Source organism: Mesorhizobium liriopis, from assembly GCF_024053505.1.
In the GTDB taxonomy this organism is placed as follows: domain Bacteria; phylum Pseudomonadota; class Alphaproteobacteria; order Rhizobiales; family Rhizobiaceae; genus Mesorhizobium_B; species Mesorhizobium_B liriopis.
In genome coordinates this window covers 1-57,671 of sequence record NZ_JAMXQS010000009.1, presented here as the reverse complement: position 1 = coordinate 57,671, position 57,671 = coordinate 1, and the positions used below count along the sequence as shown (strand labels likewise).

The following is a 57,671-nucleotide window of genomic DNA, read 5'->3' as shown; positions in this document are numbered from 1 at the left end:
GCGGCGAAGCGGGTCCCCCGCCCATGGCAATAGCGTCGAGCACCTTTTCGCCTTGTGGAGATAAGTTGAAGCGGCCTGCACCCTTCACGTCGCCGCTGACCGTGAAGCCGCTCGATCCGGATTCCGTAACATAGACCGAGGCCTGCGGCGACACGGATGAGCCTCTAAGGCTGCCTGCAATGCGATCCTGAAGCGCGGAGGGCGAGGAACCCGCAGCCCGGACACGACCTGCGAAAGGAAGGTTGACCGAGCCATTATTGTCGATGCGGAAGGTGCCGAGTTGCAAGGCCTTGCTCTCGGCCGAACTTAGGAGCCCGTCCGTGCCGGTATCGAAAATCTTAACGTCTATCGTGTCGCCGGCGCGTAGGACATTGCCGTTGTATTTGGAGTTGCCGAGCGCAGCCAAGCCGTCACCGACGGTGGTGGTCGAGTAAGCGAGTGGGAAATCGCCGAGTTCTACCACTGGGAACTTGCCTTGCGCGCTGGCACGCGCAGTGCGCTCAACGGCGCCCGCGGAAGGCCCCGAACCCGCCGTGGTACAGGCGGAAAGCAGGCCGAGCGCGCCCGCGACGATCAATGCCCGGCTGCCTGTGCGGCGCCAGCCTTTCATGCCCCTCATCCGTCCCTCTCGTCCCTGCCGGCCCCAGAGCCCGACCTGTCAGTCTTACCTAGGGGCGTTCCAGCCTTTGTGTATGGTTGCAGAGAACCCCTGTGCCAAGCATTCGCTGCACGGCTCATGCCAGAAAGTAAAACAAATGATAAGTGTGGCACCGAGGCCGCATTCTCTGTCATATTTCAAGGGGTTCACCAAAATGAAGGGCGTCGAGCGCAGCCCTTGCCTCGGCGATACTTGGAAAGCGCGCGGCACGATCCGGTGTTGCCAGATGATCGGCCCATGCAGCGAGCGGGCCCGAAGCGTCCGGGGGCAAGCAGGCGCGAATCACGCGGCCGAGCGCGAAGAGGTCGGCGCGGGCGTCGAGCGGCACGGCGCCGGCGGCCTGTTCAGGCGAAGCGAAATGGTGGCTCTGTGCCTGCGTAAGCTCGCGGTCGCGATGGCATTCACCGATGGCTAGCGAGAGACCGAAATCGGCGAGCAGCGCGTCTTCGAGCTTTCCTCCAGGCAGCACGATGTTGGCGGGCGAGAGATCAAGATGGAGCAGGTTTGCGGCGTGGACCGCTGCGAGCGCCTCGCACAGGCGCGCCGCGAGACGCGCGGCTTGCGGTTCCATCAGAGTTTCCTCGAAGAGACGGTCGGCGAGCGAAGGGCCCTTCACATAATCCATGAGAATGCCTGGCCGACCGTCGGGCAGGCGGAGAAGGGCGCGGATGGGAAGGATCGCGGGATGAGCGAGCTGAAGTTGGTGCCGGGCTTCGCGTTGGAGAAGATCGCGCAGGATGGGCTCGTGGCGGCGGTCTTCGCGCAGGGATTTTAGGGCATGCGCGGTACCGAGATCGCGGTGGCGAAGCTTGAGGACCACAAATGCGTTGCCCTGATGCAGCGTCTGATCGACCAGGAACGTGTCGGCGATGACGGCGTGGCCGTGGCCATCGAGCATCTCCTGCGTGCGGTCGAGCGCATCGCGCAGGGCATCTCGCGCGACGCGGCGGTCGGTGGGGTTCGGGATGGTGTCGAGCGCAGCGACGAGCGCCCGGTAGGCTTGGGCCAGATGGGGAAACGGCCCCTCGCCCATCAGCCGATGCCGCCGAACGATACGGCGCAGGCCGAGATGTTGTCGGGGGCGCCGGCGATCAGCGCGTCCTGTATCAGCGCCTCGGCCAGAGCCTCGGTTTCGAGTTCGGACATCCGTGTCGCGATCAGGCGTTCGGGCACGACGCGGGGCAGTGCGCCGGACAGCAGCAGGAAGCGGTCGCCGTCCTGAAGCTGGCCGGAAACCGTGTCGCAGGCGAATTGCGCAGCCCCACCCACGCTGCGCGACAGGCGGCGGCGCAGGCCCACTTCCATATGGTCGCGGGTGAGCGGGCGCATCAGCCCGTCGCGAAACAGATAAACGCGCGCGTCACCGGCCCAGACCACCGCGAACTCCTCTTGAGTGGAAACCAGGGCGACGACTGCCACGCTCGGCGGCTCGTCCGCGCCGATGCGCAACAGCGTATTCACGGAGCCGAGCGCGCCTTTGGCGCTGGCAACGAGATCGGCCAGCCGCTCGGCGGGCTCGACGCGCGACAGGCGCTCGATCGTCAGCTCGGCCGCTTGTGCCGCAGCGGGGCTTTCGCCTTGGCCATCGGCCAGCGCATGGAGATGGGCAAGAGCGGGGTCGCTCAATCGGTCTGCATTGAGGCGCAGGCGCGTGCCGGGATGGGAGGTTCCGGCAGCGTCGGCGCGAAGAGGTTCTACCGCCCGAACGGGCCGCGGTGCAGAGCGCGCGGGCGGCGGCGGCGAGGGATGCGCGACGACCGGCCTGGGCACTGCTGCGTTGCGCGCGGACACAAGCGGGGCGGCCTCCTCTTCCGTCGCGCTGCCCAGAAAGCGGCCGAAGCTGTCGGGCGCGGGCAGGCCAAGGGCTGCAAAGCGGCGATCCTCGCGGCGGCCTTCCGTCCACCAGAAGGAACGGTCGGTTTCGGGCGGCAGGCTCTGATAGGCGCGGCTGTCGCCGGTGGCGGGCGGCAGTTGGGCGAGTTGCCGGTCAAAGCTCGCGAAGTCGAAACCGGGTGCTGTGGCGCGGCGCAAGAGTGTTTCGGTGGCCGTGAACCAATTGCTTTCGCCGCACAGCGCGCGGGTGGGGCCGCGATAGTTCAGAAGCCGGGACACCAGAAAAAGTGGAAAAGCGCGGCCTACGCGATCCGTGCTCGGCACCATCACGCCCATCACGGGTGTGCGGCCCACCACCTCCGCGCCGAGCACGAAGCGCCATGCGGGCATCTTGGCGAAGCCCGCGCGCCACGCCTCGCCGCGCTCGCGCCGCTCATGGTCGAGCGCCTTTTGCAGCCAGCGATCGAGCAGGTCGCGCAAGGAGCGGTCGAAGCGGTTCGCCACGAAATCGCCCTGGCTCGCGAGCTTGCCGAAAAAGCCGGTCTCGGCTTCGAGCCCGCGCGAGAGCGGTGCCGCCGCGCGCACCGTCAGAGACCCTCCGGGCAGCGAAACGCCTTCATGGCATCCGTGGCGAAGGGGTTGATGACCGAGCCCGTCTGCACCTCGAACTCGGCCCAGCGGGTCTGCACGTTGAACCGCGCGGTGAAGCGGTCGGCGCTGACCGCCGACTTCTCTGCCGCATCGAACAGCCGCATGGCCGACCATGGGCCAGTGCGCGACAAGGCCCCTTCCCAGCCGCCAGGCAGCACGATCACCAGAGAGCGCGTCGAGCCCTCACGCGACGGCCAGGGAATAGTCTTCGACGCCGGCGGGCGCCCTTGCGAATAGGCCACGCGCTCGCCGCCGATCTCGAGGATCACGGCGGAGGCCTCTGGGTCGAGCGCTTTCGGCGTGATGTTGAGGCTGATCGAGGGGCGCTCACCATCGGTGAAGAAAGCGTCCGAAATGGCCTGCGCGCGGGCGAATTGCTGCAGCGCCTCGCTCTGCGCGCCTTCCACGCCGAAGGTGCCCTTCCAGCGCCACGGATTGCTGCTCGTATCCACGAAGGGCCGCAAGCGGTTGTCGAAGAAGGAGCGGAAAACGCCCTTGGGGCCGAACACGCGAACGAAATCGTCGATGGCGACTTCGCGGTCGGTGTCGGCGGCGAAGGGATAGCGGTCGGCCACCGTTTCGCGGCAGATCCGTGCGCCGTTGGCTCGCCATTCGGTGTCGAGGCTGGCGCGCGCGGTGTTGACCGCGAGCGCTTCCACCTCGGCCGCGAGTGCCGCCACCCAGCCATCGACGGGCGGGGGCAGACGGCGGGCTTCCACCACCAGCGCCTGATTGGCCTCGTTAAGCTTGCCGTCCACATCGAAGATCGCGGCCACTTCAGCCGAAGAGGCCGAAGCGCGGGAAAGCTGCGCGTAGAGCGCTTCGATGAGCGGCTGGAGCGCCTGGATCTGCGAGGGCGGTTCCTGGCCCTCCGTGGCGGGTGCCGAGCCGGGCGCGGGCGTGTTCAGCGCCTCGCGGAGTTTCTGGTAAGGATCGGGCAGCGAGGCCGGATCGACGGGCAGGAGTGCCACCAAGGGGTTCGCCTCGGTGGTGTTATCGCCCGCGATACCACCCATCAGATGAGTGGAATCGGCGACCGATTTCGACAACTCGACCAGAATGTATGGCGCGCTCGACAGTGTGCGGGACACTTCCGTCATGTCCGACAGGTTTTCCGAATGGCGGATCGTGATGTCGGACAAAAGCGTGCGCCAGCGCTCCTCGAATTCGGCGAGATAGAGGCGCAGCGCGTCGCGGCCGATATCGGACGTACTCTGGCTGCCCTCGGCTTTCCGCCCACGCACCCATTCCTCGTCGAGCGCGGTTTGCGCCGATTGGGCGAGCTTGGGCAGGATCACCGTCTGAAAGCCCGCGCGTGTGAAGATGCCGGGTATGCCGTCGCGCAGGGACTTCTCCGAGCGCCGTGCGAACGCCGCCTCGCCGCTGGTGCCGAGCGCGGACGCGGCCGTCCACTGCGTGAGCGCAGCGGCCTCGGGGGTCGAACGCAACAAGTCGTAGGCGCGGGCGGCGAGCGACTGGCCGGCGATACGCTCGCGCGCCTCTCGCACCAGCCGTTCGTCGAGCGTCAGGTTGGCGAGCGGACGGGCAACGAGGGCATCCACATGGGCACCAAGGCTTGCCCGCGAGGTGGCGCGGCCGTCACCCGGATAGCGCTCGGCGAAGATATTATTTGCCTGCGCCTTCACGAAAGCCGGGTCGAGCGGTCCTTCGCCGCCGAGCATGGCATAGAGCTTCAGCGCGTCGAAGGTTTGCGCCACCGTGATGTCGGGCTTGGCGAGACGGTTCTGCAGCTCCACCATCAGGCGCGGCAGGAGCAGGGCGTTCAGCGCGCGGCCATAGGCGAGCTGGTGGCTGCCCTCGACCTTTTCGCCCTGGTTCAGACCGAAATCGACGCCGAGCGGGGCCGGCTCCCCGAACTTGGCGGTGGCGTTCTTCAGCGTGTCGAGCGAAGGCAGGATGCGCAGGAAATCGGCGTCGGCCACGTCGCGGGTCGGAATGCCGCGCGACTGCTCGCCGAACACGCGCGTCTGCTCCTCGGCGTAGGCGATGGCCGAGCGGTTGTGGAGATAAGCGCTGATCCAGCCGCCGAGCACCACGAGCACGAGTGCTGTGGCCACGCCGAAGGCGATGCGGCGGATCAGAAGGGAGCGGCCTGAAAGCCGCCGGTCGCGCGCGACAAGCGCCGCTTCCTCGAAGATAACCTCGTTGAAGAGGCGCTGGAGGAAATAGGAGCGACGCATGGAGCGCCCGCTTTTCGCAGGCTGCAGAAGGGCCGCCGCCCCGTCCTGCGTGCCCGACGCGATGTAAACGCCGCGCACGAGTGGCGCCGACACCATCTTCGAGGCCGAGCAGAGTTCGGACAGGACCTCGTGCACCGGCTCGCGCAGGAGCGACAGCCGCGCGGGCAGCTGGAAGATGCGGCCGCGCGCTTCGATGTCGGGCTCCTGCTGGAGCCGTTCGAGCAGCATCGCCGCCACGCGCTCGCGCAGCAGGTCGAATTCCGACAGGAACTGGTCGGGCAGGAGGCGCGGGTCCTGGCTGAGATCGAGGTCGAAGGTCATGCCCCAGACCTGATCGCGGTCGGTTCGCGAGAGCCCGTCGAAGAAGGCTTCGAAGCCGTCGAGCAGGTCGGCCTTGGTGAGCACGAGATAGACCGGCACGCGGGCGCGCAACAGCTCGTCCATCTCGCTCAGGCGCTGGCGGATCGAGCGAATTTCTTCCAGCCGCTCGGCGGGGTCACGGTCGAGCAGGTCGGGAATGGACAGCGTGACAAGCACGCCGTTGATGGGCTGCGAGGGCCGGCGCTTGCGCAGCATGGCGAGAAAGCCGTTCCAGCCCGCTTTGTCGATGCCGCCGAAGCCGGTTTGCGTGGTGTAGCGCCCGGCGGTGTCGATGAGGATCGCGTCTTCGGCGAACCACCAGTCGCAATGGCGCGTGCCGCCCACACCGCTCAACGGCTCGCCGCCGGAACCGTCGCCAATCGGGAATTTCAGGCCGGAATTCGTAAGGCTCGTGGTCTTGCCCGAGCCCGGCGCGCCCATCAACAGATACCAGGGCAGTTCATAGACATAACCGAAGCGCTTGCCCGAAACCTTGCGCAGCGTGACGAGCGCATCCTTGAGGCGCGTGCGCAGCGTCTCGACCTCGGCGCGCGCTTCGGCGTCGGGGTTGCCCTGGCCGTCGGAGGCGATGTCGTCGATGAGCGCGGCGTCGGCGCGCTTGGCTCTGAACCACGACCAGACGGTCCAGCCGATCCAGAGGACGACCACGACGCCGATGGCGACGAGGCGGTTGAAGGCGGGCTCGAGGGGGCGGAACGTGCCCCAGCCCAGCATCGAGCCGTAGAACCAGATGACGATCGCGATCGCCAGAACCCAGATCAGCGAAAGAAAGCGCTGCCCGAGAATGCCGGCATAGGAATCGACATAGGCGCGGATCGTATAGAAGATGCTCAATGGGTTCATGGCTGAGCACCTCCCTGAGCGGGATTATCGGCAGGGGCCGAATTGTTGGCCGGAGCCGGACTGTCAGGCGGTGGCGTTCCATCGGGCGGGGCCGGATTGGGCGCGACGCCCGCGCGGTTGGCCGCGCCCTCCACCAGGATTTCCGTGCGGCGGTTGGCTTCGCGGCCGGCATCCGTCGCGTTGTCGCCGACTGGCTCGGTGTCCGCGCGGCCCTCGAACTTGATCGCCTGCGGCCCCGCGAACTCCTGCAGAATTTCCGCCACGGCCTTGGCGCGGGCATTCGAGAGATGCCAGTTGGACGGGTACTGGATCGTGTTGATCGGGACGTTGTCGGTGTGGCCGATCACGCGCGCGGTGAAATTCTCCGAGGCGATGGCCGTGCCGATGCGTGACAGGAGATCGCGGAAATCGTCTTTCACATCGGCACTTCCCGTGTCGAACAGACCGGTGTTGCGGATGCGCACGAGCACGGCATTGCCGTCGCGCGACAGTGAAACGAGGCTCTGGTCCACTTCCGGCTGAAGGAAGCGGGCGAACTCGCCGATGGCGTCGCGCTGGGGCGGGGTATCGGCCGGCGGTTCCTGCTTCGGCGGCGCGTCGTCGTTGCCGACCTCTACCTTGGCCACCTCGGTAGGCTTTTCGGGGGCCGGCAGAAACGCGATGCTCGGCGTCGGCTGGGGGACCGCACCCACGAAGCCAGCGAGCGTGCCATCCGAGGCACGGTTGAGTGCCAGCGTGAAGAACAGGTAGCCGAGCGCGAAGATCAGGACGAGCGCGCCGAGCAGCGCCCAGAGTGCGGTCCAGTTGCGCAACGGCGTGTGGCGCGCGGAGATGCCCCGCCAGTGGGGCGACAGCTCGCGCTCGAACTCGCCGAACTGGCCTTTCAGCGTGCGGTAAAGCCCGTCGCGCACCTGCATCAGCTCCAGCGTGCCGCGCGGGGAGACGCGGGTGCGGCCCTCGAAGGCGAGCGACAGGCTGAGATAGATGAGAAGCAGGATATCCTTGTTGGCGCCGGGATTGCGGTGGAAGTGGTCGAGCAGGTCGAACACCCGGTCGCCGCCCGTCACGTCCATGTGGAAGGTGGAGACAAGACCTGAGCGCGCCCAGCCGCCCTGCACGCCCCATGGCTGGGAGAGAACCACGTCGTCGATGGTCGCGCAGACCACGTAATGGGCGGCGCGTGCGCGCTCGGGCGCGATGCGCGCGCCGGCAAGGTCGCGCTCGTAATCGCGCACGGCGGCAATGGCGAGCGCGCGCAGGCCATCGATATCGGGCTGCGTGTGCGCCTCCCGCAGCGCATGGGCCAGCGCCAGCATGGGGGCGGCTGCCGTGACGATGGCCGGCAGACCACCGCCGACGAGAAATTCGCTCAAAAGCTTTTCGAAACGCTCGGCGCTGACCGCGCGGTTGTTCTCGCCGGGGCGCGGCTGGGACAGGTCGTCGAACACATCGGCCAGACCGGACGCCAAGGCCGCACGGCGCTGCGCCTCGGCTGTCGGCGCAATCGCGGTCGGCTCGCGCAGGGGATCGGTGTCGGGCGTCATTCCTTCAGCGCCCACAATTCGAGTTCAAGCCCCGGAAATTCGCCGGCTAAGTGAAGGGCGATGGCGCCCGAGCTTTCGAGCTGCTTCCACATGGGTGCGGCCGTATCGAGCTCGAAATAAACGGTGCCCGAGCGGTAAGGCAGCTGGCGCGGCAGGACGGGAAGCGGGCGCACTGGAATGCCCGGCAGCGCCACATTGACGAGTTCGGCGATGCGCTCGACTGGGCCGACCTTGATCTGGTTGGGCAGGTTGCGGCGTAGCGCTTCGGACGGCATGTCCGCGCGGACCGCCAGCACGAAGCCGGTGCCGACCAGCAGCGTGCGGTCGTTGATGGTGCCCACGCGCACGCCATAACGGCGCTCCTGCAACGGAATGGCGACCGCCGCCTGTTCGAGCACGGCGGACAGCGAGGCGCGCAGATCGTCGAACACGGCGGCAAAGGTCGCCTGCAGATCGTCGTGGCGATAGGGCGGAAACTCGGTGGCGCGCTTGGTGGGCGCGGTGAAGGTCGCAAGCTCACCGGCCAGCTGGAGGCAAGAGCGGTAGAAATCCTCGGGATGGATCTGGCGGGCTTGCGAAGCGAGATGGGCGAGCAGCGGCTCGGCGCGGTTGAGCGTCTGGAGCAGCAGGAAATCGCCCACTTCGGCGGTGCCCCGCACGGTCGGGTCGCCGATGCGCTGGGAAACGGCTTCCGCCCGATGGCGCACGATGCCCAGAAGCTCGGTGAGCAGCGCCAGAAGCCGCCCGCCGGAATCACAGTTGAGGCTCGGGGGAATGAAGCCTTCGTCCAGCACCACGGCCTGATCGGGGCGGACCTCGACCACGCGGGCGAGTGCGATCAGTTCCTGCCCCCCCAGCTCGTCGCCTGTCACCAGATGGCGCAGGCGCAAACGGCCGACTTCGATGGGGGCCGAGAAATCGCTGCCGGCATTGGCGTCGGGCACCTCATAGGCGGAGACAGCGACGCGGATGCTCGGTCCCCCCGTTTCCTCATCGGCGATATCCGCGCGGCCGGGGCGGCGGGAAGGGAGTGCGAGATAGACGATCGCGTCCTTGATGCCGGCGGGCAGGTCGGCGGCGGGCGGCAGGTCGGCGTCGCCGGGCGCCTCGAAGGCCGTGCCGTCGGGCATGATGCCGCGAATGGCGGTGAGCGCGAAGCGGCCGATCGACAGCGCTTCGCGGTCGATCTCGATGTTCGACACGCCCCAGCCATAGAGGCGCAGATCGCGCACGGAGGCGCGCACGGTGCGCTCCGTCCACCGGTCCGCCTGCTGAAAGTGCTGAACCCGGAGGAACATGCCTTCGGTCCAGGCCACGCGATTCTCGTGCCTCATGCTACCTTTCCGGCTTCGCGGAGGATGGGTCCGCGCGCAGCTCTTCGAATTCGTCGTCGACCGGCGTGGCCGTGCCCATCAGCCGCGCGGTGAAGCGCGCGCGGGGGCTGCCGTTCACGGAAACGCCGCGATAGGTCTTGGAAAACAGGCTCCAGATGCCGCGCATGCGCGTCAGCGCGGGCGTCAGCCGGTCGCGCACGCTCGGGGGGCCGGCGGTCTCCACCGCCGCGCGGCGTTCGAGCGCGTCGGGGTCGAGCTTGTCGGTTTCGCGCAGAAGCTCGCGCAGGGCATCCACCAACCGCTCGCGGTCGCGGCGCACTTCCGTGAGGCGTGTGGCGAGATCGGTGGCGGGCGCGATAGGCGGCGCTTCGCCGAGATCGTCGTAAAGCTCGCGCATTTCGCGTTCGGCAGAGCGCAGGGCTTCGCGCATGGTGTGCACTTCCGCGCCCATGCGGCGCAGAAAGAGCAGCGGGTCCTCGACCAGGCCGCCGCTTTCGCCAAGGCCCTGCAGAAAGGCGTCGAGCGCTTCGTCCGCCGTGGGGCCACCCGCCTGAACGGGCGCCTGATTCGTGTCGGGGCTGCGGGGCACGGAAGGCAGGCGCACGCGGGTGGAGGTCGCCATCACATGCTCGGAGCGCGAGCCGGCCTCGGCTTCGGTGTCCCAGTCATCGGGCAGCACGCCGCCGCCTGCGAGCACGGACGTGTCGGGCGGACCGCCCCAGCCGACGGAGGCGCGGGAAGCGGGCTGCGCCCTGCCCTCGCGCGGAGTGCGCTCGACCTCTTCGTTCATCCAGTCGTCGCCGAGCCGGCCGGGCAGGATGCCGGTCGCGGTGCGCCCACTTGGGGCCACATCGGCGAGAATCGAGGTGATGCTCGGCACCTCGTCGCCAAGCGACAGGTTCTGGTCGGGATCGACCCAGTCGGGCTCGATTTCGCCAGTGATCTCGACGCGAAAGCGGTTGCCGCTGATCGCGACCACCGAGCCGTCGCGCAGGCGCACAGTTTCGCCCTGCGCGAGCGAGCGGTTGTCGACGACCGTGCCGTTGGTGCTCTCGTCGCGCAGCGCGAAACCCTGGGCGTCGCGGGTGATCCGGCAATGCAGCGAGGAGGTGCGGCGTTCAGGGTCTGCGATTACCCAGGAACAGGTGTTCGCGCGCCCGAGCGTCATCTCGCCCTGTTCGAGCAGGCGCCAGCCTTTTTCGCCCGCCACCTGTTCGCCGCCCTGCTTGACCAGTCTCAACCGCATCGCAAGCCCCTCACGCAGCCGGGGCCTGGACAACCGCATCGCGGCTGTCAGCATTGGCAGGGGCGATGCGCGCCCAAGCATTCCAGCCAAGGCGCAGGCGGTGAACGGGATCGCCCAGGCGGCAGAACGGTACGTCCTCCTTGCGCAGCACCACCTGCACGTCGAAGCGCAGGCTCGGGCCGGCATAAAGACGGGCAAGCGCCATCAAGGCGTTGAGGCGCGGCGAGCCGGGTTCGAGCGAAAGGTAGTCGGCGTAAGCCACGGGCCCGACCACCACGCGGAAGCCGCCGGCATGGTCGCGCACTGCGGCCCCCGCCATCGCATCGACGCCGAGCCGCGCGCCTTTGGTTGCACCCAACGCCGTCTGCTCATGCGCGGGCACCTCGATCCAGCGCGGGTGGAACTGCTCGATTTCGACCGGCAGGCGCAGATAGTCGGCGAGCATGGAGCGCAACGCGCTCGCATTGCGCGTGCGGGAAGCGAAGAAGCCGGCATAGCGCAGCACGGTGTCGTCGCGCACGGCGTTGCGGGCGCGCAAAGTTTCCGAGCTGAGTCCAGCCAAGGACAGCAGCGCGCTGACAATGCGATTGGCACGGCCGAGCTTGCGCCAGCGCAAAAGGCGCGGCAGGCGATACTTCTCCCGCGCTTCGAGCATCAGCTCGAAAAGGGGAGCGGCGAAGATGTCGAGAAAGGCGCGCAGCGAGCGCGAGCGGCGGCGGTCCTCTTCGAGCACGGCCATCGTATAAGCAGGGGGCAGCGCGCCGAAGGCGCCGACGAGGCCGGCTACCGTCACATGAAAGCGCACTACGCCGTCGCGCTCCTCGGCGCGCGTGATGGCGGAAGGTGCGAGCGTGGTGGAAGCATCCGACACAATCTCGACGCGGCGTCCGGCCTGTTCGACCAAATGGATCGCGGTAGTTAGCTCGAAGCTCTGTGGGGCGGCTAAGAGGCGTTCGAGCGGGGTCGGGAGAGTTGCTTGGCTTTCTCCCACACGCGAGGCGACGGCGATGGTCATACGAGCCGCCTTTCCGCGATGCGCGCGGGAAAGCGTGCCACTGGCTCATCCTGGCCGCGCATGAGTGCGGTCATCCGCGTGAAGGAGTTGATCGAGGTGTAGAGCCCGAAAAAGCGGTCGAGCACGGATGCGAAGAGATAGGCGGCACCCCGGTCGATCTGGGCGGGGTCGAAAACGAGCGTCACATCCGTGCCCGGCACCATGCCGCCGCCCGAGACCCGCGCCATGGCGGGGCGCGAGGACAGGCCGGCGATGGCGTCGATCATCAGGTTCTGCTCGCGCCGGTCGCGCAGCACGTAAAGCCGCAGCATCTCCTTGAGCGCGGCACCATTGCCGTCGGTGAGCGAGAGGTGGTTGAGGTTGAGGTGGCTGACGAGCCGCCAGCGGCGCTCCTCGTCCTCGTCGAAGCGCATGGCGGGCGTGGGTGCCGAGAGCGCTTCCACGCGCGACACGCTGGCCGAGGGATCCACCAGTTCGAGGCGCGGATGGCCGCCGCCGAAAGGCAGGCGCTCGGGCAGGTCGCGGTTGAGGCAGACAGTATCGATGCTCGCCACCAGATCGGTCCGCTGGGAGGCCGCGCCGAAGCGCTCGACAAAGGCGATGGACACGTCGCTCGACTTGTCGAGCGGGTCGAAGGCACGGCGAAGTTGCCAGGCGAGCGCCTCGCTGTTCGCACCCTCAAAGAAATGCGGGGCCTTCTCCTTAGCCCCTTCGCGGTCGGTCAGCGTCACACCCACCACGCTGTGGACTTCGCGGGTGCGGTGGCGGCGCGCGTCGGGCACCAGCGCGTGCTCGGTGCGGGTGCCATCCACCACCACGGGCTCGGCGCGCTGGGCGAAAAGGTTCACGACCGGCGTGGCGTTGAGCACGAAGTTTTCCGCCGCCACGCTGCGCTCCAGCGCGCCATCGGCACGGTCGAGATAGATGAAGATGTCGAGCGTGTCGTGTTTCCAGGCGCTCAAGCCTTCGATGTCGAAGAACAGGAATTTCTGGGGCAGCGCGAAGAACTCGCCGAGCAGGCGATAGCCCATGAAGGAGGACGCCGGATAAGGCAGCATCCCCTCTTCCGCCTCGAAGCCCGCCGGCACGATGCGGTCGGGAGAGAGGAAAACCGGCTCGGTATCGTCGGCGTGGCGGGCCAGCGCGATGCCGACCGTGTGGTTGGCGATGAGTTCGTGGAGTGCGGTCGCCTCGCGCCATGCGCCGGCGAGGTGGAGGCGGAGGGAAGACAGCTTCGACGCCCCGATGGAGCCGCCGGGGCCGGTGGGGCGCAGAGATAGGCGCAGCACGGCCGCTGCCTTCAGTTGCGGCGCCAACGGCGCTTCGATGGGCTGGCCACCGAGCTTCGCGGCCGTCAACGCCACAGGTGCCAACCGCACATCCTGCGTGGTGCGAAAACGGCAACGCTCGTTTTCGATGGTCTCGGTGGAGATTTCCGTATGGCGCGACACCGTCTGCACGGCATCGAGACCGGCGACGGGCGAAAGGCGCACGGTCATCATGGAGGGGATGGGCGCGAGATAATGCGGGTAGAGCGTTTCCATCAGACTGCCCGTCAGTTCGGGAAACTCGTCGTCAAGCTTCTGGCGCACGCGCGCGGCGACGAATGCGAAGCTCTGGACGAGACGTTCCACATGCGGGTCGTCTGCCGCCTCGTCGGACAAGCGCAAGCGGCTCGCGACCTTGGGGTGCGCCTGCGCGAAACGCGCCGCGCGGCGGCGCAGCGCGGTCAATTCCTCGGAATAGCGGGCGAGGAAGCCGCTAGCCATGCGGAGCTTCCACTACGATGCGTTGCGTGGACGGGTCCACCGCCGTCTCGAAGGCCACCGCCGGAAAGCCGGCCTGCGCCACGTAGCTCGCCTCAATGCGCAGCCGCAGCGAGCGTTCGGACGGGTTGCGGGCGGGAAGAACCGACACGCGCACGGCCTCGAAACGCGGCTCGAACAAACGGATGCGTGTCTCCAGCCGTTCCGCAAAATTCTCGCGCTGCTTGGTGGTGACGAGCGAGGTGATGAAGAAGCCATCGACACCGAAGGACACCAGGGCATTATCCAGCTCGGCCAGCTTTTCGGGCGGCGAGACAGGCGGGCGGCGGGTGTTCAGAAGCGTTTCGAGATCGCGGCGGAGGTTTTCGCGGATCTCTTCCATCTGCGCGCCGACCGTCTTCGGCCGGTCCTCGAGGAGGTCCGGGTCGAGATCGACCACACGGTCGAGCAGCGAACGGCGCAGCGTTTCGGAAGTGGGGCGAAAACGCTCCAGCGGATCAGCCAAGGGCGGCCTCCTCCGCTGCGGCGTCGATGCTTTCCGCCCCTGACAGCGGTTCGATCTCCTCGCCGACCAGGAAGCAGCGCTGGCCCTGCCCCGCCATCAGCCCGCCCGGCAGTTCGATCCAGTTGGTCTGGCGGCCGAGGCGCAAGGGATCGGAAAGTTCGCTGGCGATGCCATAGATGGCCGGAATCAGCACTTCCGCCGCCGAGCCGCTTTTGAGTGTCAGGGTTGCGCGCCGCACGGCGAGGTCGCGCGGACGGCGGATGGGTTCGAGCGCGAGGTTTTCGACGCGCGCAAACTCGATCCAGAGGTAGGCGCCACCGGTGGTGATCACCTCGAAGGCGTGGAAGAGCCGGTCATCGGCATCGCGGAAGTCGGGTGCGGGCGCGCCGTTCCATATGAGTGATAAAGGCTCGCGGGCAGCTTCGAGCGCCTCATAGGCGGCACGTGCCGCGATGCCGTCCTTTTCGCGCAGAGCGAGGCCGAGACGCAGCGCCGCCTCGTCGGCCGGGCTCGGACCGCCGGGGAACGCGGGCACGGCACCTCCGCGGAACCATTTGTCGCGCGCGTCGAGCCCGCGAACCTGACCGCGCAGGATCGAGAGGCCGACCGCATCCACGGGCGAGATCTTGGCGGCTGCATCCGCCTGCTTGTCGGCACGCTCATAGTCGCCCAACAGGATCAGGAGGTCGATCAGCAGGAGGCGCGCCTGCGCGTCCTGCGGCTTGGCTTTCACCGCATCGAGCGCGAGCTTCAGCGCTTCCGTCAGCCGATCGGCGGAAAGAGCCTGTCCAATTGCTTCGCTTGCGCTCACGGGCGGCGTCCTTTCATGCAATTTCTCAAGCGCTGGCCCTCGCGGGCGCGGCACCACCGAGCGTTCCGGTTTCGGCAAGCAGGTGGAAGCTCGTCGCTACATCGTCGAGCTGGAAATGGGGCTGGAGGCGAACCGCACAGGCAAAGGCCCCCGCACGGCCCGCGAGTTCCTCGACCGACACTTGCGCCAAGCGCAGGGGGAAGCGCGAGCGCATGTCCGCATCCGCGTCGTCGTTGCCGAGCGTGTAGTTGGACAGCCAGTTATCGAGCTTGCGCTGGATCGAGTTGCGGTCGGCGAGCCGGCCCACTTCCTCGCGCAGGATGACTTTCAGGTAGTGGGCAAAGCGCGAGGCGCAGAGCACATATTGCAGCATGGCCGAAAGCCGCGCGTTCTGCGTGGCATGCTGGTTCGCATAATTCTGCGGCTCGTGCAGCGACTGGTTCGAGTTGAACACCGCCGTGCTCGACAGGTAGTTGGTGGAGATGGGCACGAGGCCCAGTTCGCTGATCTGCTGTTCCTGCAGGCTCGTCAGCCGCACCTCGACCGGCGCCTGCGCCGAAAGCCCCTGGCTTTCGAGGCCGAGTTCGAAGGGCGCCAAGGCCGAGACCAGACCGCCGCCCTCCTCATCCTGCGGCGCGCCGCGCAAGTCGGCGAACCAGCCCGACTGGAGGAAACGGCGGATGGCGACGCTGGCAAAAGCGAAGGCGCCATTGCCCCAGAGCAGGTGCGAGCCATCGGAGGTGGTGTCTTCGCGGAAGCGGAAACCGTCGATGCGCAGCCGCGTGTCGGGGTCGTACGGCCCGCGCAACAGGATGCGGGGCGCGACCAGCCCGACGAAACGCGTGTCCTCCCGCGCACGCAGGCGCTTCCAGCGGAACAGGCCGTTGTCGAGAAGTAGGCGCGACAGGTCTGGCAGGCGCGACAGCTCGGCGAAATTGTCGATCTGAAGCAGGCGCGGTGAAGCGCCGGCCACGAAGGGGCAGAAGGCTGCCGCCGCAACGGACGCGACCGCGCTCAAGGTGCCGACCGGATCGCGGCCCTCGCCATCGGGCAGGTGGCCGATTTCGTAATCGCCCACCAGCATGCCGAACGGCTCGCCGCCGGGCATGCCGAATTCCTGGGAATAGACCAGCTCGAACAGCCGGCTCTGGTCGAATTCCGTGGCGCGCTCCATGGCGCGGCTGAACTCGGTCCAGCCGATGCTCAGGATCTTGATCTTCACTTCCGGTGCGTTGCGCGAGGCGCGCAGGAGAAGCGCCAAGCCCCGCCAGCGCGCTTCCATGCTCTGGAACTGCGGATGCTGGATGATGCGGCTAGTCTGTTTCGAGAGAGCATCGTCGATAAGCGCCACGAGCCGGTCGGCCCGCAGGAAGGCGTCTTCCTGCGGGGCCGAACTCGGTCTGTTCATTGCGGCCGCTTCAGCTCCCATCGCGGTCGGGGTGCTTTTCGGATCAGCTCTTTTCCGGAATGCGGGCGACCATGCGCAGCGAGGTCGTCAGTTCCTCCATCTGCAGCCATGGCCGCATCCAGGCCACCGCATTATAGGAGCCGGGGCGTCCGGCCACCTCTTCCACGGTAACCTTGGCATCGCGCAGCGGGAACTTGGCGCGCATCTCCTCGCCGGCATCCTCGTTGGCGTTGACGTAGCCCGCGATCCAGCGGTTCAGCCAGTTCTCGACATCCTTGGCTTCCATGAAGGAGCCGATCTTGTCGCGGCCCATGACCTTCAGGTAATGCGCGAAGCGCGAGGTGGCCATGATGTAGGGCAAGCGCGCGGAGATCGCCGCATTCGCGGTGGCTTCCGGCCGGTCGTAGAGCTTGGGCCTGTTGGCCGTCTGCGCGCCGAAGAACACAGCGTAATCGGTGTTCTTGTAGTGGCAGAGAGGCAGAAAGCCGAGCTTGCCGAGTTCGGCATCGCGACGGTCGGTGATGCCGACTTCCGTCGGGCACTTCACGTCGAGATCGCCGTCGTCCGAGGTGAAGAGATGCATCGGCAGGTCCTCGACCTTGCCGCCATTCTCGGCACCACGGATGGCCGTGCACCAGCCATTGATCGAGAACGAGTTGGTGAGCCGCGCGCCCAAGACATAGGCGGCGTTCATCCAAGTGTAGTTCTCGTGCGGCAGCTGCTTGTTGTCGCGGTCGATGGTCTCGTCATAGTTGAACTCGTCCACGCGCACCGTTTCGGGCCCATAAGGCAGGCGGGCGAGGACGCGCGGCAGCGCGAGCGTGACGAAGCGCGAGTCTTCCGATTCGCGGAACGAGCGCCACTTGATGTATTCGGCGGTGTCGAAGATCTTCTCGAGATCGCGCGGACGCGCCAGCTCGCGGAAATCGTCGAAGCCGAACAGGCGCGGGCTCGCAGCCGAGATCAGCGGCGCGAAAGACGCCGCTGAAATCGCGGCCAGCCCCTGCAAGAGCTGCACGTCCTCGAACGAGTTCGAGAACTCGTAATCGCCGATGATGGCGCCCATCGGTTCGCCGCCCGGCGTGCCGAACTCGTCCTCGTAGATGCCTTTGAACAGGCGCGACTGGTCAAATTCGACGGCCTTCGACAAGTCACGCGACAGGTCGCGCTTGGAGGCGTTCAACACGCGGATCTTGAGGTTGGCGCTGGTTTCGGAATTCGACACCAGATGGTGCAACCCGCGCCATGATCCTTCGAGCTTGGTGAAGGATTCCGACTGCATGATCTTGTTGAGCTGGCGCGAGACCTTGGCGTCGATCGCCGCGATCGCCTCGTTCAGCGTGATCGTCAGGTTGCGGTTGTAGACGACGGTGCCTTTCAAGGCCTCGTCGGTCAGCGTCTTCAACAGGTCCTGCGCACGGGCCGGCTCGGTCTGGCGGGTCGCCGCGATCACCTGGTCGAGAAGGGCGGGAGACTGCGCGTCGACGTTCTCGGTGCTGGTTCGGGTCTGGACTTCAGTGCTCATCGAAGGGTCCTTTCGCCGTTAAGTCAGTTGCCGGAAGGGGCCGGCTGGGTCTTCTTGGCGTCGATCTGGTCCATCAGGGACTTCAGCTCGCCCTTATTCTGGAGGATGTTTTCCAGAAGCGTTTCGAGCTCTTCCGAGCGGTCGGCTTTGGCCATCAGGTCGCGCAACTGGTTGCGCGCTTCGAGAAGCGCTTTGAGCGCCGGCACCTGATTGGCGACGGCTGCCGGCTCGAAGTCGTCGAGTTTCTCGAATTTCAGGTTCACGCGCATATCGGTGCCGTCACCGGCCAGCGTGTTCTCGACGTCGAGATTGAGCCCCGGCGTCATGCGGCGCATGACCTCATCGAAATTGTCGCGGTCGATCTGCACGAACTTGCGCTCGCCGAAGGGGCGCAGGGGTTGCGTCGGATTGCCGGAAAAATCGCCGAGCACGCCCACCACGAAGGGCAGCTCCTTTTCGATCATCGCGCCTTCGGTTTCCACCTCGTATTTGATGTGGACGCGTGGCTTGCGGACGCGTTCGAGCTTGTCGTGCACACTCGGCATTCCAGTCTCCTTCTGTGTCTTTCGGCTTCACCCAAGCGACGAGCCGTCCCCCGAACACGAAAATCGTGGGCGGCGGACAAAAGCCCGCCGCTCACGATGATCGATCAGGATTTGGCCTGATGCCTGCCGATATCAAGATGTTACGCCTCGTTTGTTCGTCCTGGACGAGTTCTGCGAGGAGTGCGGTGAAATCCATGCGCCCACGCGCGACGATCGTATCGAGGGCGCTTGCGACGGGCGACTGAGGTTCGGTGCGACGAAAATAGTCGGCGACGTCGAGGAGGCGGTCGAAGGCGTCCTCGCGCGAGCGGATGGGGCCCGCACCTTGCGCTTGCGCCGGGGTGCCCGCCGCTTCGGCAGCTTCGGGCACCTTGTCCGCGACTCCGCTTTCCGTGGCCACTTCGCGTTCCAGGCTACCCAGATTGATGACCGCGAGCCTCGCTTCATCGAGCACGCTGCGGATGGCAGACGAGGCGGGCGCCTCCGGGCCGCAGCGCGCATCGAGTGCTGCCGTCAGCGCGTTGAAGCTTTGCAGCGCGCGGGTGATCGCTTCGAGGTGCCGGCGCATGGCGGCTGGCCCTGCCTCGACGGCTGCATCCTTGAGTTTCTTGCGCCGCCCCTCCTCGCCCGGTCGCTGGGCGAGCTGGAAGTCCCACAGGCTCGACTGGAAGAAGCCGCGCTCGGGGATGACGGGCGAGAGGCGGATAGGCTGGATCAGGGTGCCTTCGCCGCCGACCCCGTTGAGCCCGCTGAAGGGAGCGACTTTGTCGGCCAGCGTGTCGCCATCGATGGAATGGAGTGCGTCGAAGCGGTCTTCCACGAGAGCCGTACCCAAGTCGAAGACCTGAGCAAGACCGGCGAAGCCGTTGAGCCTGAGTTCAGCCTCTGCAAGCCAGGCCAGAATTTCGATGTCGGATGTGGTGCCTTCCAGAAGCTCGACGGCAAGCGAACGCACGTCGCCCCAAGCCGGCGAAAGCCGGAAGGGCTCGCCCGGGGCTTGGCTGCGCTCCTCGTTGCGAGCCAACGAGCGGGCATCCTTCAGCCGGTAATAGAGCTCCACCTTCGAGCCCATCCTGATGTCCTCGCCGGCCGGCGAAACGGATGAGATCGGTGCGCTCAGACGCTCGATGTCGAGCGGCGCTGCTGCCATGCGGAAACCATTAAATGTTAATCCAGGGCTTGACTTAAAGGATTAAACCAATATTTCAAGCCCTCATTGTCGCTTGTCGCTAGGGGTTCTGCGTAAGGACGGGCGGTTTGTTGGAATCTGGTATCATAATTCTGTTGTATACCCGTCATCTAAGAATTCTGATCTCTTTTAGCTAAATTCTATGCTGGAGGGATACTGTTGCAGTAACGTGTAAATGCTGCCACCGTGCAGTGGTAATCTCAATCTATCGAAGCAAGGGCTGGGAGTGAGCCCGATCTGATCGAAGAGAGGGTATTCCCGACGATGGCGGCTGTCGATCTGCAGCATCTGATCAAGCGTCTCGATGTTGACGCGCGCTTCTCGCTGGAGGCCGCTGCGGCACTTGCCGTGCGCAATTCCCATGAAGCGATCGATCTGGTTCAGTGGATGGCGGCGCTGGCCGAACGTCCGGGCTTCCGTGCGCTGCTCGAAGAGGCCGGCGTTTCGCCCGAGCGGTTCGAAAGTGAAACCGGGCGCGCCCTAACGGAGATGCGCCGTGGCACGGGCGGCACGCCGTCCCTTGGTCAGAACGTGATCGGCCTGTCGCGCGAAGCGTGGCTCGGTGCCTCGCTGGCTCATGATCGCGGCAGCGTTTCACTGGCCGACCTTCTTCACACGCTGGCCTCCGATCCGAGCCTGCGGCTGACCGCCCGCGCCATCGCGCCATCGCTGCGCGAGATCAACCTGGCTTCCGTGGAAGCCGCGCGCGTCAAGGCGGCGGATGACGCGGGCGAGGCTTCAGCACCCGCCACGCCCTCTCCGATGCTTGGCGGCGGCAATGCGGGCGGCGAAGACTTCCTCAAGCTCTACACGCAGGACATGACGGCGGACGCCGCATCCGGGCGCATCGACCCGGTGGTCGGCCGCGATGCCGAGTTGCGGCAGGTGGTCGACATCCTCCTGCGCCGCCGCCAGAACAATCCGATCCTCGTCGGCGAGGCGGGCGTGGGCAAGACGGCGGTGGCTGAGGCCTTTGCGCTCGCGATCCATGCCGGCGAAGTACCCGAAAAACTGCGCGGCGTGCGGTTGCTATCGCTGGATCTCAGCCTTCTTCAGGCGGGTGCCGGCGTCAAAGGCGAGTTCGAACGCCGCTTGCGTGGCGTGGTGGATGCCGTGAAGGCCTCGCCCAAGCCGGTGATCCTGTTCATCGACGAGGCGCATGGACTGATCGGGGCGGGCAACCAGCCCGGCCAGGGCGACGCAGCGAACATCCTGAAACCCAGCCTCGCGCGTGGCGAACTGCGCACCATCGCGGCCACGACCTGGAGCGAATACAAGCGCTATATCGAGCGCGACCCGGCGCTCACCCGCCGCTTCCAGCCCGTGAAGGTCGAGGAGCCGGACGAAGAAACGGCCGTGCGCATGCTGCGCGGTGTGGTTTCGACCCTGCAGAAGCATCACGGCGTGCGCATCCGCGACGAGGCCTTGCGTGCCGCAGTCCAGCTTTCCGCCCGCTACATCCCCGCGCGCCAATTGCCCGACAAGGCGATCAGCCTGATCGACACGGCAGCAGCCTCCGTCGCATTCTCGCGCCAGAGCGAACCCGAGCGGCTGGCCAGTGCCAAGCGCGAGGTGGAGCATCTCGACCTCGAAACCGAGCGCCTCGGCAGTGAGCCGGGCAATGAGGAGATCGCCGAGCGGCTGGATGTGATCGCCAAGCGCAAAAGTGAACTCGCAGAAGAGATCGCGGCCCTCGAAACACGGCTCGAAACCGAGCGTGAGCTTTTGAGCAAGACCGACCGTCTCGAAGACGCCTTTGCCGAGGACGAAGCAGCGCGCAAGGCTTTCCCAGACGCGGCAAAGCGCCTGCGCGAGGTGCAGGGCGAAGCGGCTCTCGTCCACCGCGTGGTGGATGCTGATGCCGTCGCTGCCGTCGTCGCGCGCTGGACCGGCGTGCCTGTCGGGCGGCTCGTGTCCGACCAGATCAATGCCACAGGTACGCTCGCCGAGCGGTTGAAGGCGCGTGTAGTGGGACAGGATGCAGCATTGGATTCGCTGTCGGCTGCGATGAAGGTCTCGCGCGCCAAGCTTTCCGACCCGCGCCGTCCGCCGGGCGTGTTCCTGATGGTCGGCATGTCGGGCGTGGGCAAGACAGAAACAGCGTTGGCGCTCGCCGACCTGCTTTATGGCGGCTCGCAATATCTCACCACCATCAACATGTCCGAGTTCAAGGAAGAGCATAAGGTCTCGATGCTCGTCGGCTCGCCTCCGGGTTATGTCGGTTTCGGCGAAGGCGGTGTGCTGACCGAGGCCGTGCGGCGCAGGCCTTATGGCGTGCTCCTGCTCGACGAGATGGACAAGGCCCATCCCGGCGTTCAGGACGTGTTCTACCAGCTCTTCGACAAGGGCTCGCTTCGCGACGGCGAAGGCCGCGACATCGATTTCAAGAACACCACGATCCTGATGACGGCGAACACCGGCTCGGACGTGCTCGCGGCGTTGTCAGCCGACCCCGATACCATGCCTGAGGGCGAGGCGCTGGTAGGGGCATTGAAGGGCGCGCTGCTCGAACAGTTCCGCCCCGCCTTCCTCGGCCGCACCACTGTTCTCGCGTTCCAGCCACTCACGCGCGACGCGCTCGAAGGCATCGTGGATATCCAATTGACGCGCGTCCGCGACCGGGTGCGCGCGAGCTACAATGCGGAGCTTCGCGTGTCGGATGCCGCGCGCGCGCATCTCGTCGCCAATGCCGAAGCGGGCGATGCCGGCGCGCGTGCCATCGAGACCACGATCGCGCGCGAGATCCTGCCCGTTCTGTCCACTTACTTTCTCGACCATCTGGCAGCCGGCGACGGCAGCGAGCGCCGCCCGGTCGAGATCGATTACGACAAGGAGGGAGGCTTTTCCGCAAAGCCCGCCTCCTCCAAGCCATTCGCCGTGCCGACGGTCACGGCGGATTCACCCGCGAGCCGTTCGGAGGCCGAAGAGGGGCCGGAAAGGATCGCGGTGTAACGGCGCGAAACGCGCTTTCCCGAAAGAAGCACAACCTCAATCGAGAAGGACTACCGGAACATGCCTATCTATCTGCAGATCGATGGAATCCAGGGCGACGCCACCCACGAGCAGCACCGCAAGTGGATGGACATCGAAGCGATCCACTGGAACGTGGCCCGCAATATGAACACGGCGGCTGGCTCCGCTTCCAACCGTGAGGCTTCCGAGCCTTCGATCTCAGAAGTCGTTCTGACCAAGGTCAGCGACTCGTCTTCCGTGAAGCTGTTCCGCGAGGCCTGCTCGGGCCGCCAGGGCCAGCGCGCGGTGATCCATCTCGTGACGACCGGCAATCCGGGCGACACCTATATCGAATATGTGCTCACCAACACGCTGATCGCCAATTACTCAGTCGATTCGAACGGCGACCGTCCGCTCGAGACCATTCGCCTGAACTTCACCAAGATGGAAGTGAAGTACACGCCTTACGACGATCAGAACCAGCCGCAGTCGCCGATGATCGCGTCCTACGATCTCTCCACCACGAAGGCCGGCTAAGCTTCGAGCTCAAGCCCCACGTCGGACACCGACTTGCCGTCCGCCGCATCGACTTGCGGCGGGCGGCAGCCATTCCGTGATGCGATCCGAGGAGGGAAGCCGGCATGAGCGATCGGCTGCAAAGCTATATCAATTCTGTAAATAGCGGGGTCCGCGCATGGAACCTCGCCTTCGTCTATCCTTATGGCGAAGCCTATGAAAAGGCGTTCGAGGTCTTCAAGCAGGCGCTGAACGACCAGGCCGAGGCCGACAAGCGCAATGCCGAACTGGCCGTGTTCGCGGCGTCCGTCGTGTCCGGCTCGATCCTCACTGCCGCCATGGGTTCGACCATGATGGTCGCCTTGCGCCGTTCGGGCCTGCGTATGATCAGTCAGCGCAACCTGCAGGCGACCTATCGCAAGGCGCGCGCCTTCGGCACCCATCCCGTTACCGTCTTCGCGCTCGGCAAGCTGGTCGACGAAGCGCAGTCCTCGGCCAAGAAGAGCGCGCAGGGCGTGGTCGAGCGCAACATCAAGCTCGTGCCGCACCGCTTGACCGAGTCGCCCGGCTCCATGCGCGCGCAGCTGCAGGCGACCCTCGATTGGCAGGCGCTTTGTGCGACCGATGCTGCCGAAGCGATCGAAAAGGATTCCTCGCTCAACGAGGCGCAGAAGGATGCGCATTTCGCGATCCTGAAGCGGGCGCCGATCGTGGTGCGTCCCAGCAACGCGCTCAACGCCACCGAACTCTGGCCCAAGATCGGCTTGTCGATGTTCATGACCTATGTGCTCGACCTCGACACGCTGATCGACGTGCCGGGCCGCGCCATCACCGGCAATCCGGCTGCTTCGCTGGGTGACGCACTCGCTCGCCCGGAAAAGGCCAGGCGGATCGACATGCTGCCGAGCGATCCGAACTATCCGCGACCGGGTCTGCCGCGCAACCAGGGCAATTACATGCCCACCCACCAGCGGGTCGGGATCGATCAGGCCGGTGGTGAGATCATCAAGAAGACCAACGAACTACACCAGAAGGTCTTCAAGGAGCCGTTCTTCATCAACACGAATTTCTGGCAGCGCTCGACCTCGCCAGCTGAACTCGTCAAGGCAGAATCGACACTCGAGAAACTGGCGGAACGCACAAGGCCGACCATGCCCAACGGGGTGTTCAGCGTATGAGCTTCACGCGATGGCCATGGCCGACGCGAAGCATCGTGAGCGCCGGGCTTCTCGGCTTGACGCTCTTCTTGGCGGGCAACCATGGCGATCCTGCCATGGCTGCGAGCGAGAGCACGGCTGCGCCCGACAAAACCGGAACGGCTCGCTCTGTTGAAACGGTCGATCAAATCCTGCTCCGCATCGAACGGCCGCAAGAGGTGGTCGATGAAATGCGCAGGCTGCCTTCTCTCTTGGCGCAAATGACCGAGGCGACGCAGGGCGGCAGCATTCCTGGTGCCGTCGTTCGAAAGCTCGGTGATGCCGTCGATGCCGGATTCGATCCTGCCACTGCTGAAAGGAAAGTCGTGGAGGCCGTTGCGGGCGCCGGCGGGGAAACTGCGGGAGACGGGCTTGCCGCTGTTGCCACCCGCTTCGACGCAGCCGGCGCCGAATTGGAAAAGCTTTCAGCCAGCAAGAATTCCGAGCTTGTGGCAGAGGACATGGAAAAACGTGCCGCGGCGCGGTCGGACAAGGCGCGGATCGAAGAGCTTTCGACCTTGATGGCAAGTCCCGAATTGCGGGGCGAGGTTCGCTTGACCGCACAACGGATCGAGCGCGCGCTCGATCTTGTTTTTTCGGCCGGTGCTGAAAAGGTGGCCGCGACCGACGATGCCGAATGGCGAGAGACCATAGCGGAATTTATAGCCCGCTCGCGCGTCGATGGAGGTGAGGCGTCGGTGCCGCTGTCGCGCCAGACGGGCGTGGCCGAAGGCCGCGCCTATCTTGAAGGAAGGCTGCTTCTGCTTTCCGAAGATGATGTCGCCACGCTCCATGCCTTCTACGCCAGCGCCGAGGGCCGGAAGAAACGCGATGCGCTCGTTGCCGCATTCCAGAAGCAGAACGACGAGAATGCCAAGCAGGCACTTGTCGCGTTCGTTTCAGCCTTGAAGATGGTGCCGTGAACGCTTTGGCACAGAAGCATTGCTAGCATTGAAGGGGGTTGATCCGTGAACGTCCAATCCGGCCTCAACGATTTCATCCAGGCGTCGCGCCTTCTTCGCATCGAGACGCCGCTGGGCGCCGACGCGTTTCTGATGGAGCGCTTCGAGGGGCGCGAGGCGGTGAACGAGCTTTTCTCGTTCAAGGCGGTCATCCGCGCCAAGCGCGATGATGTGACCCCACAGGATCTGGTCGGCAAGAACTTGCAGGTGAGCCTCGACCGTGGCGACGAGGGTCCGCGCCGGGTATGGGACGGACTCGTGACGGGCCTGACCGAAGAGCCCCGGCTGACGCGCGCCCTTCGGCAGTATGTGCTGACCCTTCGCCCTGATCTCTGGCTCTTGTCGCAGAAGAGCGACTGCCGCATCTGGCAGAACAAGACGAGCGTTGAGGTGGCCGAGACGCTTTTGTCCGAGCATGGGCTTCCCGCACCCGATGTCGGTGGCGTGCTTTCGACCCCGGCGCCGCTCGAATACAGCGTGCAGTGGAACGAGACCGACCTCGCTTATCTCCTGCGCCGCCTGGAAGAAGATGGCCTGTTCTTCTGGGTGCGTCAGACGGATGAGGGCCAACGCGTGGTCTTGGCCGACAGCGCGCAGGGCTGGGACAAGGGCGCGGACGGTGAGGGTGGTGCCACGCGATTCGCATCCGGTTCCACCGATCGCGACCACATCGCCAAATGGAACCGCCACTTCAAGTTCACGCCGGGCAAGCGGGCTGGCCGCGACTGGAACTTCGAGACGCCCTCGACGGTGCCCGAGGCCTTCACGCCTTCCCAGGTCAACCTGCCGCGCAACGGTTCTTACGAGCTTTACGAGTATCCGGCGCGTGCGCTCGACACAGGTTCGAACGAGCGCGCAAGCCGCTTGCGCATGCAATCGACCGAAGCCGACCACGAGCGCATCGAGGCGCAGTCCACCACGCGCCATCTCGCACCCGGCGCCAAGGTCACGCCCTACGATGTGGCGCACCCAGAGCACACGTTCGAAACGGCCGTGATCACAGCCATCGAACACTTCGCGCACGACACCACCTACGAGACGGGCGGCGATCAACCGATTTACCAGAACACGTTCGAAGCGCTGCCCGCACGCCTTGCAGCCACCCCGCACCGCTCGACACCGCGCCCGCGTATCGACGGTTCGCAGATCGCCCTGATCGCGGGTCCCGAGGGCGAGGAAATCCACACCGAGCAATATGGCCGGGTGAAGCTCTGGTTCCCTTGGGATCGCCGCGCGAAAAAGGATGGCTCAGACACCAAATGGGTGCGCGTGGCCCAGCCCTGGGCGGGCGGCACATGGGGCGCGCAGGTGATCCCGCGCATCGGCATGGAAGCCGTCGTCTCCTATCAGGATGGCGATCCCGACAAGCCCATCGTCACCGCGCTGGTGCCCAACCCCACCCAGAGCGTGCCCTATAACCTGCCCGCCAACAAGACACGTATGACCTTCCGTTCCAATACGCATAAGGGCAACGGCTTCAATGAGTTCTCGATGGAAGACGAGGCCGGCAAGGAGAACTTCTTCCAACACGCCCAAAAGGACATGACGACAAAAGTCCTGAACGACCGCACTAAGCGTGTCGATCGCCACGACGTGTCCTCGATCGGCGCCAACCGCGCGGTGGAAGTGGGCGGCAACCAGAAGCAAGAGATCGGCGGATCAATGAACCTGACGGTGGGCGGTACGGGCGCTGGCGCGATTGCGCTGATGGGCCAGGTCGCAGGGCTTGCCGGGCAGACCGCTGGCCTTCTCAGTCAGGCCAGCCAGATCGCCGGTGGCGCCGGTGGCGCCGGCGCACCGGCCATCGCCTCCTTTGTCACCACGCTCGCCTCTTCCGCCCTCGGATTCTTAGGCAACAACGGCCTGTCCGCCCGCCAGGGCGTGGTCGCAGGCCCTTCCCCCCGCGCGGATGCCGGCACAGCCCTCGCGGGCTCCGGCACCGGCATGGGCGAGGATGCCGCAAGCCTGTTTCCGATGGGAGGCATCATGAACACGGTGGTCGGCAACTTCAAATCCGACACCATCGGCATGGCCCGCGTCGAACAGATCGGGGTCTCCAAGGTGACGAATGTCGGAAGCACGCAACTCACCCACGTCGGAAAGTTCAAGAAGACCATCGTCGGCGAGGAGTTCGTAATCGAGTGCGGCGCGTCCAAACTCATCATGCGAAAAGACGGCACGGTCATCATCTTAGGTACGGCATTCAATTTTACGGCGTCTGGTCCGACCCAGATCAATGGCCGCGTTGTTGATTTGAACAAGCCGGGTGGCGGTTTTTCCGAGGCTGGTCCTACACCGGCTGATAGTGCCGCTAAGACTTGAGCGCGATGTCAGTAGACAACCGCACTCCATTTCCGGCGATCGCATTTCGTCAATTCAACCTAGCTGGCGACCTTCTCGGCGTGGTGGCTGCGCGCGGAACCTTCTTGCTGTCCCCGAATGGTCCGCTGGTGCCTGCAAAGGTGCAGGCACCACTCGTGCTCGCTGACACCTATGATGGCGACCCCCATCAAGCGCCGATGTTATTTCAATCCGATCTTACGCCATTCAAACCAGGCACCGATGTCACCTTTATTGGCGCTGCGCACAGCCCCGATGGAAAACCGCAGCCCTCATGGAGCTGTGGAATACGCATAGGACCCGTAGCGAAGCGCCTGCGTGTGATCGGGCCGCGCAAATGGCACGCAAAGACCTTGCGTAAACGAGGATGGTTTGCGCAGGGCGAGGTCGAGGAACTGGACGAATGGAGACTGAGCAAGCCTGACCCCGTTCAATATGTGCCGATCGACTGGCGCTTGGCTTATGGTGGACGCCTGCCTGGCCATGCCGATCCTGGTCCTAAGGGCTGTTACGAGTTCAACGCGATCGGATGTGGCATCGCGGACGATGAGAAATTTCAGGAAGTCAGAGAGATTTCTGCTCCGCAGATTGAGTCCTTGGATAAACCTATCACTTCGCCTGCTGGAAAATGGCAGCCGGAAGGATTGGGACCGATCCCACCTTGGTGGAACCAGCGGCATCAATATGCTGGAACTTATGATGACGCTTGGCTGGAGCAACGACACCCGCTGTTGCCGAAAGACTTCGACTTCCGCTTTTGGCAGTGCGCGCACCCTGATCTGATCGCCACGCCCTGGCTTAAGGGCAACGAGTCGTATGAGCTGGAGAATCTCGCATTCCGCCATCCAAGCTTGAAGGGCTGGCTGCCAGGGCTCCAGATGAGAGTAAGGCTTGATCGCGGAGCGGGGCTGCAGGATGCGGCGATGGTGCTCGATGGCGTGCATTTCGACTTACGTCCGAGCGGCGCACGCGTCTACCTGACTTGGCGCACCGCCTTTCCCTGGCCCGAGCGGCGCGGCCTTCCCATCGTGGAATGCCAGGGCGAGATGGCGGAGGCGGCATGAGCGACGCTCCTCCACTCGAGGTCAGCGTCGTCGGCGGACGCACTTTCGACTGGGACCGCATGCCGCCCGGCATGGTGGAGCAGTATGACGCTCTCAACCGGGCGGGCGATGCCCTGTACGATGCGGGCGACAAATTGGGCGCAAAGGCCAAGTGGGAAGAGGCCACCGCGCTTGTCGAACCCTATGAGAAGAAGCGCAAGCCGCTTCCGACTGCGCCCGACCCGCATCCTCCCGAATTGATCCCCGACAGTTCGGAAGCTCTCGCGGTTTATACCTCGCCGGACGTGGTGAAGGTGGGTGACAAGCCGACTCCGTTCGCCGTTCACGGCAAGGGAAGCGACGACCACAATTATTCGCCGGATGTCCGCTCCAACGGCCAGGTCGTCAAGCACCAGAATTCCAGGATGACGGTGACCTATGGCGCTGAGCCCGGCGACACGGGCGTGAAGTCTGGCACGGAAGGCAAGCCGGTCGCGCCGACCTCGTCATCCCCTATCGTCAAGGTGAACGGCAATCGGGTCCAGCGCCATTCCGACACCTGCACGCTCAACAACGGCAACTGCCCTGGCGAGTATGTCCACGTCAAATCAACCGAGGTGAACCCAGCACCCGGAGGGGGCGACCATCAGGACAAGTCGGAGCCCACCGACGAGCGCGGCTCGGGCGCGAAAGGCTGGGACGGTTTCTACGAAAATTCCAGCGAAGCGCAGATGATCGGTGACGGACTGAAGCGCGGCCGCGAATATCTCAACGATCCTTCTCTGGCACTCAAGGACGGGCGGGCCCTCATTGATGCGGCGCCGACAAAAGAGCAGATCGTGGAATTCGGCCAGAATGTGGGCCACGGCGCGGTAGAAGGCGCGAAATACGTCTGGAACAATCCAGGGGAAGCGGCCTCCGGCGCGCTGAACAGCGGCATCGACGGGTTGAAGGGACTGTGGGGCGGTCTCACCGACGCCTATGACAAAGGGGGCGTGGCGCAGGCCGGCGGCCATCTCGCGGCAGCGGGCTTGAGCGTGGTCAATCCCTTCAAGAAGCTGAAGCTTGCTGGCAAGGTCGCGGATGGACTTGAGGATCTTGGGGATGTCGCCAAGCTCAAGCGCAAACTCGACCATGACAAGGCCCCAGGCGATGGCGGAGCGCGCTCGACTGGCAAAACCAAGCGTACCCGCAACCCTTGCGCCCATCTTGCCAAGGGCGACCCGAACGGTCCAGGCGACTATCGCGGGGGTTCCTATGAGGGCACGCGCGGGGCGGGCGAGGATCGTGAATCCGACCACATCCCGCCGAAATCCGTGTCGCCTCTGAGCGAAGGCCAGAGCCCGGCCATCTCCAAGGACAAGAAGGACCATCGCAGAGCGATGTCGACAGGCTCAAGCGACGAGGCAAGAGATTGGCGCAAGGAACAGCAACGCTTGATCAATGCAGGCCGTTATCGCGATGCGGCTGCTATGGATTACCATGATACACGCCGAGTCGCCCGCGAAACCGGCGATCAGCGTAAGTACAACCAAGCGCTGAAGGAGCGCTCGGCCTATCAGCGATGCCTAGAGAAGCACGGGCTTTTGCCTGGCAAGAAGAAGTGAGGAACAAGCCATGGAATGGGATATTGTGCCGTTTGAAGGAATGGGCCCGATCAGGTTCGGCATGACGCCGGCAGAGGTTGCAGCGATCTTGGGGCCGCCGGAAACCGCTGACACCCGTGGAGCCTCGCAGCGCGAGTTCCGCGAAGTGGATCAGCCTATCGTGCGCTACAGGAACGGGACGGTGAACCAGATCGAGGCTTTCTACGACGTGAAAAACGTTCGCTTCGAAGGCATGGACTTGTTCGAAACACCGGGCGCTGAAGTCATGCGCCGCCTGGAGGAAGCCAATGGGCAAGCTTTGGAAGATGTTGGGGTCGTGCTTTTCGACAAGATCGGCATCACCACCGGCCGCTTGGACGAGAACGTACGCGAAGAATATTCCGTAACGGCCTTCGCGCGCGGCACTTGGGAGGGCAAGATGGAAGATTTCAAGCCGATAAGTTTCATCGGATGAAAACGGTCGTCATCGATCTCCGACATGCATGAAAATTTCACCTACTACCTGAAGCACTACACGCCTATTCTTCAGGCCTCTCGTCCTGATGCTGCGGCGGCAAACAAGATTCGGCAATGGGTGCCGCCGTCGCTCGCGAGCTTTCTGTGTGAAGAAGGGTTTCGTCGTTTCCACAATGGCCTCTTCAGCCTATGCGATCCTGACGACTTCCGCTCAATTCTTGCGCTGATATTCAAAGCTGACAAAGACTTCCACCATAAGGACTGTCATGTGGTGGGCTTCAGCGCGTTTGGCGTTCTGCAATGCTGGTCAAAGCGCCTTGCCAATTTTCAGATCAATCTGCCTGAAACATCGATTTACTGCAGAGCGCTTACAGTGCCGAACTGGAGCCCCAAGGCATCGCCCAATCACTTGGTGGCAGGTGTGGTGCCGGACAAGGACGCTGCCGACTTTCTCGATTTTCGCGGTGAACCCATGTTCGACCGCTGCGTGGAAGCTTATGGAAGCCTCGAAGAGGGACAATGCCTCGGCTTCGTGCCTGCTCTGGCGATCTCAGGAGCGTTCAGCCCAATGCGGTCTGTGGAACATATCAAGCGCTTGTCGGCAGCCGAACACTTTACCATTTTAGCTCAGCTTGAGGAATTTCAGCTCGTTGCAGTAACAGCGGAGGAAATTGTGCCGGTCAGGTCGCTAGGCTGAGTCGAGAGCTACCTCCCTCACGCTAGAGAACTAGCACGTGCCCAAGAGGCTCTGGACGCTGCCAACTCATTGACGACGTCAACGAGAAGCGCCGACAGGCGGCAGGACCAATGCGTGACGTGCGCTACTATGCCGAGCGCATCCGGACGGCCCAATTGCAGCACTTGCCTGCCTCCTATGATGTGGTTGCTTTCGGCCACACCGTCACTTTCGCGCGCGATGATGGGCGTACCCAAACCTTCCGCATCGTTGGCGAGGATGAAGCGAACCCCTCGCATGGCTCGATCTCGCATGGATCGCCCGTGGCGCTGGCTTTGATCGGCAAGGCTGTCGGCGACGTCGTGCGAGCCGGACAGCGTGAGCTGGAGATCGTGGCCATCGCATAAGCATGCCCGGAAGCATTGGTAAGATTTTGGTCTCTGGCCAAAAGCGGCCTGTCTGGTTTCAGGCAGAGAAACTTGAGAAGCTGGAACTCGTTTTCCACCCATTTGAGCCATTCGACTTTCGCTGCATTGGTCAGGCAAGCCATGTATGCCGTTGCAGGCCAGTAAACTGCTCCTATTAAAGCGGACGTGTTAAGCTGATTTGGCAACCTGGAGATCAGTCAACGGCTTAAAGGGGCAGAGCAATTTGTGCAGCTGGTCGATGTCGATCCATTGCGCAACGGGCTCGAAGCAGAGATCAGGTAATCCACGACCACAGATTTCGATCATGGGGGCGTCTTGGTTACTTCAGCATACCCTCTCAGCCACACACGCGGCCCTCATTGGCCGACATGTCGTTTCAATCGCCTTAGCCCACGAGAGCTGGAGCGGCCTGCTGCTTTAAGGCCCAATCGAGCTTGTTCATCATCCAGATGCCGACCTGCCGTGACTCATCGCGATCTTGTCGAAGGGTTATCGCCGTACGGCTCGAATTCCGGTGCCAACTGTTTGCGGCGCCTGCACCATCGATGATCGCGCCACCTCCCAAGCCAAAAGGAGTGGCCCGCAGAACCTGATAGCCCATATTACTCTGCATCTTGGCAAATGCGCTGGTAGTTTCAGGCCCCGTTAGCGCCTCGTTGATGAAGCCGTCCGGATCGGCCTTGGTCCAAGGCGTACCGCCCATGCCGCCATGAGTGCACATGAAGCGGCGCCAGCGGAAATAAGTGATTTTGTCGTCCTTGGCCTCACGCTCGGTACCGCAATTGCCCCAGGACGTGCGTGAGCGTGAGACGGGGTCACGCATGGCGTGGAAGCAGTAGCGCACATTGGCGGGAATCTGTTTGGCCGCAATCGCCAGTGACATATCCACTGCGTCGTACAGCAAGAGGCAGTGCACCTTATGGCCATGCTTGCCGAGCTCTCGCGCGATGCGGATAGCGATCGCCCCGCCTCGGCTGTAGCCGGCAAGGATCAGCCGCCCCACCTGTCGCCCACCTTTCTGGTGGATGCGGGTTTCCATCTCGCGCAGCATCTCTTTGGATAGCGCCTTGGCCGTGCCGCCCTCCCAGGTTGGTCCGCGCAGGTAATAGCGCACATCAAAGCGGCTGCTGCGATAGAGCTGGTTGACGTAGCTGTCAGTAAAATCTTTGGCGTATTGGGCATCGTTGCCGACACCGGTGCCGTCGACTCCTGCGTAAAAGTCCAAGTTGTTCTCCTATCCGAGCAACGAATAAATTTCCGCTGTCCATATGAATCTGTCTTAGACTGAGCCCGCGCACTTCTCGTTGATCATACGGATATGTCAACCCTGTAACAGGCGCTGTGCCACCCCTTGGTGGCTACCCTACAACTTTACTTGCTGTCATCATGGCGGACGCGGTTCAGCAGAGAACTGCTCTTGCCGAGGCGTTATCGCAGCAGCACAGCGCGGCTGCGATAACGCCTCGGCTTACGGATCGCGCTCGATAACAGCATAGACGAGTTAGATGACATGAATTTTTTTACGAATGACAGCAACATAATCTAATGTCATGTATTTCACTTCCAAGATTCCGTCGTTTTCTTCATATAATTAGATATCTCAAGTACATTTTGGTATAATTAAACAATTATGTACATTACCATTTTTGCCAGTCCTTCTTTTCTGAGCTATGATACTTTCAATGCCCGTTGCATGGGATGATCCAGCGGTGGGCAGAGGTTCATGGTCAGAGAAGGAGAATTCATGACCACCCACACGTCTACCGTCCCTGCGCCCACGGCGTAGGATCCCGCTCTCGTGCATACACATGCACACGACGCCCCGGCGCGCGGGGGAATGAAGCGTGAGGCAGCGGACGCCACATCTGTTGTGTCCGATGCATCCTTGCCTGCGTCTTCATCGTCCGAGCAGTTGGCTGCCGCACTTCCCGCAAGCTGGGAAGTGTTTGCCGCCGAGTGCGGTGTCGCTTCCGACGACATGCCCGCACTCGCCGAACTCAACCTCACCATGCACAGCCTGCACCGGCGCCGCACGGTCGACGTCTTCGAGACCGGACGCTGCATGGTGGCGGTCGCCGTCATCGTGCCCGAAGACAAGTTCCATGCCTGGAACAAGCGCGTCTACGGCTACAGCCGGACGCACGCGACCAACTTCATGAACGTCCATGTGCGGCTTTGCCATCTGCGGCACCGCTTCGAAGCAGTGGAAGCCTCGTCCACGGCCCTTGTGACGCTCGCTACCCAGAACGAAGCCAAGGTGGAAGAGGTGCTGGCTGCGATGGAAAAGGGCAATAAGCTCACCATTGCCGGCATCAAGGCGATGCTGAAGGATCCGAACGAGGCGCCGGCACCTATTGTGCCACTGACCGAGATCGGTGGACCGGCCGGCATCACGGCGATGTCACGTCAGATGGTGAAGACGAGCTTTGCCGATCTGGTGGGCCGCATCAGCTCCATCGTCAGCGCGATCGAGGCGGCGATGGGCTCAGGCACCATGCCCAAGAGGGTCACCAAGTCCAAGCTTGGGCCACAGGTCGAGCCCTTGGCACGTCGTGCCCGGCGTGAGCTGGAGCATCTGATCCTGCCGCTGGTGCCGACCAACGACATCCAGCCATGGCACATGGCGCCGATGCGGCTCGATCCGAAGTCGGGCTGGGGCTTTGTGATCACTTTGCTCAACGAGTTGGGCGACATGAGCCGCTGGCCCTCGGGTCCAGTTCTCTTGGCCTGGCTGCGCGGCACGGTTGTGCCGACCCTTCTGTGGACCACGGGTTCGCCCAAAGGCAAGCTACCGAAGGTGGAGGCACGCCTGATGCCGACGCGGACCGAGGCGCGGGTTGAGTCAGTTGATGAGAGCGAAGTCGTCGAGACTGTCGAGCCGGCCAAGGCCGTGGCGATCGTGGTCAAGGCGACTGAAGGGACTGACGCGGCCGCGGAAGCAGACGACGCCATGGCTGGCGACACTACCGACGAGGCCGTTGCCCCGATCGCGCTGCAACCGACCGCGAACCAAAAGCTTACGGAAAGCGCTGCGACAAAGGCCCCACGCACGATGGTGCGGCCGGACTTTCTGATGAAGACGGCACAGGCTGGGTCGTCCGCGAGCCCGACGCCCAAGCTCTGATCGCCTCACATTCGCTTCAATCCCACGCGTCTGAGCGTGGGTTGTCTTCAAGGCCCGGCATCCCCGGGCCTTTCTTTTTGCCCGACACTAAAGATGGCGAAGGCAGATGAACTGGAGGAACGTCTTATGGCTGGCGAACCGGCGTCCAGACCTGCGTTGAACGGCTTGGTTCACGAGCCCGCCGTTAACCATGCGATCGTTCAGACGATCGAACCGCGTTTTGGCGCCTTGGGATCTCTCCCGGATCCTGCTTAGGTGAGAGCGGTCCAGTTGAAGCTGGATCGAACAATGCGGCCCCCGCAGGTGTTGGAAGCACCGAACGAGGGCCTGACCCGCAACCTTGGCTAAGAAGGATTGGGCTGAGATGCTCCCTAGCTTGATTGCCCCGTTTGGGGAAGTTCCCGTTTGTGCGTCCCGTGGTGGACGACCTGCGGATGATGGTCGTGCGCTGGTGCGTGATCGCATGGCCCGGCCTGCTGGTCTGACCGTTGTGATGGAAGAGCCGAGCCCCACGGCATGGGCCCTGGTGCTCTGCCGCAGTGTGCTGGGCACGAGGGCGGCCCTCGCCAGCTGACCGTGCGCTCAAGCCCTGCAAATCATTTGCAGGGGGCTTGCACAAGACAGTCCGTCGGTGCGCGCTGTTGCGGCCGCGCTGGCTGCAACGGCATCGCCATCCTCATCACATCTCGGGAGTTCTCCTCATGCCTCACGGCACGTTCTCGGCTGCCTCGCGCCTTGCAGCTGCTTCATCTTCCGCTTCGGCCTCAGTCCCGTCGCGTTCACATGCGGCTGACGCTTTTCCTGCTAACTTGGACGATGCATCGTGTAGCTCACCCCTTCCGCTCGATGTCGAGGCGGCTTGGGGCCAGCTTGTCAATCGCGCGATGGCAGCCATGGCTTCAAGCGATGCCAAGCCTGATCTGGCCTTTGGTGCGTTTGCCCCTGTGGTTGCGCTCGTCCGCTCCGTTGCCTTCCACGAGGGTGTGCTGCTCGAAGGGGGCCTGACGCATCTTTGTTCGCTCAACCCCGACCTTCTCGTGATGGCCTCCGACTGCGCCTTGCCGATTGTCCCCGCAGCACTCGCCATCATTCGCCGGAATGGCTGGAAGGATCTGGGTGGCATTCAGCTGAGCTCCGAGGTCCATGCGAAGACCACCTACACGCCTGATCTCCTGATCGTGGACCAGGCCAGGCATGCCGCTCTGATCCTCGATCTCAAGCGGGGTCTGCATGCCTATTCCGAGACCAGGCTCAACCGCTTGCGTGAGCGTATGATGGCAACGGCGATGATTGCCGCTGACTGGCTGCATGTGGAAGGCAAGGCGCCGCCTGTGTCACAGGTCGGCATTGCCATCATCGATGGGTCAAACGAGACGAGCGATCATAGCAAGGGCATCTTTGGCCTCAGCGAGATCGATACCCTGATCGGGGTGACGGGTGCGGGCGAAGCGATGGCCAACTTGCGCGCGCTGTTTGCTGCCCGCATTCAGGCTGCAATGGAAGAGGCGTGCCGGGCGATTGTGATGCCGACACCTGAACCCGCTACGGCCAGCACGACAGCGATGCACGCCGATCCCTGCGATCCCAACGCATCCGATCACTTGGATGGCGACAGCATGATGGAAGAGGGCGACCTCTTCGTGGACGGCGCACACTTGCCACCGCACTCGCGCTTCTCGGGCGGGCCCACAATCCGTGATCGCAACGACCGCCGCTCGGCTTGGCGGCGCGTCAGCGTCGGCTTCGCACGGGCCGGGCCGAGCTGAACCGGCAGGGCAGCCGCCTAGGCCCACTGACACTCCATCCCCTTCGAACAACCTATCCCATCGCTCTGGCGCTGCCCAAGCAGCCTGCCGGACAAGCGGAGCTTTGCCATGACGACCGATCACCTCTGCCCTTTGCCTTCGCCTTCCCACCAGAACACCGTCTCAGACACCCATCTGTCCGAGCCCATCGGCAGCGTGGTTGCCCGCCTGCCCTGGGTGCGGGATGCGGTTGTGCCATCGCCCGCACCGGCTCCTACGCCATCCACCGTATTGGCTTCGACACTACCCCTTGCCGAGAGCCCGCTTGCCGTCCTGTTCACCGCGTTCGGCCACGACGCGGCATGCCTTGCTGCAGCCCGCAGCGGACAAAGCTTCGGCTGCCACTGTGAGGGCAAACGGAGCGACACTGGTGCCTCCTCTTCCGTCGCCGCTTATTCTGCCCAGGAGGGTGGCTGCAAATCATTTGCAGCTCTTGAAGCGCATGATGACGAGGCAGCCGCGCGCTATGCGAATGGCGACATTGTCGCAAATGGGACCATTGACCCCAGCCTCGTTGCTGGCCTCGCTCTGCGCTATGGCCACATGCTCAAGGGCCGAGGCCTGTTTCTGCCGCGCGGGCTTGGGCTTGCGCTCGCCGACCTCGTCGGAACAGGCGACCCGACCGCACAGATCATCTGGGAGTGGTGTCTCGAACACAAGCTGATCGGCGGCGATGGCGGGGCCAGCGGTGGACTTGGGTCAGAGCTCAAGGCCAAGCCCGAACCAGAGCCTGTTCCTGCACCACCGCCACCATCGCCTATCCTGCGCCTGGTCACGAGTGCGGCGGTGCGGCCATGACGGCATCAATGACGGCAACGGCACCCAGGCCTCACATCAAGCGTACTCCCAAGTCGCCGACCGCACGCTTCCTGGTCGGTGCACTGCGCCGCGAGCAGAGACGAAAGCAGAAAGCTGAAAGGAACGGGCATGCTACGCAGCACGACGATCACGCAGACGTTGCGCTTCATTCTCGGCCGCAGTCTCCCCTTCCCGTCATCCGGTTGACGATCGTTCTCCTTCTGGCCGACGCCATTGAGCGGTCAGGGCTTGGTCTGCGGGGCATGCGAGACTTGCTTGCGCGCCCAACTCCCATCGTTGGCATCCTCTCGCCCCTGTCGGGCTTCAACACCGCCCTGCGCAGCCTGATGAGCGAGACCGATATCCCGGGCCTGGCCTTCGATCTCGCAGCACCGGGCAGCCACAAGTTCACCTATCGCAGCCAGTTCGGACGCCGTGATGAAGCGGACAGCCCGGCACCCCGCCGCGTGGCAACGCTTCTGCGCCTGACCACCGACTTCAGTGCCGCGCAGAACCTTCGCGAACTGGCCGCTGCGCTGGCCGACAGCACGCCTATGCTGAGCCTGGGCCGGACACGGGACGACCTGCCCCTGCGCTTTGAGGATGTTGCCAACATCATCCTCCACACAGGGCCGCTCACACCAGCGATCGTAGAGGATGTGATCAGGCTCATGGTGGGCACCGAGGCGGATGGCGAAGCCAGAAGCGGGGCAGCAGACGTCGAGATCGTCGGCGGCGATGGGGAGGCTTCCAAGATCGCCGATCCAGACGATCCAGACCGTCTTCATCTCGATGCCGTCACCTGCCAGCATCTGACGCTGGCCGATCTCGCCATTGCTATCCGCCCGGGCCGATCACACGATGCCATCATCGCGGACCTCGTGCGCTATGCGCGCGACAACAAACAACGCAAGGCCAACGAAGAGAAGGACGGCAAAGGGGATGAAGGCCAGGGCACTGGCTCCGGCGGCAGCGGCAAGGCCGGCAGCTGGTCGTCTGGCTTGGGGCGCAAGGGCAGCGGCAATAACAACCGGGGACGTGATGGTGGACGAGGTGGCACGCTCGTGGCACCTGACACGTCCGCTAACGCCCCGCACCTCGATCGGCTCGCAGGCTATGGTGCAGCCCACGACTGGGCCATGACGCTGAAGGCCGATCTCGCATCATGGCGGGATGGCACGCTTGGCTGGGACCAGCTCTCCTCGCGCATCCTGCTGTCTGGTCCGCCCGGCACCGGCAAGACGCTGTTTGCCCGAGCGCTGGCAAACACCCTCGAACTGCCTCTTCTCGTCACTTCCGTCGCCACCTGGCTGCAGGCGAGCTATCTGGGTGATGTGCTCCAGCGCATGGAGCGCGCCTTTGCGCAAGCCAGTAGCGCCCAGCCCGCGATCCTCTTCATCGACGAGATCGACAATCTGGGCTCACGCGAAGACCAGGACCGGCGCGAGCATGGCGACTACTGGATCTCGCTGGTCAACCAGACCCTCACCCTTCTCGATGGGGCAGCCAGAACGGAAGGCGTGATCGTGGTGGGTGCCACCAACCGACCGCAGGTGATCGATCCTGCCATCCTGCGTTCGGGCAGGCTGGAGCGCCAAGTGAGGATCACCTTGCCCGACCAGAGCGCACGGGCACGCATCTTCCAGACGCATCTGGGCGATGCGCTCTCTGATGTGGTGGCGAGCAGGAGCGCGGATACGAAGGGAGGGGAAGATAGAGACAGAGACGGGAACGGCATGGCAGCCGCAACCGCTGACGAAGCTCCTGTCCGCAGCACCCTCGCCTCCCTCGCGCGTCTCGCTCGTGGCCTGTCAGGTGCCGACATCGAACGCCTGGTCCGCGAGGCAAGGGGCCGGGCACGGCGGGAAGAACGGGCTCTCGCCTATGCCGATCTCGAAGCAACCCTTCTCGACCAGCGGCCCAAGCTGAGCGCGCCCAAGCGCAGACGCATCGCTATCCACGAGGCAGGCCATGCGGTGGTGCACATGGTGCGCAACCTGGGCACACCCCAGCGCATCACGCTCGATGGTCCCTTTGGACCCCATACGCTCAGCAACGATCTCGACAACGAGATGGAAGGCGAGTTCGCAGACCTGAAGCGCTTGCTTGTCTTCACGCTGGCAGGCCGTGCGGCAGAGAGCACTCTGCTCGGCTCGCTCTCGGTCGGCTCAGGCGGGGGTGAGGCTTCCTGCGATCTCGCGGTTGCCACCCGCATCGCAGTAAGGATGGAGGGCTCGTATGGCTGGGGCAAGGAGAAGCATCCGCTGATCTGGCAAAGCGACAAGGCGCTTGATGACAGGCTTGCCTTTGATCCCCCCTTTGCGGCCCGCGTGCACAGCCAGCTCGATGAGGCGTACCTCGAAGCCCATAGCCTCTGCGCTGACCACCGCCATGCCATCGAACGGCTGGCACAGGCGCTCGAGGCAAAAGGCGAACTCGAAGGCGAGGCGATCCGACTGGCAGCGGGACTGGAGGAGACTGTTGCGCCGGCAGCCACACCGCCAGCGCCGTGACGGCTTTCGCTTTCTCTCTCACCCAACAAACGGCCGCGGGGAATGGGGCGTGTGCTCTCGCCTTGCCAGGTGCTCGCGCCGGCTGGCGCGTCCCGTGACGCGCACAAGCCCCACATTCTCAGGCCTTGCCGCAATCACCGCCTTCACCCCCTTGAGGCCTGAGCGTGCCGGCGCATAGTGCGAGCTTGCCGTGCGATCACAGGCATGCCCGGCAAGGTAGGCAACCGTTTGGGCGTCAAACAGCTTCTTTGCGCTCGCCATGCCGAGGTGACGCAGGCTGTAGGGGGCAAGGGGTGCGATGCCCGCACGGATGCAGGCAGCCCTCAGCTGTCGCGCCAGCCAGCGGTGGAAGGATTGCCAGTTGCCTTTTGCGTCTGCGCGCGTGCGCAGGGCTATGAGAAACGCGTCGATGCCTTCGAGCTGCTGACGCGACATTCCCGGCAGTTCGATCGTGCGCGTTGGCCCATGGGCGCGGCCGTTCGTGGTCTTGGCGTTAACGAGCACAAGCCTTTGGCCGTCCCTTTGTGCGTTGGCCCACTCGATCGGACGTGGGAACACCATCACCGTCATGCCGATATACTGAGCCAGAAAGGCATCGTCTTCGCGATCGCTGTTGCGCAGGCTCATGATCAGCGCGCGCAGCTCGGCTGGCCGGATGCTGCGCCGCTTTTTGGCCGAGGTCCGCTTGGGCCCGTTTCCCATCGGCTGGGGTGGGGTCTCAAGCCGCTGCAGGACGGCTGCGAGTTCTGCCTCGGCAAGCTTGCCCTGATGGCGAAGAACGGCACCGAGCGTCTTGAGGCTGGCCTTGTATTGCCGGATGGTGGATGGCTGATAGCGTCGGTGCGCCTGGGTGAACCATCCCACGACCTCGAGAAGGGTTGGCCGCCCGCCGAGCTCGCGCTGGGCTGCGCGCACCACGCAGGCTGCATTCGCCACATAGGCGATACCCGTCCCCTCGGTTCGGGTCGGCTCCTTGCCCGCTTTGCTGATGGCTTCTGCAAACACCCCGTCTGCTCCCCCTGTTAGTTCCGCACCCCAAGGATGGGGCCAGGGCTTGCAAGACACAAAAGCGGCAGAGGGCGAGAGAGAGCCGCTCCCCCCGCTTGGAAAGCACGGCAGAGCGGCAGACCAGCAGATCAGCAGATCAGAGGGAAACGGCTACCGTCATCGAACAAACATGCGAACCCATCCAGGCCGCGCGGTTTGGTTGGCAGCTTGCAACCAAGAGCGTTTGAATCGCCAATCCAATGTTCTGAATCGCAAGAGCACAAATTATTCCAATGTGCCGGCAAGTCTGATCAGTGTGTAGATAACTTGAGCTGAGGTGGTGAGAGCTCGAAGCACACGCGCGCCCGAACTGCGCGCCCCCCCCCGCTATCGATGGTAACCTTGAGAAGCTTGCCTGCCTCGGCAACCTCTCTCGCGTTGCACCACCGCCTTCTTGTGCCTCGTGTCGAATGGCTCGATGCCGACCAAAACTCGATGTCGGTTGTGCGCGCCGCGTCTGCCACCTCAGCGGTCCGGCAAGGTTTGCCGCTGCAACCAGACCGGCGGCTTTATGCTCTATGCCGCCGTCCGGCTCTCATCCGCTTTGGTCTTGCATCGCAGAGCTGTAGCAGCATCAGCTCTACCGCTTCCGAATTGATGCTGTGATCTTCAGGCAGCTACAGACCCCCGATAATAAGACAGAGCTTTCGCTCAACCGCATCGGGTCGATCTTAGAACGGCTAGACCCGACCCTTGCATCTGCCAATCTTGCTCCAAAGATTCTTGCGCGTCTGAGGTTGGGCCCGGAGCGGACCGTCTGGTTTTGGTTGTCGGCAAGCGCAGAACAGACGTTCGTGCACGGTGGGTCAAATGTCCGCATTCGACCCCAATTCAGCCCTACGAACAGGCGTTGAACCTTCCTAGAAGCGGTCGTTCGGCACCCATCTAGCAACTTTGGCTCGATGTGGATGCTGTTCTACCGCTCAGATCGTGAAGGCGCATGGCGACGACCCCCGCGGTACGTGCCCGGACCTCAGGCGAAGCAATGCATGTGGCCACAGCCTCATAACCTTGCCCGCCTGGATATGGGGCGGTTAGAAGCGGAACGCTGTGGTTGGCCGGGCACAGGATGACGATCTCCGAAGGCTCAAGCATGTCGAGATCAAGGATCGCTGAGGAACGCGTCATTAGGACAAGCATGCGCTTGCTCATTCCTCGGAGGCGCAAGTGTGCCATCAGCGCCACCTGCGTTGCCGCGTTCAACCCTTCCTCCACCATGTCGACCACAAGCGCTGTGGGCTTCGCCGCCTCCAGCGCGACAACCAGCGTAGTCAGTGCCTCCGACCGCTCCGCACCATCCTCGACCAACCACGTCAGGCGTCGTTCGACCCGTTCTGCGAGTAACGGATCCTCCGCAAGGCGTTGCGCAATGGCTGGATCCCTAAGGCGGTCAAGAGCAAGGAAATCAGCATCGGGCAACGCAGCGGCGAGGGTCTGGGCGAACCGGGTCTTCCCGCTACCAAGTGCCCCCGTGATGAAGGATAGGCGGGGAACGTCGTGGATAGCGAACCACTCTCCAGCCCACGGCCACGGTAGTGCAAAGCCGACTGTCGCGGGTGCATTTTCGGCAATCGCCTGCGCCAATGTTGCGGCGGTTGGAACGCGGCCTTGGGCGAGTTCCGCGCGTAGTGACCTTATCCGTTCGAGAGCGGCAGCCGTACGTTGGCCCGCCTCGCTCAAGCGAGCTTCGTGAGCCGCAAGGGCAGCATCCAGATCGCGTGGCTCCCCACTGAGTACACGGGCAACCTGAACGAGGCTTAGACCTAGATTCCGCAGTGCAACGATTTCGGCCGCCCGGGCCATCACAGCAGCGTCGTAAGTGCGCCATCCCGTCCGGGTGCGATCGGGTGATAGCAGACCGTGCTGCTCGTAGAGGCGTAACGCCTTGGCCGAAACGCCAAGAGAAGCGCTGGCTTGCGCGGGTGTGTAACTGCGAAGCGAAAGGTTCATGACTCACCTTAACCGGTTGAACCCACCTTCTATCAGGCCTGCCGCAGGGGCCGGGTCAAGGCGCTTTCCGACAGTCCCGCCAGAATTCTTCGGATCATAGAAGCGCGGTCCCGAAGGATTGCTGTGAGCGTCGGCAAGCGGGAAAGCGATGTCCGCTTCAATAACTCACCGCTCAGGAGCCGACCGTCAACTTCCCACCCCAATGCAGCTTCCGATCAATCACGAGGCGCCAGTCGCGTGGCTTCCAGCTGTACCTCTAGCGGATTTGGCAATTTCGCAGCATTGTCGAATCAATAGGGCTTGGGAGTGCGCATTGAGTAACGAAGGCGACTATGAATTTTTCAAAAATCGCGTCGCAGGGAAGACTTACCTATCAAAAATTTTCGACCGCCCGGGGTCCATCAATGATGAAAAGCTCAGGTTTGTTCGTATGATCCTCGTGGGCAGCGACGAACTGCTGCTAGGCGAGATCGAGGGCGCGCTCTGCCTCCGCTTGACGGGAGAGAAGCGCAAGACCCAAGTGTCGGCAATTGTAACGAGCGACCACAAGGGAATTCGCCGTCTTACTCTCGAAACGTTTAGAAGCCGGGCCGGCGGGTGGTATGAAGGCACGGAGAAGGAGGAATTCACGTTCCGTGGCGAAGAGTTTGCCCGCCTCCTCCAGTTTCTGGAGCAGATCAAGTTCGTCGATCCGAGCAACCAGAATACGCATCAGATCGAAGACATTTCAACCGGTACTGGTCGAAAGGCGATTATCGACGCGGATGATCGTACCTTAATTGCGCGCTTGAAGTCTCTGCCCCGGGAGCAGCGAGCAGGTGCGCTGGCGGAATTGCAAGATGACCTAACTGCTGAGGAAATCAACATATTGCTCGGGCGTCGAAAGGGCCTCGAGCAGTTTGAGCGCGAAATGGGGGCCGGCGACTGGGCAGAGGCCTCTTGGCAAGACTTCTTCGATAGCGAGCGCTGGGTTTTCGGTTACGGCCTAGATTATCGGATCATGAGGACCTTTGACCGCGAGGCGACGGTCGGCGGGGGAGGCACGGACAATCGCAATAAGCCGCTCCTCGACTTCCTGCAAACGTTCAAAGACTACACGGTTCTAGTTGAGATAAAGCGGCCGGATACCGCGATTTTCAAACGGACATCCGGCGGAAATTCCCGAGCGGGCACGTGGGAGTTTACCCCCCAATTCATAAGTGCCGTATCTCAAATTCTCGAGCAGAAAGCGGAATGGGCCGCATTTGCTCAACACGGTGAGAACTACAATAGACAAGGCGTCGAACTTGCGGCCCGAACCCGCAACGCCAAAGCGATCCTCGTCTTCGGCTCTTCGGAGGAGTTTGAGCGTTCTGGTAACGCCCGAGACGCCAACATCATGCGTGACACGTTTGAGCTGTTCCGGCGAGAGACGCGCGGTATCGATATCGTTACGTTCGACGAACTGCTCGAGCGAGCACGATTCATAACGCGAAACGCGTAGGTAAATCTTGCGCCGCGCTTGTGCAGGGCAGCGATGAAGTGAAGAGCGGCAGCTAAGGTCCCAACCCGGACAATTGCAGACGTTCCGCTTCCCACCCCATTGAGAACTCTCTTTCGGCCTGACAGCAGTGACAGCTTTCGAGGAGCTCATGGGGTAATCGGAATGACTGAGATGAGGCGCAGAGCGGAACGGCAAGACCTGGGCCGGAAGCGGACTGTCTGGTTTTGGGCACAACCGATCGAAAGCTGCCAAACCGCATCCGACCCCAAACGAAGCTTTGCGCATCGCAGTGATCAGAGCGCCTCGCGTCGTCTTCGTGCTGAAGTGATCTTTGGCTGACGCGCTCGTCCTCGACGTTTGACTGCTGGAATCCATATCCCAGCAATCGGCTGGGAGGAGCGGGCATGAGACAGATTATCTGCGCGTCATTGGCGGGTGGGTTCGCCTTGGTGGCATCGAGCGTGGGAGCGCAGGAGCCCGTCACACTGACATGGGCCGCGCACTACACGACAGCCCAGATGGCTCCGCTCGAAGCCTGTTTTCGACAGTATGAGACGGCCAATCCCGGTGTCGCCATCCGCTATCAGCAGATCGGCTTCGAAGATTTCCTGCAGGCGACGCTCACCTCGCGCATAGCCAACACCAGCCCCGATATCACCAATGTTTATTCCGAATGGAGCCGCAGGCTGGTCGACAGCGGCGTGCTTGCGACGCCTCCGGACGACATCCTGCAATTCATCAACGACAGCTATGAAGCAAGCACAGTGGAAGGCGCCAAGATCGATGGTCAGATCTATGGCGTGCCGGCCGAGGTCAGCCTTTACATGCTGCTCTATAACAAGAAGCTTTTTGCCAAGGCGGGCATTACCCAGCCACCTTCGACCTGGGCCGAAGTGGTCGCGGATGCCGCAAAGATCGCCGAACGTGACGGCAATGGGAAGGTAGTCACGGCTGGCTATGCCTTTGGTCCCTCGCCGGGTAACGCCACCCATCCGTTTCGTGCGCTGATGTTCTCGCGCGGGCTCCCGCTCATCAAGGAGGACGGGCTTTCTACCAATCTCGCAGAACCGGCAGCAGCGGAGATCTTGCAAGGCCAAGTCGAACTCTTCTCACAAGGATCGACGAGCCCATCCAATGTGGTCAAGGATTTTCCTTCGGGCCGCAACGGCATGCAGATCATGGCCAACTGGTTCGAGCAGACGCTCCGCGATGGCTTGGGGGACCAGTTCGACGCCACTGTCGGCGTGGCACCCATCCCAGCTGGCCCGGACTGGAAGACCTACCAGTATAGTTTCTTCCAGGCCGTTGACGCCAATAGCCCGCACAAGGACGAAGCCTGGAAGCTGATCCGCTGGCTTAACGCGCCCAAGGCCGATGGCGGGCGCTCCTGCGTCGGCGACATGGTGGTCACGCTCGGTGGGCTAACCGCCAACAAGGCAGACATTGCAGCAAGCCAGGCCGAACTGGGGGACGCCTTCACCAAACCTTATGTCGATGCATTACAAAGCGGCCGCGCGCTGACCGACCCCAACATCGCGCAGACAGCCGAAGTCGATCGCATCCTGCGCTCTTACATCGAGGCTGCTTGGCTCGGAAAAGCAAAGCCAGCCGATGCGCTCAAGCAAGCCGATGCCGATATCACGAACGTTCTTTCCTTGCCGCAGTAGGGCAGCAGTCGTGCTGCTGAAAGAGTTATCGCGAGTATGAGTCCCGGCTACCTGCCTTTTGCTGGAGCCTTGGAGCTTCCCGTCTTTTTCTGCGACAATTGCGGTTTCTGGCAGCGTCACTTCGCAGAGCCTCCAAGCTGCCCGCTATGCTTGGACGCGCGTCATGTGGTGCCGCAGAAGGGTTGGAGCTTTCGCTCCCAGCAAGAGGCAGAACAACTTTTTCCTTGCCATTGGGACGAGCCCGAAGAGGGTATCTGGCGCTTTCGCAATGAGCCGGTGAACGGGATCGGTTCTCACAGCTATCTGATCCAGACGAAAGTGGGTAACATGATTTTTGAAAGCTGCGCAGTCTACAGCCGCGCCGCTCTCGACCATATCCACAGCCTCGGCGGCGTTCAGGTGCTGTCAGCGTCTCATCCGCATTCCTATGGTGCGCTGTGGCAGATCCAGGACCGGTTCGATCCTGAACTCGCCCTGCATCCGGGTGATTTGGCCTGGAGTACAGCCTTCTGCGTCACGTGGCCGTTCGACGACTTCCTTGAGCCGCTGCCAGGACTGGAACTTCACTGGACGGGCGGACACTTCGACGGCCATGCCGTTCTGTTTGATCGGACGCGGAAGATTCTGTTCTGCGGCGACGCGCTCAAGTTCGAACTGGCGGCAGACAACCCTCGACATGCGCGCACGATCTCGACGCATAAAGCTTTCGTCCGTGGCGTGCCGATGACGCCCAATGAGTTGCGGCGTTATCGCGATGTGTTCGCACCCCTCGACTTCAGACAAACCTGGACGCCCTTCGAGCAAGTCACCAATGCTGGGCGGCGCGAAGCGCTCGCCCTCATCGATGGAATGCTGTCTACGCGTCCACACGCAGCCCCAGTGCCTCTCGTGGACTTGCTCTGACCGCAGTCAGCTGGTTCGGCGGTAGAGACTATCCAGAAGCCGCATGGTGCGGAGATCGCGCTCCGGATCGAAGGCTCGATGGTCGCCAGACCGCAGTGCGGCCGAGAAGGTTTCGATCATCTGACTGAACGGTGAGCGATCAATGCTTGGCACCATGATTGGTGTTTCGAGGCCAGACGTTCCATCCGTGTGAACCAAGCTGCCGCCGGCCTCCTGCCCCATCGAGTTGATAGCTGTCAGTTGGCCTTTCGCTCCCAACACTTCGAGCCTCCTACGGGGCAAGCCTTCGGGACAGTTGTAGCTGTTGTGGATGCTCGCAAGCACGCCTGAGCGTGTTTGTCCCACGATCATGCCGCCATCATCGACGGCATAATCGTGCACTCGCCTCTGCAGAAGCGCATAGGCTTGGACGAGAGGCTCACCGAGCAATGCATCGATCAGATCGAGGCCATGCGGCGCCAGATCCATCACAGCCCCACCTCCTGCTCGGCTCGCATCGACACGCCAGTTCTCGCCTTGTCCCCAGTCGGCTCCCAACCAGCAGGCGTAAGCAATACGAACGGCTGTCACGGTTCCAATCAGACCTTCCGCGATCAGTTTGCTCATCTCCCGGTGGATCGGATGATGGCGCTGATCGAAGGCTGTGGCATAGAGCACACCTGCTGCGCGGCACGAACTGACCATATTCTCGGCATCCGAAAGTGTTGCCGCCATGGGCTTCTCGCAAAGCACTGCCTTGCGGTTGCGCGCGAGCACCTCCACGACCGGCCAATGCAAGTGATTGGGGGTTGCGACATAGACGGCCTCGACGGATGGGTCTGCAGCTAAACCCTCGATGCCGTCATAGGCGTTCGAGCCCATTCCTTCTGCCACACGCCGCGCTATGGGCGATGGATCGGCAACTGCGACCAGTTCGTCTCCAGCCTGTGACATGGCCGGTGCCACAAAGTCCTGTGCCACCCAGCCAAAACCCGCGATGCCCCATCTCGTCACGCTCACCCCACAGACCTGCACTGCTCCAAGTGAACGAATCTAAGTCTATGTCGAGAAGGGTCGAGCCACGCCCAGGCTGTCAGTCATCGACGTGGGACCAATCGCGCAAAACAAGACCGCCCGCTTACATTGGCTCAGATGTGTCGATGCGGATCACAACGGGCAAGCACGCTGCGAATACATTGCTATAGCCCATGCTTCCGTGCTTCACGCGCCGCTACCCGGCATCGAGATGGATCGGATGAACGGCCGCGAGCGTAGATGGGTACCAGCTTACTCACCAGATCACTGGTGTTGCGTCCCGGCTACTTACCCCAACGGCAACCGGTGCTAGCTCTTCGTGCGGGGATCGTACCGCTTGGGGGAAGTCGTGCCGCGTATATCCGATGATCTTCGGTTCTGGGCTGCGTTCTGGGTTCTGATGCTCACGCCAGTGATTGCCGCCTCAGGCTGCGTCTGGTGCGTGATCGTGCCGTGACAGAGGATCTCGGACAAGCCTTGGTCAGCTTGCTGGCCTCATCGATTGCAGACTTCATCGACCGGCCGAGTGCTGATGCCGAGGCGATCCGCACCAATGATGACGACTGCGGAGCGCTTGCCGCTTGCATCGCTGATCCTGCGCAGCGTGAGTATGTCTCAGCTCATCTCACCCTTGCACTTCGCCAGCTTGTCGATGCCATCCGCGAGAACGATCCGCAGGCCCTTGAGCAGGCACAGTGGTGGGCACGCGAGCAGCTCGAGACGATGAAGGCGCAGGCGCGCTGATTGATGCACGACCGCGGAAGCGCTGCTACCTACCTGACAGCCATCGTCGATCACGTCATGGACTTTGAGCCGGATCGCGTCGAACGCGCCCTGAACTTGCTTCTGCCCCGCACCATGGTGTCAGAGCGTGGGCGCCGAGCTCACCTTCTCTCCCTACTGCGCGAGATTAGCGAGCTCGACCCTGAGCACCCCGCCAACCATTCGATCCGGAACGAGGCTTACGTCTGCATTGAGCACGCGAGACGGATCGTGCCACCGCTGCGCAAGCAGGGCCAAGGCGGCAGTCCACATGCTCAGTGGTGGGTCGCGGTCGGGGCAATCGGAACGCTGCTCCTCAGCTTGGCGCTGTTCGGCCCGCATTAGAGCCCCTTCGCGAGCGCGTAGGCATTTGCCGCAGGTGGGACTGCCTCAGGCAGGTTCGAAAACGCTAATCCACAGAATTCTAAGTCCTCGTACGACGTCGCCCGGTCGCACTCCCATCGCCGCGCAATGGCATCCAGCAGATCGCTGAGCCTGCGATCGCCCCCCGCGCGCAGCATGTCGTCCCGGTCATATCGGCCCTTTCGCCCACACAGAGCGCAGGCCACCTCGACCTTAGGGCTGGGGTAGTGCTTCAGGGTGTCAGCGACTCGGCTCATGAGAACATAGTAGGAACAAATGCCTTGAGTGGGCAATCCCGACTCGCTTAGGTTCGCGACCATACCCACGGAGAGTATCCCATGGTCGTGCACAACATGCCTGCCGAGATCATCAACCTGCCCGAGTTCGAGACGGACATGACAACCGTGTCCCGGCTGATCCGCAAGCATCGCGGCATGGTCAAGCTGAACTGCCCGCATGATCAGGCGCTTGATCGCCTATTTGACGCTCTCCTCGCCACGCTGCGCGATGTCACTGGCGAACCGATCCCGCCATGGGCGGAAGACGCGGCCTTGCGCAAGGCTCGACGCGGGCGGAAGGGATGAGCGAGGAATGCTTGGAGGTCCGGCACTATGCGCTGTGGACGGCTATTGATGATCTTGCCGTCCAAGTGAACCTCAGTCCGTCCGCCCTTGCCGTTCACGCTGGGCTGAACTCATGCACGCTGAACCGTTCCAACCGAACTCGCGGCGGCACTCTCCATTGGCCGAGCACAGCAACCATAGGCGCCCTCCTGGCTGTAACAGAAACGAGCTGGGGCGAGTTCGGGCACCTCGTCGATCTGATCGAGCAAGCACGGCTGAACCAATATGACGCAGCGGCAGCCTTAGCCATGGTCAGAGCATAGGCGCGCAGCTATCAGAGCAACCAAATGGATCAAGCCACAGCCAGTCTCCTAGCAGACCTGAACTTCGCTGCCTCTGAGATCGCGCACACTAGCGTCCACGAGCGCGTCGCCCTTTTGACGCGTGCGGCAGCCTGTATCGAGAACTTCAACCGACGCATTCTGCAAGCAGGCCGCCCGGCTTACGCCTCAGACGCCATTGTCCGCGAGTGGCGCAAGATGGCTCGCGAGGTGGCTTACCTGGCGGACGCGAAGCTTGCCGAAACACTCAAAGGTGCGGCCCTTCTGATTGAGGCGACGCAAGTGATCCTCGATGCACAGTATGAAGTCGTTCTTGAGCGCCACCAGCCGAAGGGCCGTGCGAACTAGGCTGTCAAGCTCATGCCTGAAGGGTAAGCGTCCACAGTTCGCGACCGTTCTCATCGACCACGTTCATCTGTAGCCCACTGCCGATCGCCATCAGCGCGCCATGGTCGGTCAGGAACTCGCCACAGGCGACAAGCGCATGCGCCCAGACCTCGCGCTCGGTCGCGCACTCCATCCCGATCTCGTCTGGTTTCGAAATGCCGTCGTGAATGTGGAAGAAGTACCGCATGTGCAAGTGCTTTCCATGAGCCGCCTGGGTAGCGCCTTGTGCCCTTGGCTGTTCCGTCATTTCAGGAAGGAAGTGATGACGTGTTGGTGTTGGCCGCGGTCAGCTACGGCCTGGGTCTTTCACATTCTTAAATGACGCAGGATCGGGCCATGCAAACATATGTTGGTTTGTAGAACTGAGCTCTACCATCGCCGATGTCTTGGAAAGCGTCTCTGCCTACTGCGTGTTCTTTTCCATCAGGAGGATAGCTTGTCGGATATTGCAGTGTTTGGTCACTCGCTTGCAGACCAAAACGGCCACCTCCTATCCGTTGACCAAGGCTTCAGTGAAATCTTGGGCCTGACCCCAGCCGCGCTCGCTGGCAAGCATATTCTGGACGTAACCCACGATGCAGACCGCGCCGGCAATGAGATCCAGCTGCGCCGGCTTCTGACCGAAGGCACGCCATTCACGATCCGGAAGCGCTACGTCCGCCCGGATGGTTCTCTTGTCTGGGTCGAGAACCACGTATCCTTGTTTCCCGACGGGATGGGCCCCCAACGACTGGTGGCTCTGACCAGATTGCTAGGACAGGCGTTCAAGGAGGCGGATCACCCCGACCAAGCCAATCCGCTTGTCACTGCCCTCAGGCGGTGGGGACCGCTTACTCTTGAGGAAGAAAGCGCTCTTCGCTCAACTTTCTTGAGGACCCGATCCTATGAGGTGGGCGAGGAGATCAGCCGACCCGATCAGGATCGGACAGCGATCTGCGTTGTGGTGGATGGTTACGCTGGCCAAGCACAGCTCTTCGCATCAGGGGCTCGGCAGTTCGCCAGCCTTCTGCTGTACGGTGATCTGGAGCCCTTCAGTGTTTCCGACGAAAGAGGAACTGGTCACTCGCTTTTCGGGTTGACGAAAGGGCATGCGGCATTCGCCTCTCGGACCATGCTGGCCCAGGCGGCTGCAACATTCCCCAACATCATGCGCTCTCTTTGGCTCAACGCCGCCGCAGACGCTGCTCGCTTGCGTGTCTGGACCTCACAACTGGGCCGGCGCAGCGCCATTGAGCGGACGGCACATCTGATCTGCGAAGTGTTTCACCGATTGGAGACGCGCAATCTGACGAACGGCCACGAGTTCAGCTTCCCCGTCAATCAGGACGCACTTGGCGATATGCTCGGGCTTTCCACGGTTCATGTGAACCGCTCGCTCACCGCGCTGAAGAAGGCGAACTATATCAGCTGGTATCGCGGTCGCGTCCACATCGACAACCTCGCTGGATTGACCTCACTCGCGGAGTTCGACCCTTCGTATCTCACTGTAAGTTTGAACGCGTAAGGTGCGACCCAAGAGGTTGGGGTATCTGTCTCGAGCAGATGAAGAAGATGTAGGTGCATCCGGAGGACGAACGAAAGCTTGGCCCTGAAGAAAGTCTGATTGACGCGCTAGAGCGCCTCCCCTCCAATTCCTGAAGACAAAGAAGTACCGGAAGGATGTTCCCTACCTCGCAACACCGATCTCATAGCGCGGTACATGTAATCGTCCCTCAGCATCGCATTTGCGCAGAACTTGGCGCCTGCGCGAGGAGCGCAACTAACCTTTGTTAACACAGGAGCGATCCCAAGGTGCTAACCGACCGGAGTAGGCTGAGCGGTGCGATGACCTGATGCCAAAGGGCAACGCCGTGCCAGGAGGCCGAATGCCCGATCGATTGCAGATGATGAAGCGCCAGCAGGTGCTGGCCGACTTCGGGGACTTTGCGCTTCGCTCAGATCGCCTTGATGAGGTTCTCACCGAAGCCTGCCGTCTCGTGGCAGAGGCACTCGACATCCATCGCGCCAAGGTTTTGGAGATCGAGGAGGGCGGGCAGCGGCTTCTGATGCGGGCCGGGATCGGCTGGGAGCCAGGGACCGTGGGCCAGCTCCGCATACCGATGGACGAGCGCAGCTCCGAGAGCTTCTCTATCCAAGCAGGCCGGCCCGTCGTCTCACGAGACATCAGGAAGGAAGACCGGTTCGATATCCCTGCCTTCATGAAGAAAGCGGGCGTCGTTGCCATGGCGAACGTTCCGATCTTTGTGCCAGGCGGTCGGGCTTATGGCCTCCTTCAAGTCGACGCGACCGAGCCCCGTAACTTTAGCAAAGAAGACACGCACTTCCTGCGCACTTATGCCACGATCCTTGGACCTGTGATCGACCGTCTTCTCAAGGTGCAAACCTTGAGCGTAACTAGTGCGAGGGCTGACGCCGCGCGACGCGAAAGCGAGACGCGGGGTCGTCTTCTCCAGGCGGTTTGGGAAGCGGATGCCTCCGGTGTGGTCGCCGCCGACAGCCCGAGTTGGCGTGCATTTACAGGACAAACTCTGGAAGAGTGGCTCGGCTACGGCTGGCTGGATGCTATCCATCCCGAAGACCGCTCCTATGCTCAGCAGCAGTGGCAAGAGGCAGTCGTAGCTCGCAGTCCCGTCAATGCCGAGTTTCGGCTACGCGTGCCCGGCAGTGGTTGGCATTGGACGAATGTGAGGGCCGCTCCTGTGCTCGACGCGCAAGGCCATATCGAGAAGTGGGTCGGACTGAACCTGGACATCGACGCCCGCAAGCGTGCCGAAGTGCGCTTACGCGAGAGCGAAGAACTGTATCGCATCGCACTCGATGGGGGCGCCATGGGGGCCTGGAGGTGGGACACCCGAGATGGAATGGTCCGGGCGGATGATGCTTTCCAGGCATTGTGGGGCCTTTCGTTCGGTGACCAAGCGCATCCCTTCACGGTCTACATCGATCGGATGGACCCGGACGGGGCTGCCTCGCTTCACGCCGTGAGAGCCAAGGAGATCAACCCAGGCGAACAGTTTCACGATCAGGTGCGAGTTACCCGCGGCCCGACTTCCGGCCGTTGGATCCAGTGGCGTGGTCGCGCCGATCGCGACAAGCCGTGGATCATCAACGGTGTCAGCTTCGACATCACCGAACAGAAGCTTGCCGACCAGAAACTGCGCGCAAGCGAGGAAAGGCTTCAGGTGCTTGTCGCCGAGCTTCAGCACCGCACGCGCAATCTGATGGGCATCGTGCGCTCCATGGCGGACCGGACCTTGCGGCGCAGCACGAGCCTGGATGATTTCACGCCAGCCTTCAAGGACAGGTTGCTGGCGCTGGCCCGCGTGCAAGGCCTCCTTTCGCGCATGAACACGTGGGAGCGCATCACCTTCGATGAGCTCATCCGCACCGAGCTCATGGCGCTCGATGCGGAAAGCGAGCGTGTCGTGCTCGACGGGCCGGCAAACGTCATGCTGCGCTCGTCCACCGTGCAGACATTCTCCATGGCGCTGCATGAGCTTGCCACCAATGCCTTGAAATACGGTGCGCTTAAACAGGAAGCGGGACGGCTCTTGATCAGTTGGCAGCTTGAAATCTCGGGCGAAGGTGGTGTGCCCTGGCTTCATGTCGACTGGCGAGAATGCGGTGTCGCCATGCCCCCCGAAGGCGCGCCCGCCCAAGGCGGCGGATTGGGGCGAGAGCTGATCGAACGAGCCCTTCCCCACCAGCTTGGTGCCAGGACAACCTATGTCATGGAGCCCAACGGCGTACACTGTACGATCAGCCTGCCTGTGTCGGAACGAACAAAGGCGGAGGCGCCCAAAATTGGGGTAGATGGGAGCGCTGGACGGGCGTTGCTCTAAGGCTGTGGCGGACAGAGTTTCCTGAAGAGCAAGGCGGCGACCGAGGCTTGTTCTCGGCGTTCCAACACGGAACCGAACTAACGCTCGGTAGGCATGCCAAGTATGATCATATATGCGAAGTAGGGATACCCGCGATCTAAAACCTGCTGCCAAAACTTGAGAAAGCCCCGGCGCGCGAAGCTGAACCTGGGCGATCTAGCATGCGAACTGAGCATTACAGGTTCGTTGTTTTTTGATCGAGTGGGAAGAGGCTGAGCGTGGCGATGAACACGAGACGGCCAGTCTCGTCGGTCACATGAATGGAGTAGGCGCCTTTCCCGTTCAGATCCGAGCTGGCGTCAAGTGCCGCCGAAGGAAGCGCTTCGACAGCTCTGCGTCGAGCATCGGCATCTGAGGTACATTCCTCCCCAACATCATCGATCACACAACCGCCGTTGTAGAACTTGCTGAAGAAGTATCGATGCATGGCACCGGGTTATCGGAGTTGGCCGGTCGAGGCACCGATCAAATCGGTTATTCTGCCAGTTTGCTTAACGCTGGCTGTGAGACGTGCGGTCTAGGCTCTTCATGTATCGCGAGGGGTCGAAGGAACCTTCCCCAGCCGCAAACAGCAAAAGCCCGGACCCGACCGAAGCCGAGCCTGGGGCTTAAATGCGCTGCTCTTTGCAGGGAGCAACGGATGTCAAGTGTGGCAGGTTGAGTTCGGTCCGAGCCAGCAGGCAGAACAGAAGGCGTATGCAAGGCCGCATCTATCAATTGTTTGGATTGGCAAGAGAGGTGGCATCTGACCCAGTCTCAGGGCTGACTACTCCCTGCAAGCTTGTGGCCAGCGGATAACTCAGCGCCTTCCCTACCAACCCCCAAGGCGGGCACCGGGCCCTCATCTAATTCAGTTCGACGCCGCTGGTCGAGAACGCCAACCGCCAGCAGTGCTCGCCTGCTGATGTCTTGACCTCAAGCATCCAGCCATCGCCTGGTTTGAAATGTGCTCCGCTGTCGCGGAGCATATCGCTGCACGCCGCCAGCGCATGCTTCCATGCCTCATGGTGGTCGGAGCAATCGCACGTCATCGAGTGCCGCAGCTCACCGCGGCATCGCAGCTGAAATCGAAACGACTGCATTTGAACCCCACCCTCAGCCATTTAATGGCTCGGCTTACGAAAGGTTCAGAGCAGCAGGATAAGAACAGTTAGTTTTATTGCTTCACTCGCGTGTGCTTTTGCATCAGCATCGAGGTGATCGGTTTCATCGCGAGATTATATGCTTCACCAACTCCTCTACGTCAGTGGTGCCATTCATCCGATGTCGGCCGATGACATTGAGGGCATCCTCAAGACGTCGCGGCGAAACAACTCGGTCAACGCCATCACCGGCATGTTGCTCTACCGATCCGAAGTGTTTTTGCAGGTGCTCGAGGGTCCGCGCGCTGCCGTTCGCAAGCTTTACAGTCGGATCGAAACCGATCCACGCCATCGCAACAGCATGGTGATGATGGAGCGGGACGCATCGGACCGTGCATTCGGCGAATGGAGCATGGGGTTTGACTACATGCCCAATCGTAGTGAGCATGATGAGCGTTCGTTCAGCCTGTCACGCGCAGCCCTCGAGGGTCGTATCGCGTCTCACGCTGAAGGCGGCGTTATGCTCGATACCGTCCTGGCATTCGCAAAAAGGGACTTCCTTGGAGAGCGGTAGCCGTCACCATTTACCACCCGCTGGCCCGGCCGTCTCTTCTGCGAGCGATCCTATCCTCCTCTCTACCTTCAGCCAGACGGCGAGAGACATGCGCAACCCATAATCACAGGCTGCTTGCGAACCCGCTATCGAGGTTCACTTGGCTCCAGGTGTTGCTGTGGGCGGCGTCCCAGATGGCTCGTCCAGGCCTGGTGAAAATCACTCGCCGAACACGAACCAGAGCAACAGCGCACCGATCGCCTGAACGAGCAGAAAGCCGAGGCCTTTGAACATTGGCTTCGGGTCGTTCCCTGATGCTGACATCAGCCTTCTTGGCTCTGACCCACACCATCACCGTTCGTCGGCGGCTGAGGGTCGGCAGTATGAGAGCAAGCGGCGACAGCGAACGTGATCGCCAAGACAGCCGTCAAGCGGATGAGTAAAGACATGCAAGTCTCCAAGTGATGCGCAGCGGCACCAAGGGACAACTGACCTGTTTTTGGTCGGCGACAAGGGTCGGGACGCAGGTATCCAACCTACTTGATGGTGATCGCCCGCTGCATCTCGCGCAGCAGCCCTCAGGCTCTGGAAAAAAGAGCCCCGGCCAGCCGAAGCTGAACCAGGGCGGTCCTGCATGCGATACGCTCTGTAGCCGTCTATCTGTCGACAGTGAAGCCGTTGATCAGTTCGCTGAAAGACGATGCGAACTTGATGGCGTAGGCCCAGTCGTCGCTTTCAGCCTCTTCTAGGGCCGGGCTGCCCTCACCGCCTGAGACCTCATGGTCGAGGAAGAATATCTCACCAAAACGATCGGGCCGTAAGGATATGGCGATGTCGTTGCCACCTCCATCCGTCATGATCGATAACAGCCCCAACGGAACATCGTTGTCATTTGCCGAGTGGAAGCGTTCAACGAGCGACAGATCGGGCTCCGGCCGCACACCTGCCACCCTGCTCAGCCGTTCCGTGCCAACGGGCTCACCGGAGAGTGAGAAGAGCACGCGACCATACACCTGGCCTCCAGGTGTAAGTGAAAGGAACGCGCGATAGTCCTCTGGCAACGTAGACCCTATCAGGGTCTCGATATCCGAGATGGCAGACTCATTCGGCAGCGAGTAGCCAGCATCGTCGATTATGGAGGCAAGTTCGTCAGCAGTCATACCAGCCAATCCCCTTCAGTCCGCCCCACGTAGCACGAGACGGACTTGAATGTTGGTAGAGACTGAAAATGCAGCGCTTGCGTATGCTGCGAGGTCTAGGGACGCGGTATCTGAAGTATGGCAGGTATGCAAATCCAACCCCAAAAAACAAAAAGCCCCAGACTCGACCAAAGCCGAGCCTGGGGTTTCTGCAATCTCTATCATGATCGCGCGAAAGCAGTTTGACGGGACAACCTCACCCCTCGATCGTTTCAGCAAATGCCAAGGGGAGCAAGATCAACCATCATACCTCGCCTGCTCAGCCTGCTTTGGACTGCAGCATGGTCAGGTGGTCGATGTGTTCCTTGATCTGGCCGCGTGCGAGCTTGGTGACGGAGAGATGCTCACGGTTCTGACCGACCTTGAGGTAATCTTCCTGGATTGCCAGAAGCTTTTTGTGGCCATCGAGCTGTGCCGTGACATAGGCCTTGTCGAATGCCGCGCCGCTCGCCGCATTGAGATCGGCCAAAGCTTTCTTGCCTGCCTCATCGAGCATCGCCTCGACTTCCGCTTCGCTTGGCGGATGCAGTGCGCCCTCTGCCTTCATGTCAGCCGATTCCATCGATTTCAGAATGTCGGCAATGGTTTCCTGCTCGGCCACTTCC

General features: G+C 62.8%; 47 protein-coding genes and 1 pseudogene (1 of these 48 running past the window's edge). 24 read left to right on the top strand and 24 right to left on the bottom strand.

Features of this window, described 5'->3' with window-relative positions; genetic code table 11:
* From NGM99_RS18440 to tssA, 15 genes are all read right to left on the bottom strand, one after another.
* Positions 1–610: the 5' portion of a polysaccharide biosynthesis/export family protein gene (locus NGM99_RS18440; RefSeq protein ID WP_252821673.1), read on the bottom strand. Its footprint begins 521 nt before the window's first position; the window shows 610 of its 1,131 coding nt (coding positions 1–610); its start codon is at positions 608–610; its stop codon lies off the left edge, out of view.
* Positions 611–788: 178 nt separating this feature from the next.
* Positions 789–1,691 (bottom strand): serine/threonine-protein kinase, encoded by a 903-nt coding sequence (locus NGM99_RS18435; protein ID WP_252821671.1) that lies wholly within the window; start codon positions 1,689–1,691, stop codon positions 789–791.
* Positions 1,691–3,076, bottom strand: coding sequence for a type VI secretion system-associated protein TagF (gene tagF, locus NGM99_RS18430; protein ID WP_252821669.1), 1,386 nt, complete (start codon positions 3,074–3,076; stop codon positions 1,691–1,693). The genes NGM99_RS18435 and tagF overlap by 1 nt, the downstream gene beginning before the upstream one ends.
* A 2-nt stretch (positions 3,077–3,078) precedes the next feature.
* Positions 3,079–6,567 (bottom strand): type VI secretion system membrane subunit TssM, encoded by a 3,489-nt coding sequence (tssM, locus tag NGM99_RS18425; RefSeq protein ID WP_252821667.1) that lies wholly within the window; start codon positions 6,565–6,567, stop codon positions 3,079–3,081.
* The gene (gene tssL, locus NGM99_RS18420) at positions 6,564–8,111 is read right to left on the bottom strand and encodes a type VI secretion system protein TssL, long form (RefSeq protein WP_252821665.1); all 1,548 of its coding nucleotides are present in this window, start codon (positions 8,109–8,111) and stop codon (positions 6,564–6,566) included. Before tssL ends, tssM begins: the two co-directional genes overlap by 4 nt.
* Positions 8,108–9,445: a type VI secretion system baseplate subunit TssK gene (gene tssK / locus NGM99_RS18415; protein WP_252821662.1), complete on the bottom strand. Its 1,338-nt coding sequence runs from the start codon at positions 9,443–9,445 to the stop codon at positions 8,108–8,110. The genes tssL and tssK overlap by 4 nt, the downstream gene beginning before the upstream one ends.
* A gap of 1 nt (position 9,446) precedes the next feature.
* Positions 9,447–10,691 (bottom strand): type VI secretion system-associated FHA domain protein, encoded by a 1,245-nt coding sequence (locus tag NGM99_RS18410; protein WP_252821660.1) that lies wholly within the window; start codon positions 10,689–10,691, stop codon positions 9,447–9,449.
* Positions 10,692–10,701: 10 nt separating this feature from the next.
* Positions 10,702–11,706: a type VI secretion system baseplate subunit TssG gene (gene tssG / locus NGM99_RS18405; RefSeq protein ID WP_252821656.1), complete on the bottom strand. Its 1,005-nt coding sequence runs from the start codon at positions 11,704–11,706 to the stop codon at positions 10,702–10,704.
* Positions 11,703–13,475, bottom strand: a complete 1,773-nt coding sequence (tssF, locus tag NGM99_RS18400; protein ID WP_252821655.1) for a type VI secretion system baseplate subunit TssF — start codon at positions 13,473–13,475, stop codon at positions 11,703–11,705. The genes tssG and tssF overlap by 4 nt, the downstream gene beginning before the upstream one ends.
* Positions 13,468–13,977, bottom strand: a complete 510-nt coding sequence (gene tssE, locus NGM99_RS18395; protein WP_252821652.1) for a type VI secretion system baseplate subunit TssE — start codon at positions 13,975–13,977, stop codon at positions 13,468–13,470. The genes tssF and tssE overlap by 8 nt, the downstream gene beginning before the upstream one ends.
* Positions 13,970–14,788, bottom strand: a complete 819-nt coding sequence (locus tag NGM99_RS18390; RefSeq protein ID WP_252821650.1) for a type VI secretion system accessory protein TagJ — start codon at positions 14,786–14,788, stop codon at positions 13,970–13,972. The genes tssE and NGM99_RS18390 overlap by 8 nt, the downstream gene beginning before the upstream one ends.
* Before the next feature lie 25 nt (positions 14,789–14,813).
* Positions 14,814–16,196 (bottom strand): type VI secretion system contractile sheath large subunit, encoded by a 1,383-nt coding sequence (gene tssC, locus NGM99_RS18385; protein ID WP_252821648.1) that lies wholly within the window; start codon positions 16,194–16,196, stop codon positions 14,814–14,816.
* Positions 16,197–16,239: 43 nt separating this feature from the next.
* The gene (gene tssC, locus NGM99_RS18380; RefSeq protein WP_252821646.1) at positions 16,240–17,721 is read right to left on the bottom strand and encodes a type VI secretion system contractile sheath large subunit; all 1,482 of its coding nucleotides are present in this window, start codon (positions 17,719–17,721) and stop codon (positions 16,240–16,242) included.
* Between the two features lie 23 nt (positions 17,722–17,744).
* Positions 17,745–18,266 (bottom strand): type VI secretion system contractile sheath small subunit, encoded by a 522-nt coding sequence (tssB, locus tag NGM99_RS18375; protein WP_252821644.1) that lies wholly within the window; start codon positions 18,264–18,266, stop codon positions 17,745–17,747.
* A 91-nt stretch (positions 18,267–18,357) separates the two neighbouring features.
* The gene (gene tssA / locus NGM99_RS18370) at positions 18,358–19,416 is read right to left on the bottom strand and encodes a type VI secretion system protein TssA (protein ID WP_252821642.1); all 1,059 of its coding nucleotides are present in this window, start codon (positions 19,414–19,416) and stop codon (positions 18,358–18,360) included.
* A gap of 303 nt (positions 19,417–19,719) precedes the next feature.
* Here tssA and tssH point away from each other — a divergent pair, with 303 nt between their 5' ends.
* The 10 genes and pseudogenes from tssH to greA form a co-directional block, all read left to right on the top strand.
* On the top strand, positions 19,720–22,407 hold the full coding sequence (gene tssH / locus NGM99_RS18365; RefSeq protein WP_252821640.1) for a type VI secretion system ATPase TssH: 2,688 nt from the start codon (positions 19,720–19,722) through the stop codon (positions 22,405–22,407).
* 60 nt (positions 22,408–22,467) lie between these two features.
* Complete coding sequence (locus tag NGM99_RS18360) at positions 22,468–22,944, top strand: Hcp family type VI secretion system effector (RefSeq protein ID WP_252821638.1); 477 nt, start codon at positions 22,468–22,470, stop codon at positions 22,942–22,944.
* A 104-nt stretch (positions 22,945–23,048) separates the two neighbouring features.
* The gene (locus NGM99_RS18355) at positions 23,049–24,101 is read left to right on the top strand and encodes a hypothetical protein (RefSeq protein ID WP_252821636.1); all 1,053 of its coding nucleotides are present in this window, start codon (positions 23,049–23,051) and stop codon (positions 24,099–24,101) included.
* A gap of 35 nt (positions 24,102–24,136) precedes the next feature.
* Positions 24,137–25,042 (top strand): hypothetical protein, encoded by a 906-nt coding sequence (locus NGM99_RS18350; RefSeq protein WP_252821634.1) that lies wholly within the window; start codon positions 24,137–24,139, stop codon positions 25,040–25,042.
* A 45-nt stretch (positions 25,043–25,087) separates the two neighbouring features.
* The gene (locus NGM99_RS18345; RefSeq protein WP_252821632.1) at positions 25,088–27,403 is read left to right on the top strand and encodes a type VI secretion system Vgr family protein; all 2,316 of its coding nucleotides are present in this window, start codon (positions 25,088–25,090) and stop codon (positions 27,401–27,403) included.
* 5 nt (positions 27,404–27,408) lie between these two features.
* On the top strand, positions 27,409–28,485 hold the full coding sequence (locus NGM99_RS18340) for a DUF2169 family type VI secretion system accessory protein (RefSeq protein WP_252821630.1): 1,077 nt from the start codon (positions 27,409–27,411) through the stop codon (positions 28,483–28,485).
* The gene (locus NGM99_RS18335; protein WP_252821629.1) at positions 28,482–30,071 is read left to right on the top strand and encodes a PAAR-like domain-containing protein; all 1,590 of its coding nucleotides are present in this window, start codon (positions 28,482–28,484) and stop codon (positions 30,069–30,071) included. Before NGM99_RS18340 ends, NGM99_RS18335 begins: the two co-directional genes overlap by 4 nt.
* 181 nt (positions 30,072–30,252) lie before the next feature.
* Complete coding sequence (locus tag NGM99_RS18330; RefSeq protein ID WP_252821628.1) at positions 30,253–30,525, top strand: hypothetical protein; 273 nt, start codon at positions 30,253–30,255, stop codon at positions 30,523–30,525.
* A gap of 24 nt (positions 30,526–30,549) precedes the next feature.
* Positions 30,550–31,224, top strand: coding sequence for a GAD-like domain-containing protein (locus tag NGM99_RS18325; RefSeq protein ID WP_252821626.1), 675 nt, complete (start codon positions 30,550–30,552; stop codon positions 31,222–31,224).
* Between the two features lie 30 nt (positions 31,225–31,254).
* Positions 31,255–31,610, top strand: a pseudogene (gene greA / locus NGM99_RS18320) (transcription elongation factor GreA); the annotation flags it as partial.
* A gap of 406 nt (positions 31,611–32,016) precedes the next feature.
* Here the strand turns inward: greA and NGM99_RS18315 are convergent.
* Positions 32,017–32,856, bottom strand: coding sequence for a hypothetical protein (locus NGM99_RS18315; RefSeq protein WP_252821625.1), 840 nt, complete (start codon positions 32,854–32,856; stop codon positions 32,017–32,019).
* Positions 32,857–33,468: 612 nt separating this feature from the next.
* Between NGM99_RS18315 and NGM99_RS18310 the strand changes: the two genes are divergently transcribed.
* The 4 genes from NGM99_RS18310 to NGM99_RS18295 all read left to right on the top strand — a co-directional run bounded on the left by NGM99_RS18310 (position 33,469) and on the right by NGM99_RS18295 (position 39,871).
* Entirely contained in the window at positions 33,469–34,755 is a 1,287-nt protein-coding gene (locus NGM99_RS18310) for a hypothetical protein (protein WP_252821623.1), read from the top strand.
* An 893-nt stretch (positions 34,756–35,648) separates the two neighbouring features.
* Positions 35,649–36,521, top strand: coding sequence for a hypothetical protein (locus NGM99_RS18305; protein ID WP_252821621.1), 873 nt, complete (start codon positions 35,649–35,651; stop codon positions 36,519–36,521).
* A gap of 108 nt (positions 36,522–36,629) precedes the next feature.
* On the top strand, positions 36,630–37,358 hold the full coding sequence (locus NGM99_RS18300) for a hypothetical protein (protein WP_252821619.1): 729 nt from the start codon (positions 36,630–36,632) through the stop codon (positions 37,356–37,358).
* A 203-nt stretch (positions 37,359–37,561) separates the two neighbouring features.
* The gene (locus tag NGM99_RS18295; RefSeq protein WP_252821617.1) at positions 37,562–39,871 is read left to right on the top strand and encodes an AAA family ATPase; all 2,310 of its coding nucleotides are present in this window, start codon (positions 37,562–37,564) and stop codon (positions 39,869–39,871) included.
* An 18-nt stretch (positions 39,872–39,889) separates the two neighbouring features.
* On the opposite strand, the gene NGM99_RS18290 is transcribed toward NGM99_RS18295, so the two are convergent.
* Both NGM99_RS18290 and NGM99_RS18285 read right to left on the bottom strand, forming a co-directional pair.
* Positions 39,890–40,876, bottom strand: coding sequence for a site-specific integrase (locus tag NGM99_RS18290; protein WP_252821615.1), 987 nt, complete (start codon positions 40,874–40,876; stop codon positions 39,890–39,892).
* 927 nt (positions 40,877–41,803) lie between these two features.
* Positions 41,804–42,868 (bottom strand): MerR family transcriptional regulator, encoded by a 1,065-nt coding sequence (locus tag NGM99_RS18285; protein ID WP_252821613.1) that lies wholly within the window; start codon positions 42,866–42,868, stop codon positions 41,804–41,806.
* A 313-nt stretch (positions 42,869–43,181) separates the two neighbouring features.
* On the opposite strand from NGM99_RS18285, the gene NGM99_RS18280 reads away from it, so the two are divergent.
* From NGM99_RS18280 to NGM99_RS18270, 3 genes are all read left to right on the top strand, one after another.
* Positions 43,182–44,351 carry a Shedu immune nuclease family protein gene (locus NGM99_RS18280; RefSeq protein ID WP_252821611.1) on the top strand — a complete coding sequence of 390 codons (1,170 nt, stop codon included), beginning with the start codon at positions 43,182–43,184 and terminating at the stop codon, positions 44,349–44,351.
* A gap of 404 nt (positions 44,352–44,755) precedes the next feature.
* On the top strand, positions 44,756–46,018 hold the full coding sequence (locus tag NGM99_RS18275; protein ID WP_252821609.1) for an extracellular solute-binding protein: 1,263 nt from the start codon (positions 44,756–44,758) through the stop codon (positions 46,016–46,018).
* Between the two features lie 36 nt (positions 46,019–46,054).
* Positions 46,055–46,921, top strand: a complete 867-nt coding sequence (locus NGM99_RS18270) for an MBL fold metallo-hydrolase (RefSeq protein ID WP_252821607.1) — start codon at positions 46,055–46,057, stop codon at positions 46,919–46,921.
* 6 nt (positions 46,922–46,927) lie between these two features.
* Here NGM99_RS18270 and NGM99_RS18265 read toward each other — a convergent pair whose 3' ends face one another.
* Positions 46,928–47,920 carry a Gfo/Idh/MocA family protein gene (locus NGM99_RS18265; RefSeq protein WP_252821605.1) on the bottom strand — a complete coding sequence of 331 codons (993 nt, stop codon included), beginning with the start codon at positions 47,918–47,920 and terminating at the stop codon, positions 46,928–46,930.
* A gap of 453 nt (positions 47,921–48,373) precedes the next feature.
* Between NGM99_RS18265 and NGM99_RS18260 the strand changes: the two genes are divergently transcribed.
* From NGM99_RS18260 to NGM99_RS18245, 4 genes are all read left to right on the top strand, one after another.
* The gene (locus NGM99_RS18260; RefSeq protein ID WP_252821602.1) at positions 48,374–48,679 is read left to right on the top strand and encodes a hypothetical protein; all 306 of its coding nucleotides are present in this window, start codon (positions 48,374–48,376) and stop codon (positions 48,677–48,679) included.
* On the top strand, positions 48,680–49,042 hold the full coding sequence (locus tag NGM99_RS18255) for a hypothetical protein (protein ID WP_252821600.1): 363 nt from the start codon (positions 48,680–48,682) through the stop codon (positions 49,040–49,042).
* Between the two features lie 356 nt (positions 49,043–49,398).
* The gene (locus NGM99_RS18250) at positions 49,399–49,644 is read left to right on the top strand and encodes a hypothetical protein (RefSeq protein WP_252821598.1); all 246 of its coding nucleotides are present in this window, start codon (positions 49,399–49,401) and stop codon (positions 49,642–49,644) included.
* A 326-nt stretch (positions 49,645–49,970) separates the two neighbouring features.
* On the top strand, positions 49,971–50,312 hold the full coding sequence (locus NGM99_RS18245) for a hypothetical protein (RefSeq protein ID WP_252821596.1): 342 nt from the start codon (positions 49,971–49,973) through the stop codon (positions 50,310–50,312).
* A gap of 10 nt (positions 50,313–50,322) precedes the next feature.
* On the opposite strand, the gene NGM99_RS18240 is transcribed toward NGM99_RS18245, so the two are convergent.
* Positions 50,323–50,538 (bottom strand): DUF6894 family protein, encoded by a 216-nt coding sequence (locus NGM99_RS18240; RefSeq protein WP_435371458.1) that lies wholly within the window; start codon positions 50,536–50,538, stop codon positions 50,323–50,325.
* 249 nt (positions 50,539–50,787) lie between these two features.
* On the opposite strand from NGM99_RS18240, the gene NGM99_RS18235 reads away from it, so the two are divergent.
* Positions 50,788–51,855 (top strand): helix-turn-helix domain-containing protein, encoded by a 1,068-nt coding sequence (locus NGM99_RS18235; protein ID WP_252821592.1) that lies wholly within the window; start codon positions 50,788–50,790, stop codon positions 51,853–51,855.
* Positions 51,856–52,216: 361 nt separating this feature from the next.
* Positions 52,217–54,193 (top strand): HWE histidine kinase domain-containing protein, encoded by a 1,977-nt coding sequence (locus tag NGM99_RS18230; RefSeq protein ID WP_252821590.1) that lies wholly within the window; start codon positions 52,217–52,219, stop codon positions 54,191–54,193.
* Between the two features lie 214 nt (positions 54,194–54,407).
* Here NGM99_RS18230 and NGM99_RS18225 read toward each other — a convergent pair whose 3' ends face one another.
* Both NGM99_RS18225 and NGM99_RS21950 read right to left on the bottom strand, forming a co-directional pair.
* Complete coding sequence (locus NGM99_RS18225) at positions 54,408–54,659, bottom strand: DUF6894 family protein (RefSeq protein WP_252821588.1); 252 nt, start codon at positions 54,657–54,659, stop codon at positions 54,408–54,410.
* A 418-nt stretch (positions 54,660–55,077) separates the two neighbouring features.
* Positions 55,078–55,314: a DUF6894 family protein gene (locus tag NGM99_RS21950; RefSeq protein ID WP_435371455.1), complete on the bottom strand. Its 237-nt coding sequence runs from the start codon at positions 55,312–55,314 to the stop codon at positions 55,078–55,080.
* Between the two features lie 139 nt (positions 55,315–55,453).
* Between NGM99_RS21950 and NGM99_RS18220 the strand changes: the two genes are divergently transcribed.
* Positions 55,454–55,888, top strand: coding sequence for a BLUF domain-containing protein (locus tag NGM99_RS18220; protein ID WP_252821586.1), 435 nt, complete (start codon positions 55,454–55,456; stop codon positions 55,886–55,888).
* Positions 55,889–56,523: 635 nt separating this feature from the next.
* On the opposite strand, the gene NGM99_RS18215 is transcribed toward NGM99_RS18220, so the two are convergent.
* Positions 56,524–57,027 carry an SMI1/KNR4 family protein gene (locus NGM99_RS18215; protein WP_252821585.1) on the bottom strand — a complete coding sequence of 168 codons (504 nt, stop codon included), beginning with the start codon at positions 57,025–57,027 and terminating at the stop codon, positions 56,524–56,526.
* Positions 57,028–57,325: 298 nt separating this feature from the next.
* Positions 57,326–57,667 carry a DUF4142 domain-containing protein gene (locus NGM99_RS18210; RefSeq protein ID WP_252822027.1) on the bottom strand — a complete coding sequence of 114 codons (342 nt, stop codon included), beginning with the start codon at positions 57,665–57,667 and terminating at the stop codon, positions 57,326–57,328.
* Between the last annotated feature and the right edge of the window lie 4 nt (positions 57,668–57,671).

Excerpts from the sequence above, each read along its gene's own strand:
- NGM99_RS18215 (WP_252821585.1), bottom strand. The coding sequence starts at position 57,027 with ATGACTGCTGACGAACTTGCCTCCATAATCGACGATGCTGGCTACTCG.
- NGM99_RS18245 (WP_252821596.1), top strand. The coding sequence starts at position 49,971 with ATGGATCAAGCCACAGCCAGTCTCCTAGCAGACCTGAACTTCGCTGCC.
- NGM99_RS18275 (WP_252821609.1), top strand. The coding sequence starts at position 44,756 with ATGAGACAGATTATCTGCGCGTCATTGGCGGGTGGGTTCGCCTTGGTG.
- NGM99_RS18435 (WP_252821671.1), bottom strand. The coding sequence starts at position 1,691 with ATGGGCGAGGGGCCGTTTCCCCATCTGGCCCAAGCCTACCGGGCGCTC.
- NGM99_RS18325 (WP_252821626.1), top strand. The coding sequence starts at position 30,550 with ATGCATGAAAATTTCACCTACTACCTGAAGCACTACACGCCTATTCTT.
- NGM99_RS18225 (WP_252821588.1), bottom strand. The coding sequence starts at position 54,659 with ATGCATCGATACTTCTTCAGCAAGTTCTACAACGGCGGTTGTGTGATC.
- NGM99_RS18230 (WP_252821590.1), top strand. The coding sequence starts at position 52,217 with ATGCCCGATCGATTGCAGATGATGAAGCGCCAGCAGGTGCTGGCCGAC.
- NGM99_RS18305 (WP_252821621.1), top strand. The coding sequence starts at position 35,649 with ATGGCTTCAAGCGATGCCAAGCCTGATCTGGCCTTTGGTGCGTTTGCC.
- tssC (WP_252821646.1), bottom strand. The coding sequence starts at position 17,721 with ATGAGCACTGAAGTCCAGACCCGAACCAGCACCGAGAACGTCGACGCG.
- NGM99_RS18250 (WP_252821598.1), top strand. The coding sequence starts at position 49,399 with ATGGTCGTGCACAACATGCCTGCCGAGATCATCAACCTGCCCGAGTTC.
- NGM99_RS18240 (WP_435371458.1), bottom strand. The coding sequence starts at position 50,538 with ATGCGGTACTTCTTCCACATTCACGACGGCATTTCGAAACCAGACGAG.
- tssF (WP_252821655.1), bottom strand. The coding sequence starts at position 13,475 with ATGGCTAGCGGCTTCCTCGCCCGCTATTCCGAGGAATTGACCGCGCTG.
- NGM99_RS18335 (WP_252821629.1), top strand. The coding sequence starts at position 28,482 with ATGAGCGACGCTCCTCCACTCGAGGTCAGCGTCGTCGGCGGACGCACT.
- NGM99_RS18285 (WP_252821613.1), bottom strand. The coding sequence starts at position 42,868 with ATGAACCTTTCGCTTCGCAGTTACACACCCGCGCAAGCCAGCGCTTCT.
- NGM99_RS21950 (WP_435371455.1), bottom strand. The coding sequence starts at position 55,314 with ATGCAGTCGTTTCGATTTCAGCTGCGATGCCGCGGTGAGCTGCGGCAC.
- tssB (WP_252821644.1), bottom strand. The coding sequence starts at position 18,266 with ATGCCGAGTGTGCACGACAAGCTCGAACGCGTCCGCAAGCCACGCGTC.
- tssL (WP_252821665.1), bottom strand. The coding sequence starts at position 8,111 with ATGACGCCCGACACCGATCCCCTGCGCGAGCCGACCGCGATTGCGCCG.
- NGM99_RS18310 (WP_252821623.1), top strand. The coding sequence starts at position 33,469 with ATGAAGCGTGAGGCAGCGGACGCCACATCTGTTGTGTCCGATGCATCC.
- tssA (WP_252821642.1), bottom strand. The coding sequence starts at position 19,416 with ATGGCAGCAGCGCCGCTCGACATCGAGCGTCTGAGCGCACCGATCTCA.
- tssK (WP_252821662.1), bottom strand. The coding sequence starts at position 9,445 with ATGAGGCACGAGAATCGCGTGGCCTGGACCGAAGGCATGTTCCTCCGG.
- NGM99_RS18300 (WP_252821619.1), top strand. The coding sequence starts at position 36,630 with ATGACGACCGATCACCTCTGCCCTTTGCCTTCGCCTTCCCACCAGAAC.
- tssM (WP_252821667.1), bottom strand. The coding sequence starts at position 6,567 with ATGAACCCATTGAGCATCTTCTATACGATCCGCGCCTATGTCGATTCC.
- tssH (WP_252821640.1), top strand. The coding sequence starts at position 19,720 with ATGGCGGCTGTCGATCTGCAGCATCTGATCAAGCGTCTCGATGTTGAC.
- NGM99_RS18410 (WP_252821660.1), bottom strand. The coding sequence starts at position 10,691 with ATGCGGTTGAGACTGGTCAAGCAGGGCGGCGAACAGGTGGCGGGCGAA.
- NGM99_RS18270 (WP_252821607.1), top strand. The coding sequence starts at position 46,055 with ATGAGTCCCGGCTACCTGCCTTTTGCTGGAGCCTTGGAGCTTCCCGTC.
- tssC (WP_252821648.1), bottom strand. The coding sequence starts at position 16,196 with ATGAACAGACCGAGTTCGGCCCCGCAGGAAGACGCCTTCCTGCGGGCC.
- NGM99_RS18360 (WP_252821638.1), top strand. The coding sequence starts at position 22,468 with ATGCCTATCTATCTGCAGATCGATGGAATCCAGGGCGACGCCACCCAC.
- NGM99_RS18220 (WP_252821586.1), top strand. The coding sequence starts at position 55,454 with ATGCTTCACCAACTCCTCTACGTCAGTGGTGCCATTCATCCGATGTCG.
- NGM99_RS18340 (WP_252821630.1), top strand. The coding sequence starts at position 27,409 with ATGTCAGTAGACAACCGCACTCCATTTCCGGCGATCGCATTTCGTCAA.
- NGM99_RS18355 (WP_252821636.1), top strand. The coding sequence starts at position 23,049 with ATGAGCGATCGGCTGCAAAGCTATATCAATTCTGTAAATAGCGGGGTC.
- tssG (WP_252821656.1), bottom strand. The coding sequence starts at position 11,706 with ATGACCATCGCCGTCGCCTCGCGTGTGGGAGAAAGCCAAGCAACTCTC.